This is a genomic window from Brevibacillus brevis (assembly GCF_001039275.2).
Taxonomy (GTDB): domain Bacteria; phylum Bacillota; class Bacilli; order Brevibacillales; family Brevibacillaceae; genus Brevibacillus; species Brevibacillus brevis_C.
In genome coordinates, this window is record NZ_CP030117.1 from 4,877,501 (window position 1) to 4,934,742 (window position 57,242).

A 57,242-nucleotide genomic window follows, 5' to 3' on the forward strand; every position below is an offset into this window, starting at 1 on the left:
CATCTGGATTGCGGTTCGTCTTTTTCGTGCCACATGGTTCCACTCCTGACATTATCACGTAAGCAAAATCCGCACATACACTACCATGTTTTGGTCGAAAAGAAAACCCCTATTTCATTATCCCTCTTATGTAAGATTTACGCTTCCCCCAGAAACATGCACACGCAAACCCTGAGCTGGATAAGATATAGAAAGAAAAAGTTGACTACACACAAAATAAAAAGGATAATTATAATATAGTAATTATTATAATCTAAGAACGAGGTGACCTGTAATGGACCATCATATTGTCAGCGTCACACAACAAGTAAAGCATCTAGGAAAAAGATTAACCATCCAAAGAAGAGCCGTACTCCTTTTTATGCTTACCACTCGGAAATACTATACAGCCAAAGACGTATACCATGCTTTGAAAAACGAGATGCCAAACATCACACTCTCAACCGTCTACACCAGCTTGCGCTTTTTCGTGAAAATGGGGATTCTCAAGGAGCATGTTCACCACGACTCCCCCAATCAATTTGAATGTGTGGTTGCGATGGACGACATTCAGTTGCCAGAAGTCATTTGATTCCTTTTCCTCAACGCAAAAAACTCCTGATGATTTCAGGAGTTTTTTGTATGCGGTCAGCTATTAAAAATCAAAGTTATCCGGGTCTGGACCAACTCGGTGATTTTGGTTCAACGCATGAATCGTTTCCATGTCTTCTTTCGACAGTTCGAAATCAAATACAGATGCATTCTCAACGATTCGATGCTCTTTTGTCGACTTTGGAATGGTCACGACGCCATTTTGCAAATCCCAGCGTATAATGACTTGGGCAATGGACTTCCCGTATTTTTCTGCAATTCCTTTTAGTTCTGGATTGTCCAATAGCTGTCCTTGCATAAGCGGAGACCAAGCTTCAAATTGAATCCCTTGCTCCTGGCAATAGGCACGCAGTTCATCCTGGGACAGGCGCGGATGGAATTCCACTTGGTTTACCATCGGCTTAATCTCAGCGTCTTTAAGCAGTTCCTCTAAATGATGAACATGGAAATTGCTTACCCCGATAGCTTTTACCAACCCTTTTTTGTACAGCGTCTCCAATGCTCTCCATGCTTCTTTGAACTTTCCTTCTACCGGCCAGTGAATGAGGTACAAGTCCAGGTATTCCAGCCCAAGTTTTTTCAGGCTCGTCTCATATGCATTCAATGTGGACTCGTATCCCAAATCCGCATTCCATACTTTCGAGGTAACAAAAAGATCTTCTCGCGTGATACCCGCTTCCTGCAAACCTGCACGAATTCCACGGCCAACGCCTTCCTCGTTGTTATAAATAGCGGCTGTGTCGATACTGCGGTAGCCGTGCTTGATTGCTGTTTTTACAGCTAGCTCGAGCTCCTGACCTTCCTCTACTTTAAAAACACCCAGACCCACCCACGGCATTTTTACCCCGTTGTACAGCGTAGTCGTATCTTGCAAATGTTTTGGCATAACTTGTCTCCTCCATCCTTGTTCTCTATGTTAGTATGACTGTTTTCAGCCACCTAATGTGCTTCATGTCGTTTGACAAGTGTTATTATGAGATAGACTAACGAAAAGTAAAAGTACGCACTTTTTTGTGTGATAGGCACCAAAAAGTACCTATCATTCAGGAGGAAATCAACAATGAAGAAGAAGTATAACATTTCAGTGGAAGCTACACTTGAGGTCATCGGCGGTAAGTGGAAATGCGTTATTTTGTGTCACCTGACTCACGGAAAAAAACGTACAAGTGAGTTGAAACGACTAATGCCCGGCATTACACAGAAAATGCTGACACAGCAACTCAGAGAGCTTGAAGACGATGGCATCATCAACCGGATTATTTACAATCAGGTTCCGCCAAAAGTAGAGTATGAGCTCAGCGAGTACGGCTGGAGCTTGAAAAGTATTCTCGATTCACTCTGCTTATGGGGCGAAAAGCATATCATTAAGGAATACGGTGACAAGTATGCTGTATTGGAAGAAAGTATCTTAAATCAATAATTAGAACGGGAGTAGGCAAATAAGGCAAAAGAGTTGGGCATTGCAATTATCGCCTATTCTCTACTTGAGCAAGGGATTCCAAGCAAGTTTTAGCCATAAACAAATGAAAAAGCTGCCGATCTAATCGACAGCCAGAATGGCGAAGTCATACACAGCTCTTCCCAGTAATCCTAGTGTGTTCAGAGCGGATTGAGCGGTTACCTCTTTGGATAAGGCCGTAATGGAAAAGCAGCGATTGTTCGTATACAGCAAGCCTACATCATGCTGTCTGCCGGTATCCCAGCCCGATTTACACGGCAGCTCCCATGCAGGATAATTGGATTCTTCCTCATTTGGCAATTGGGACGGCAGACCATTACGGACTTGCTGCTTTTTCATAATAGCGATCATCTCTTTGCAGGCATGCTCAGACAGATAACTGCCCGTTGCCAAATGACCCAGCATACTCGCAACATTCCCAGCGGTTATCGTATTGTTTTCTGTGACATCGAGTGGATAAATCATGAGTTTGCGTGAATAACAGCTTTGGCGCATTCCCAAATCAATCATGGTCTGATCAATCTGCGCTTTTCCTACCAAATCAATCAGCATATTGGTCGCCGTATTGTCGCTCTGAATAATCATGAGGGTCACCAAGTCGCGAATCGTTAGCTTCAAGCCTGGAGATAGCGCGTGCAAAATCCCAGATCCCCCCACCAGTTCCTCTTGGCGTAGAACAAGCTGATCATCCAATCGAAAATGCCCCTGCTCACTTGCCGCGAAAACGGCTGCCATGATCGGCACTTTGATTACACTCTCCGCAATAAACCGCTCGTTCGGTACATGTTCAAAACGGATTCCTTTAGCTACGCCTTGTTCCTCTACAACGACGCCCCAAGTCCCCTCCGCTTGTCCGATAATGGTCGACAACCTTTTTTCCAGCTCCACAGCTTTTCTTCCCTTCTCCTGTTGGCTCATCGTTTCTTGTCGCTTCCTTTTTATCATACTATTCCGAAAACGAATCAGACAAGAGACCGCACCTTCTTACTTTTCGTTTATCCATCCTGAACTTGGAAATAATACGTAAGATAAACCTACGGACAAGGTGAGGCATCATGCAGAACTCCGATAAGATTGGCAGCCGTCAATTCGTCATCCTCGTAACATTCATCACCATAGGAGATTCCATCCTGATCTTACCTACCGTACCTGCGACTGAAGCAAGTCACGATGGGTGGCTATCAGGATTGATCGGCATGGTACTGGGACTAGCCATCGTATACTTGTTTTGTGTAGTCGGTCGTATCTACCCCGAACAAACGCTGATTGAAAAGAACAAGCTCATATTTGGACGTTGGCTCGGCACGTTCTTTTCACTCTTCTTTTTGGGAGCTATATTACTCAACGGCGCTGTCTATATACGGACGATTGGGGATTTCATGACCACGCACATTATGAAGCAAACACCCATCCATGCTGTCATGTTTTTATTCGTTGCCTGTGCAATATTCGCTGTTCGATTAGGACTTGAAGCTTTTGCACGGACCAGCGAAATTTTTTTCCTCTGGTTTGTCTTTACATTCGTTATGTTTTTTCTTTTGTTAAGCCCTCAGTTCGAATTCAAAAACCTTCTCCCCTTCTTGGAAAATGGCATAAAGCCCGTCATAAGAGGAGTATTTGCAGTCACGGCTTTTCCCTTTTCTGAGCTGGTTATTTTTCTCATGATTACTCCACTCCTCGATGCAAAACATAAACTCACATCTGCTTTTTTGCGTGGAGCCATTTACGGTAGTGTCTGTCTGCTTGCCGTCATTTTCTTATCGCTTTTGGTGCTCGGCCCGGAATTGGTTTCCCGTGAGACCTTTCCGAGCTACTCCCTCGCCAAACGAATCCATGTAGGGGAGTTCTTTCAAAGGCAGGAAGCGATGATGGCTCTCATGTGGTTTGTCTCCATTTATTTCAAAGTTGTACTGTATATGTATGGTTTCTGCGTGGGGATCAAGCAGCTTTTCCATTTACAGGAGCATCAGTCACTCACCTTACCCATTTGCGTCTTATATGTCGCCATTGCGATTATCATCGTTCCAAACGGAGCTTTCTTATACGAAACGTATACGTACTGGCCATTTTTTGATTTAACAAAAGGGTTCTTGTATCCGATGATTCTCATCGTCGGTTACTGGATACGGAAGCGAATGAACAACAAGCCGGCTACCCTGACGAAGTAAGGTATCGGCTTGTTCTATGCTTATAGTAGTCGTTTGATGGCTGCCACACGCTCTGCATCGACGTATCGAAGAGCCTGTCCTTCTTCTCGTACTGCCGATCCAAAATGAACTTCTTTGACACCCGTACGTTTCACGAGGTCTCCCACGTTAGCCAGCGACAATCCGCTTCCTGCCAAAATCGTGAGCTGCGTGTTCTCTGTCAGCTTGACGAGCTGCTCGATGCAAGCAGCTCCCTCGATGGCGGTTTTTTGCCCCCCAGAAGTAAGAATGGTGCGCACTTGGGGATATTCCAGGAGAATACGCGCTGCTTCGATTTGATCCACAGCATCATCAAAAGCCCGATGGAATGTCACATTTAAAGCACCTGACTCACCAAGTAATAGCTCCAATCCCCGCTGATCGAGCGTATTTTCTGGAGTCAGCATGCCAAAAACGACACCTGCTGCCCCAAGCTCACGGATGACACGTACATCCTGCCGCATGACCGCCAGTTCTTCTGCTGTATAGGAGAATGATTGGCTATGCGGTCGCACCATGACGTTTACCGGGATGGAAACCGCCTTGACCACTGCCTCAATCAATCCCCAGCTCGGGGTAATGCCTCCCTCCAAAATTCCCGAGATGAGCTCCAGCCTGTCAGCTCCGCCCTGCTCTGCACGTTTTGCATCCTCAACTGAAGTCGCAATCACTTCCACTAGCATGATGCTTCCCCTCCGTTTTTAGCATTTGTTCAAAACAAAAACTGGTCGTTTCTCCCCTACCACCAACTGATTGTCGTTTTTAATAGCTTTTGGTGCCAGTGCATGCAGTCGGTCGATGGTTTCCTGATTATCATACTGAATCTGCTCCAAGATCGATGCGATAATAAGCGGCCATACTAATTCCGAACCATTCAGTACCTTAAGCGCGAAGCTGAGTCTCTCCTTTTTCAAAGCAAAGCCATATACGCCCATCGCCCCGCCTTTAGCAATTATATTTTCGTCCATTAAAAGTGCTGTGCAGATGAAGTTGTGGCTGGCAATGATCTCGGGACTACTCGTCATCCACCCTGTCACACTCTCTACTGCCTCACGCGTCGTGCGATCCTCGATCAGGTCCGGGCAAGCGAGCTTTAGATAGGCGATCGCCAGGTTCTTGAGTGGCAACGCAAAAACCGGGAAGCCACAGCCGTCGACACTTAGCTGAACCTGCTCTTTTGGATAGTCAGCCAGGTTGGCAAACACCTCCAATGCCTCCTGTTGCGCTGGATGCTCTGCCTTGTAGTAATCATGAGTGGAATATCCTTGATCCTTTGACAGCGCCAAGTATCCCAAATGCTTTCCCGCACAGTTATGAAAGAGTCTGCGTTTTTCTATGCCTTGGGACAGGCAAGCGAACTTCGGCTCCTCGTTGAGCGGATAAGTCGGGCAAGTAAGCAATTCGTCCTCCCGAATGCCGGTCTTTCGTAAAATCGACTCCAAGCCTTCCATATGATAGACTTCACCACGATGTGAGGCCGCAAAAAGTGCTGCTTCGCTGCTGTTCAGTCCGAATTTTTCATCAATTTTACGCTTGGCGATGGGAATGGCTTGAAAGGGCTTAGCTGCGGAGCGCAATAAGGTGATATGGTTCTCATCACCTGCCTGATAAGCCACCTCTCCTTTTTCATTCACGCCGCACACGATGCCGTTATGTACGTTCTCCAGAATGCCGCCGCGATATTCTTCCACGAAAGGGACATCTCTCATCAAAATCACCCGCTCCACTCCATGTTGATCGATTATGAAAAAAACACTAGCAGTAGCACCTCCATCCGTCAATCTTTTTCCAAGTGATAATCCCCCCACTTTGGCGCTGATTGTTGTATAATGTCTCAAGGTGCCCATTTGGGTTCCACAAATAAGAAATCCGTGCATCTGCACGGGAGAGGTTCGCGAACTCCCTCTATAAAAAACTAAGCCGGATAACAGTACCTTTCTTTGGTATTGTTATTGTTTTTTTGCAGGAAAGTTCAAGAACTCTCTTTCTTCGATACTTCAAAAGGAGATGGAGAGCAATGAAAAAGGAAAAAGCCGTTGTCGTCTTTAGCGGAGGTCAGGACAGCACTACCTGCCTGTTTTGGGCGAAAGAACAATTCGGCGAAGTAGAAACCCTCACGTTTGATTACGGGCAGCGACACAAGCTGGAGATCGAGTGCGCCCAGCAAATTGCCGCAGAACTCGGCGTAAAAAACTCCGTATTGGACATGAGCCTGTTAAACCAGCTCGCGCCCAATGCACTCACCCGCACAGATATTGATATTACCCAGGAAGAAGGCCAATTGCCATCCACGTTCGTCGACGGACGCAACTTGTTGTTCCTTTCCTTTGCGGGCGTCTTCGCCAAGCAACGAGGAGCACGTCACTTGGTTACCGGTGTATGCGAAACGGATTTTAGCGGATATCCCGACTGCCGTGACGCCTTTATCAAATCACTCAATGTGACATTGAATTTGTCGATGGACTACCCGTTTGTGATTCACACGCCGCTTATGTGGCTGAACAAAGCACAAACGTGGAAGCTGGCGGACGATCTGGGTGCCTTCACCTATATTCGCGAAAATACCCTCACCTGCTATAACGGCATCAAAGGGGACGGCTGTGGCGAATGCCCTGCCTGCCACCTGCGAAAAGCCGGACTGGACACGTATCTTTCCGAGAAAAATCAACCTGGAGAAAAAGCCTGATGAGTGCGAACTTTGATTTTCGTATCGTCGACCGCATGCAGGCACTGGGTACCCATATTCAAAAATCACAGCTTCGCTACCATAACAAACGCGTTTTGGTAAGCAAGGAATTTACTTTTGACGCTGCACATCATCTGCACGCCTATGAAGGAAAGTGCAAAAACCTGCACGGCCATACGTACACGGTCGTATTTGGCATCAGTGGCTTTCCAGACGAGATCGGACTCGTGATCGATTTCGGTGACATCAAGCAAATCTGGAAAGAGCACATCGAAATTTATTTGGATCATCGCTATCTGAATGAAATGCTCCCTCCGATGAATACCACCGCCGAAAACATGGTCGTGTGGATTTTCGAAGAGATGGAAAAACAATTGCAGTCAGATGCCTACCGTGACCGCTACGACGGCGCTCGGGTGGAGTTCGTTCGCCTGTTCGAGACACCGACCAGCTATGCAGAGGCAAGACGGGAGTGGATGATGGAATGATCCCGGTCTTGGAAATATTCGGTCCTACGATTCAAGGCGAAGGAATGGTTATCGGACAAAAAACGATGTTTGTTCGAACTGCTGGCTGTGACTATCGTTGCAGTTGGTGTGACTCCGCTTTTACATGGGATGGATCTGCCCGTGATGAAATCCGGCAAATGTCGCCCGAGGCGATCTGGGAGGAGCTCACTCGCTTAGGCGGGGACCGTTTTTCCCATGTCACAATCTCCGGGGGAAATCCTGCGCTTTTGGCTGGCATCGGTGACTTAATCGCCCTTTTAAAGGAACATGGCATTCGCACAGCAGTCGAAACACAAGGCAGCAAGTGGCAAGCGTGGCTTCCACTCATTGACGACATTACAATTTCACCAAAGCCACCTAGTTCCGGGATGGAAACAGATTTTCTAGCGCTTGATCGAATTGTGCACGAGCTGTTGGAACAAAAACATCCAGGACTTAGCCTGAAAGTGGTTGTTTTCGACGAAGCCGACTTTGCCTATGCACAGACGATTCATCAGCGCTATCCAGATATTCCTTTCTACTTGCAGCCAGGAAACAGTGATCTGACGGACGCTGATACGTCTCGGCTTCGGGAAAAGCTTTTGGAGAGCTTTGAATGGCTGATCGATCAGGCGATGGCGACACCTGACATGAATGACGCGAAGGTTCTTCCCCAACTACATGCGCTTGTTTGGGGCAATAAACGAGGCGTTTAAACGATATTTTACTCTCATGGAAGAAAAGAGGACTGTATTCATATGGCACATCAACAAGAACGCGATTTATCCTCCCTCACTCTTTTGGGGAATCAAGGCACAACGTACAACTACTCCTATGACCCTAGCGTACTGGAGTCTTTTGACAACAAGCATCCGTACCGCGATTATTTCGTAAAATTCAACTGCCCTGAATTCACCAGCCTGTGCCCGATTACCGGCCAACCAGACTTTGCGACGATCTATATCAGCTACATTCCTGACATCAAAATGGTAGAGAGCAAATCGCTCAAGCTGTACTTGTTCAGCTTCCGCAATCACGGCGATTTCCACGAGGATTGCGTGAACGTCATCATGAACGATTTAATCAAGCTGATGGACCCACGCTACATCGAGGTATGGGGCAAGTTCACTCCGCGCGGCGGCATCTCGATCGATCCGTATTGCAACTACGGGAAGCCGGGGACGAAATACGAGGAGATGGCAAGCCATCGGATGATGAATCATGATATGTATCCGGAAAAAGTGGACAATCGGTAGAGCGAGCAGGTTATGAGAAAAGGAAAACCCTTATTATTTTTTAAGGGTTTTTCTTATTTTTCTTCGGCTTCAAAGTAATTACTTCATCTCAAGAATGGTCCCTCCGTGATATGTTTTACATATAATCCCATACACTTTAGGAGGGATGCTCTTGTGGATATTTCCCTTTACCTATTTGTTTCCTTCGCTCTGGCTCAACTTGCGAATAGAATCTACACATACAGACTCACTCGGTACAACCTGGATAGCTTTGGAATATCCAGTATCGGTATGATCATGAGTTTTCTGTATGGTTATTTTCATAGCCGCAAATATACATAATCCATACAGGTAAATGTCGGTCTGCCCCACGTTGTTGCGGAATCATGATTACGTGGATTTCCTCGGAGAATCGTTCGTTCTGGGCACGAAAAACCCTTATTTACAATAAGGTTTTTTTTCCTTTTCCAATTGGAAATCAAGGTAGTGATCGTTGGTGTGATTCTACTCCTTCTGCTACGGTTTACTGCGGAAGGAGGTGATATTATGACCAAGCATCTGTATTTTTACGCAAGTTTCGAAGATGCAGCGCGACTCAATCGGGAGTTGATTCAGCTAGGCTACAGGAATTACTATTTGGAGCCGCACGAACACCTGGTTGCTTTTGTTTTCGCGCCTGTGACCGAGGTGAGCCACGCCATCTTGAAACACTTGTTTGATGCAGATGATCTGTCACAACTAGAAAACTAACTCTGCAGGGCTGGTGCTCCTCGAAAGGGGCATCAGTTCCTATTCCATGTATTCCTTTAAAATGGGCCTTTATTATGTATATTTCTCACCTGAAAATATTGCTAATTTTTGGATGCAAAGGTAATGTATTATTAAATACCAATAAATTGGAGGTGGTAATATTGAAAAAATTTATTCAAACCACACTTCTCGCATTATCTGCCATGCTTGTTATTCCGACAAGCACAATAGCTAGCAGTCCCCAACCACAGTCTACAGAAGCGGTTGCTCCTGTTTCGAAAACCACAGAAGTTTTGCGTTACACTAAATTAGGGAGTAGAAGCTCTGTTGACTCTAAATTGTTCGATATTCAGTCACCTGGAAAGATTACTGTTCATGTAACGCAGAAAAGCAGGCTTTCCTCCATTAAACCCAACTTGACCTATCGAATCTTGAGTTTTGGTCCAGATGGATCTAGTGGAACATTGGGTACTGGACGCTTTGAGGGTAGCGGATCCTTTACTTTTACAAGCTCCGAAGAATTACCCGCAGGAAAATACTATATATTGGTAAGGAACACTGGAATCGGGAGAGCAGTTGGAACCGTATCGGTGACAATTCCTTAAATGTTTGGATTATTCATGGAGGCTTTCGCATATGAAAGCCTCTTTTTTCTACGCAGCTAGTTGCTGACGAATACTTACTCTAGACACTTAACGATTGTGTTCATCTCTCGTTCATATTCAACGATTACACTTACAAGCGTAGTCAAAAGAAATGATACAGGAGATGATCTAACATGTTAACAGCAGCTGTCATTTTTATAAATCTCGCTCTACTTGCCTATACGATTGGCGTATGGAGCGAAAGACGTTCTGGAGAACTAAAGCTGACCCATCTTATCTTTTTTGGTTTCGGTTTAGTATTCGATACCATTGGAACTACCTTTATGAAATTGCTCGCTGAGAGCTCCAGCTTAAATTTGCATGGCATTACTGGGTTGATCGCTCTGATCTTGATGTTTTTCCATACAGTGTGGGCGTGTGTCGTACTGTGGAAAAAGAAAGAAAATCAGATCAAGCAATTCCATAAATTTAGCCTGATCGTATGGATTTTATGGCTTGTGCCTTATTCCATTGGTGTGGCTCTAAGCTTTATGAAATAGGAATACTCTCTATTACGCACCGCGCGCGGACAATCTACCCTTACCTCAACCCTCTCAACTGATGAGAGGGTCATTTGCTTTTCTCACGCCTGTTCAACATATTGTCAACTTTGCGTGCCATTCGACAATATCTCCTAAAGTAATCAGAACGATAATCGTATAAAATGTAATAAATTGGTATTTTTAGAAATATACAACTTTTTAACTGCGACTCGATGATCGTTTTCTAAACAACATTCACCATTTCAGAAAGGTTGATGCTCATGTTTAAAAAAGCACTTATTATCCTGTCATTAAGTTCAGTCGTCGTAGTACCCTCTCTAGCCACACAAGTCCAAGGGGCAGCGCTCCCTACACAGGAAAAAGCAACCACCTACGCTTCCAATAAAAACATCAGAAACGCCACGTATGGTGAAGAAATCTGGGTGTCGCTTACCTCACCTATTCCAGCCGGATGGGTTATCGTTAGAACTGTAGGAACGCAAAACCTGATCAGGAATGTGAACGGTGCTTCTTATAGCACGGAGGTAGAGGTGCTGCTCGCTTCGCCTATCCCAATCGGATGGGTCATGGTTCGAGCCTTTAGAGGATCGAATGTAATCAAAAATATGAACGGTGCTTCTTATGGTACGGAGATAGAGGTGATGCTCGCCTCCCCTATTCCTGAAGGATGGGTCATGGTGCGAGCCTTTGGAGGATCGAATGTAATCAGGAATGTGAACGGTGCTTCGTACGGCACGGAGGTAGAAGTGATGCTCGCTTCGCCTATCCCAAAAGGATGGATCATGGTTCGAACCTATGGAGGATCGAATGTGATCAGAAATGTCAATGGGGCTCCTTACGGAACACAGATTGAGATACTGCAAGCCTCGCCTGTTCCTGAAGGATGGATCATTATCAGTTCAGGTGGAAATTCGAAAGTGATCAGGAAAGTTGGCTAAAGCAAAGCCCACATAGCATGCATCTAGTCCGCAAGCTGACGTCGAAACGCAATCAGCATCAGCTTGCGGGCTTTTCTTTAATAGGTTTCCAACAATGGTGGAATATATAAGGGAAGCAAACGTCCTAAGGAGGCCAATAATGAGCACGTTTTACCAGAAATATGGTGGCGAAGATACGGTCGCAAAAGTAGTGGACTACTTTTATGATTTAGTTTTAGCTGATGACAACGTGAACCACTTTTTCAATAACACCGATATGGAAAAACAGCGTAAACACCAAACAAAGTTCATCAGCTATGCCCTTGGTGGTCCGAATCAATATTCTGGCCAGTCCATGGCAAAAGCTCACGAAGGAATGAATCTGCAACCCATTCATTTTGATGCTATCGTTAAGCATCTGCGTGATGCCTTGACTCACTTTGGTGTCAGCGAAGAAGATATTGCCGATGCTCTCGGCAAAGTTGGATCACTACGGGATGATATTTTGTATAAATAACCGAGCATCAAAACGCCTGATGCAATGGTTCAGGGAACCACTCGACCAAGTGAATTATGCTCCTCTCAGTGGCCCTTCGTTTTCGATTGGCCATTTTTAGTTTGTTCATACACATTTTGTAAAACTCTTAGCAACTCTATTCACTTTATTACGTATATGATAGGAGCAACATATCAACAATGGAGGCAGATTCTCAAATGGAAGATCAATATTATGTTGGTTGGGGTACATTGGCCCTCATCAACGCTGGACTAGCTCAAGGAAAAAATCGTAGCGGTCTTAATTGGTTTTTTCTCTCTTTAATCCTCGGTCCTATCGCAACGCTAATCATAGTAGTCTGGGAAAAACTGCCGGAGCAGAAAGACTTGTCACAGTGAGTATATTGATAAGGAGACACGCATGATGAAAATCCGAAATGTAGAAGAGCAAGACTACCTCAAAGTTATTACGGTTCTCAACGATTGGTGGGGTGGGCGACAAATGTCTGATATGTTACCCAAGCTGTTTTTTATCCATTTCCAGCCAACGAGCTTTATTGTTGAAGAGGATGGAGAAGTTATCGCTTTCCTCATCGGCTTCTTGTCCCAGACGTTCCCCGGAGAAGCTTACATTCACTTCGTTGGGGTACATCCAGACAAGCGAAAAGATGGATGGGGCCGCGAATTATACCATCATTTCTTTCAAACCGTAAAACAAAAAGGATGCGATACGATTCGATGCATTACCTCCCCTGTTAATAAAGGCTCAATCTCCTTCCACACGAAGCTAGGTTTTGCCGTTGAAAAAGGAGATCAAATGGTGGATGGAATCGATGTGACTTCTAATTATGATGGAAAAGGGAACGACCGGGTTACTTTTATAAAAAAGATCTAATCTTATGACCACTCGTCATTATCGTTTACACTATCCAAAAAAGTAGGTCGTTCACATGCTGAAAGCACTTGGTTTTGGCGCTATTTTGCAGATTCTCTGTATGATCATAGCGATGACGACAGGGAACATCGATCAGGCTGGCAATTATGCTGAGTATCTTGCGTTTGGTCTCCTTACACTAGCTGGATTAATGGTCTATAACGCCCTTAGCACTCCCTCAGCTTATTACCAAGAACATGAAGTGCAAGATTATAAAAGCAGATGGAAATGGACCTTAATTTCGTTTGCTTCACAAGCTTCTCTTCTCATTTCCGTAACCAAGAAGCACCATTTCACGTACTAATCAATAGCCACACCAAGTAATTTTTCACGTGGAAGGATGCGGTCTGAATTGAAAAGTGTAAAAGAAATATGGGGCTGGACCAAAACGTTGGGCATCTCCCTTTCACTTGCGTTGCTGGTTAACATATTTGTTCTCCAACCTTTTAAAGTAAATGGACAATCGATGGAGCCCACATTGCAAAACGCCGAACGCATCTATGTGTCGAAATTGTCCCACACATTCTCTTATCTCCCTGAGTACAACGATATTGTCGTGATCGACAGCCGTGTAGACCGGGATCGTACGTTAAAAGATGACATCCTTGAAAATCCTCTGCTCATGCTCGCCATGGGGAATAGCGATGCCAAAACATTCTGGGTAAAACGAGTCATTGGCAAACCTGGCGATACTTTGGAGTTTAAGAACGAGAACCTGTATCGGAATGGGCAGCCGTTAAACGAGCCGTACATAAAAGAAAAGATGGTCGACGTACCTGATTCCAAAATCGTCATACCGGAAAACCATGTGTTTGTGATGGGAGATAATCGTAACAATAGCGATGATAGTAGAGTCATTGGCGTGATTCCACTCGATCATATCATGGGGAAAAAACTGTTTTAATCAGACGAGAGCCTTCTCCAATGAGGAAGGCTCTTTTGCTTTTCGTGTTCTGCATTTGCAAGTTATGAAACGGCATAGACGAATGTCCGTTTCGAAACGCCTGACGAACGCATTTATTAGTGATAAATGATTGTAAAGGGGCGTTTCTTAATGAGCTCTCAGCACTCTCATTCATTACGCTTTATACGATTTGCTGATCGACCTGGGCATTTTCATGGGTATGATACACTAACAAGCATTTCGGATCGTCATCGTCATCGAATACGTGGCAGAACGTCGCCCCCAGAAGGAATGAGAGATCGGCACGTCCATTACTACGAAGGCACGACCACGTTTGATGATGGACATGTGCATCACTACAGGGGATGGACGAGTCCGCCTATTCCGTTGCCAGACGGAAGTCATTACCACGAGTTTTCAGGGCAAACCACTTATGATGACGGGCACACTCATTACTACCGGGGTGTAACCAGCGCGGCCTTATCTTAAGCGAAAAAGGCTGTCCCTCTTTGGAACAGCCTCTCTTCCTCTTCTTATTTTTCCAACACTGGCGCCAATGGACAGTCCAATGTATACAGGTTGCGATACCTTGGATTGTCCTGATACAACTGCTCATGTGTCCCTCGCATTGAGATGAATCCCTGCTCCATAAAAATGATCTCGTCCATTTGCTCTACTCCGCTCAAGTGGTGAGTCACCCAAATCAATGTTTTCCCTTGCAAGACACGGAAGATCGTTGCTATCAGATCGCTTTCAGTCAACGGATCTAATCCCACCGTGGGCTCGTCAAGGAGAACAATTGGCTTGTTTTGCAGCAAAATCCGGGCAAGGGCTATACGCTGCCTTTCTCCGCCAGAGAAGCGCAGACCGGTCTCCTGCATCCGTGTTTGATAACCGTCCGGTAGGGATTCAATCAGTTGATCCAGACCGACTTGAGCTGTCACAGCACGCACTTCTTCATCGGAGGCATCGGGTCGACCCAGCCTGATGTTGTTGGCTACGGTTGTGTCAAACAAATACGGCTGCTGATTCAACACGGAAAACAAACAAGCAGAAGTCTCCTCTGACTGGACAGGCTGCCCATTTACGGTCACCTGACCTGCTTGTGGCTGTATGGCACCTCGAATCAAGTTTAGTATCGTCGATTTACCCGCTCCGCTGCGACCGAGCAACGCGACTTTCCCCCCTTGAGGCACCTCAAACGACACATCCTGCACACTCCAACTGCTGGCATGTGGGTAGCGAAAATGAACATGATCGAGCTTCAAACTACCTCCGGCTTGATTAGCCAGCTTTTCCTTCTGCGCTTCCGCAATGGTTGGACGACTGCCCTCGATCTCCCGAAGCCGCTCCAGAGACTCCTTGTATTCTGGCATTCGCACAACAGCGTCAGAAATACGGGCAAACGCATCCATCAACGGAAAGGCGACCAGTCCAATCGCAGCAACCAACGTAGCAGGAATCTGATCCTCAGCGGCAAGTCCGCCCGCCCAGATGACCAATAAGACAATAGCCCCACCGATTGCACACTGCGACATCCACTGGACGCGCCATTCTCCGCGTCGAATGGCGTTTTCGATTTGGGCAGCTGTCTTTTGCCGTCTTGTAAACAACTGGAGAAACTGCTGCGTACGACCACTGAGAATCCAGTCACTCATGCCAAAAACAGCATCGGTCAGCTCCCGGTATGCTGCCTGTCTCTCCTGCTTGAACCGACGACTCTTGGCAATGGATGACCACAAGACTACCGCGGGTGCAACAAACAGCAGAAAACCACAGTACAACGCCATCAGCAGCGCGAACATCCCGTCCATTCTTCCCAGTGCTACAATACCTGCCCCATAGAGGAGGACCGCCGAGACGGCTGGCAGCACAAAGCGCAGATAAACATTCTGTAGTTGCTCAATGTCATCCGCTAGTACACCAAGCAAATCTCCCGTACGAAAACGAGTGCCAAGGAGCTGATCTTGCGGCTCGATGGCCTGATACAAACGCACACGCATACGCGATAACACACGCAAAGCTGCATCGTGCCCAACCAAACGCTCCAGATACTGAATGACTGCTTTGCTAAAACCAAATGCCCGGACAAGTACGATGGGAACATAGACCATTAAGACGTTTTCGGGCTGGAGTGCGGAGCGAGAAATCAGATACCCGGACGTATACAGCAAAGCACCCGCGCATGCCACTGCCAAGGTTCCCAGCAAAGCCGCTGCGGCAAACTGCCAGAAAAACTGGCGAAAGTATGGAAGAAACCACCCCTGATTGCCTTCTCGCGCTTCCTTCATCCTTTCTCCCCCTTGGCACCAGCTGTCAACAACCGATAAAATACACTTTTTTGTGCAACGAGCTGTTCATAGGTCCCCACTTCTACCAGCCGTCCCTGGTCGATTACCCAAATCCAATCCATGTCTCGCATCCAATGCAAGCGATGCGTGGCCAAAAATACGCGCCTGTCCCCCAACACCGACAACATGGTCTGTTTGAGCTCCCATTCCGTTTCAATATCTAAGTGAGCAGTCGGTTCGTCGAGCAAAATCACTGGTCGGTTACCAAGCAGTGCACGTCCCAATGCAACTCGCTGTGCCTGTCCGCCGCTTAACGTGCGTCCCCCTTCGCCAATGATTTCGTCACAGCCATTTGGCAAGCTGTCCACCAGCTCTCCCAGACCAACATCACGAATCACTTGCTCCACCTGTTCCTGCGTCGCTTCCGGCTCATAGAAGCGAATGTTATCCGCCAACGATTGATTGAACAAATACGGATGCTGTGGAATGTAAGCGATTTGCCGCTGCCACTCCTGCTTCGCATCCCCCGTAATGGGTTGCCCATCTACTTGTACCACGCCAGCTTCGGGATCAGAAAAGCCGCCTAACACTCCCAGGAGGGTTGATTTTCCAGCCCCGCTCGCCCCTACAATGCCCACTCTTCTCATGTTGCTGCCCAATTCCGCAGATACCTGACCCAGTACCTGTCTTCCATTCTCACCGACGACACGAATATCGGACAAGGTAATCGTTCCATCCAATACACCTGTCAGAGACGTCTGGCTATCTGTTGCTTGTGGCTCCGCCTTATGTTCATCCGTGGCGGCACTATCGATAATGGTACGAATAGTCCCCAACGCTTCCTTGCCATCCAATGAGGCGTGATAGTCCGATCCCAGCATCCGTACTGGCAAAAAGTATTCCGGTGCAACAATCAGGATGACCAATGCCGTTTCAAATCCAAAGTTTCCTTCAATCAGCCGCAACCCAAGACCAACCGCCACAAACGCAACTGACAGCATACTGAAGAAGTCAAGTGCCAATGAAGACAAAAAGGCTACGCGCAACGTGCGCATCGTAGCAGATCGATATTGATCGCTCACTCGCCCGACGGTTTCCCCATGGTCTTTGCTACGTCCCAAAAACCGGAGCGTCGCAAGCCCGCGAAGCGAATCGGTGAAGTGATGGGATAGCATTCGATACGAACGCCATTGTTTGTCTGCCTGTTTACGCGCCGCCAGACCAAGTACGATAAAAAATCCAATGAGAACAGGCATCGTTACCGTCAGGATCAGTCCAGAAATCACATCTTGCATGTAGACAAATGCCAGAAGCGGAAACGTAACAAAAACCATATCCAGCGTACGCGGAACAGACAACTCCAGGTAGGTACGTACACGCTCTACACCTTCCAGGACAAGCGTAACAAGCTTTCCGCTTCCTTCACTGGCGGCAAAACGTGGACCACGCTCGAACAATCGAGATAGAACTCGCTCTTGCAAAGACTCACTGGAAGCTTCAGCAAAACGGCCAGCGACTTTCTTTTGCAGCCAAACGATGGTATGACGAGCGGCTATCATGACCAAAAACAGTGCAAGCGGCTGATACGCCATCTGAACGGCTTGACCTTCAAACAAGATCGCGATCGACTTCGCCAAGAGTAGTGCCTGACCGATAATCGCCGCACTTTGCAGGAGGGAAAGACCGGCTAGCAGCAGCATAACCGGTCGGATTCCTTGTAAGCGGAACAATTCCTTGTCCATTAGTACTCCAAATGATCCTTTTCAGTGACTCGTTTGTGGAAAACGAAGTAGCTCCACGCCTGATAGGCAAGCACAAACGGTAAAAGCACTGCTGCAACAATGGTCATTGCTTTTAACGTGTAAGGACTCGAAGCTGCATTATAGAGGGTCAAATCAAAGGCGCTATCAATCGTGCTGACCATCACCCGTGGGAACAAGCCGATAAACATCGAGACAAACGTCAAAAGGATCATCGCACCTGTCATCCCGAAAGCCCATCCTTCCCGGCCTTGTCTCAAGAAGTGACGAGCCAGTACAAAAGCCACAGCACCTAAGAGTACGGCTGCTGTCAACAAAATACCCTGGCGCTCAAAGAGATCGGTTACCATGACTGTCCACCCTACAAGCACCGCCATGAGAACCGCTTGCATCGGCAACAGCTTTGCTGCCAGTACACGTGATTTTTCACGCAGCTCGCCCACGGTTCGTAGCGAGATGAAGTTCAGGCCGTGCAACAAGCATAGTCCTGTAACTGTCACACCTGCCCACAGCGAGTAACCATTCACAATGTCAGAGAAGCCAGCAGTCATTTCCATATTCTGATCAATCGGCACACCCTTCACGAGGCTGGCAAAGACCATTCCGAACAACATTGGCGGTACAAAGCTTCCAATCAGAATCGCTGCGTCCCACGTCTTTTTCCAAGCCTCGCCTTTCCCTTTGCCTCTAAATTCAAATGCTACGCCGCGTCCAATCAACGCAAGTAGAATCAGCGTAAGCACGAGATAATACCCGCTAAACATCGTGGAGTACCACTCCGGAAACGCTGCAAACATCGCACCAGCGGCTGTAATCAGCCAGACTTCATTGGCATCCCAGAACGGGCCAATCGTATTGATCAAAACCCGGGTTTGCAAATCATTTCGTGATAGCAGACGTGTCGCCATTCCGACACCAAAGTCGAAGCCTTCGAGAAAGAAAAATCCGGTAAACAGAACGGCAATGAGCAAGAACCACAGTTCATTAAGCTCCATAACGTTCACTCCTTACACGATCAAATGGGTCCTGAAGCTGTAAATCCTCTACATCCCCATGACTATCCATATCCGGTCCTTTTTTGGCCACACGAGCAAACAGATAAGCCAAGAGACACAGCAGGATGAGATAAATCGTCGTGAAGGCGATGAGAGAAAACCATACCTCTCCTGTGCTAATGCTTGGCGAAACTGAATCTTCAACACGCAGTAGCCCGAATACCGTCCACGGCTGACGCCCTACCTCCGTCATAATCCACCCTGCCGAGTTTGCGATGAATGGCAACGAGATACCCGCAACCATCAACTGCATGAACCGCTTGTTTGGCTGTTCCAGCTTTTTGCGTAAAGCGAGATATGCCCCGTACAAAGCCAGCAAAATCATTGCACTACCGCCCGCTACCATGATGCGGAAGCTCCAGAAGGTCGTCCGAACGGGTGGAATGTAGTTTCCTGGACCGTAGGTTTTCTCATACTCAGCTTGCAATTCCAACATGCCCGGTACAGAACCTGAAAGTGAATTGTACGTCAGGACGCTAAGCAGATAAGGAATCTTTATTTCAAAACCGTTTTCTTGTTTTTCTGGATCAATCGTTGCAAAAACTGTCCAAGGTGCTGGATCTGAGCTTGTTTCCCAGAGCCCTTCACTCGCTGCCATTTTCATCGGTTGGGTAGCAACCAAATACTGTGCCTGACCATGACCGAATTGAGCAATAGCAAGTGAGGAAATCAATGCTACCACGATCGCAATTTTGAAAGATTGCACAAAGAATGTAACGTCTTGTTTTTTCAACAGCTTCCAAGCACTGATACCTGCTACCAGGAAGGCACCTGTCGCAAATGCCGCAAATACGGTATGCGGGAATTCATATAGTAATTGTCCATTGGTAAGGAGAGCGAAGAAATCGACCATCTCTGCACGTCCGTTATTGATAGCGAAGCCGACTGGCTGCTGCATGAACGAGTTGGCTGCCAAAATCCAAAGAGCCGAAAGAATCGTTCCGATGGATACGAGCCAAATACATGCGAGATGCACACCTTTGGACAAACGATCCCAACCAAACACCCAAAGCCCAATAAAAGTCGATTCGAGGAAAAATGCTAAGAGGGCCTCAATCGCTAGCGGCGTTCCAAATACGTCGCCGACGAATCGTGAGAAATCAGACCAGTTCATCCCAAATTGGAACTCCTGCATGATCCCTGTCACGATCCCCACAGCAAAATTTATGAGCAAAAAGGTTCCCCAAAACTTGGCCATTTTTTTGTACAAGTCATTCTTTTTTACCACATACATCGTTTCCATAATGGCTACTAATAATGAAAGCCCGATGGAAATCGGCACAAAAACAAAATGGAAGATAGTCGTTATCGCAAATTGAAGTCGTCCCAAATCCACTATATCCATGTACAAGATCCCTTTCTATTCGCGTTTTGGCCTTTATGTACCGGAATTATACCAGTGGGGAAACCAGCATTTATTACGACTTTGTGAAAAAAATCACAAATTTACGTGAAAAAATTCACAAATGATTCTCTCTCTTGTAACCCCCTTTTTCGCATTCATCTTCGTGAGAGAGTTTTTTGTTTTGTTTTACCCTGTATATTTCCGGTCATGTATAATTGTAGCAGGACTTTTGACCCTAGAGGGTGTCCGATTCGTTACATGATTTTTAACACTCTGTGACGGCACATAGAAAAATGGGCCCTGTTACTAGGCCCATCTTGAAGGAAACGGTTAACAACCGCTTATTTTTTGACGGATTTCGTTGACAAGGAATCAATGATGTTGCCGATAGTAGCAGCATCAAAGCTCTTCTCTGCCATCTGGTACAGCTCGTACGTGAATCCTTCATGCTCCCAAATCACGATCCCGTTGGCGAAATATACCTTTTTCCCGCCAATGGTTTCGATCTTGACACCCTCTGTCGTGTTGATGCCGTTTTCGCCACCGTTTGAAATCAACAAGGAAATAAACTCGTTCTCTTTTTTATACTGAATTTCTACCATACCCTTGCCATGAACGACCGTGTTTTTATAGGAATAATGCTCTGACAACCATGTCGGTGCCGGAAAGTCCATTTCGCTGGCTGCGCGTGCTTCTTCCAATGTCATCTGTGGGGGGGCCTTGTGTTCTACAGGTATCTCGATTCCTTGGGTATTGGACTGTGTAGCAGGCAGCTCTTTATCATATTGGGTAATTTCCATGTTCCCGACCTGAAAGCGTGCCAAGATCGTCTGGAGCATTCCTTGGGCAAACGATGTAGTCGAGAATGCCCCTAAAAGGCAAACAACAGCAACAGCACTAACGGTAGCAGCTTTCCATTTATTCGTTTTCATATTGATCCCGTCCTTTTTGCTATCATGTAGTTGTATGTTTCCTGATTCCAATTTGAATTTCAGCCGATTATATATGTTGGCTTTTGGAGTGGCGTCATCTAGTTCCAGATCAGTAAGCAAGTCGGTGAGTTCACGAAAATCGTCTAGATCATGCTTACTCTTCATAACGGAAGCCTCCTTTTTGCAATTCCATTTGCAGCTTTTTCAAGCATCTGTAGAGCACGACGCCAATATTTGAACCACTGACACCCAGAAGTTCTGCAATTTCTGCGTTTTTAAGACCAGCCGCATATTTCATGGCGATGATATTGCGCTCCTTGTCACTCAGCTTCGCCAGTGCTCGAAATAAGGCTTGATGATTATCGTCGCGGATCACGATGTCCTCCGGTGACGACTTCGGCAAGACCAGATTCAGAATCGAATCCAATGAAAAGCTGATTCTTTTCTTCTGTGAGCGGAAGTAATCTGTCACTGCGTTTCTGGCGATCGCAAACAACCAGACCTCAAAGTTTGATTTATCCGGCGAAAAGCTGCTGTATTTTGCTATCACCATTTCAAACACATGACTGCATATTTCTTCTGCTGCATAGTGATTGTTGATCCGATAGCAGATATATTTGTAGACGCGCTTATAATAAGCACCATAAATTTGGGCAAAAGTTTCGGTCGACATGCTTTCCGCTTGCCTTTCATGTTCTTCGTTTTGGCAGATGCCTGTGTTCACTTGGGCAATCTCCAACTACTTCCCCTCCCTTCTGGATGGAATAAACAAATTGCGCAATTTGTTTGGTTGTGAGCCTCACGATAGTTAATACGGCAAAAGTAGAAATGTATTAACAACGTTTTTCAAAGATCGGAGGAATTAACATGTGGATACCCTATCAAGAAATAAGGAGGCACCCCGCTGATTTTCGGGTGAAGTATCGATTTTACTCTGAAAATGAAGGCGGAAGAAAGGTGACGCCGTTTCAAGGATATCGAAGTGATTTTTCTTACCATGGAGATGACACGAGCATAACAGGCATCTTTGCCATCCATCCTGAATTTGAGGATGATCACGGAGAAATCATTTTAGATAACACAAGCCCAGTTCCTACAGAAGGAACAGCTCGCATGTGGATTCTTTTCCCCCAAATGCGAAAAGAGGTTCACACAAAAAGAATGGAGCTGGGTGTGCTCGGATATTTTATGGAAGGTGCAAGAAAAGTAGCGGTAGTCGAAGTGATAGAAATAGTTGGGTTACATTCAAATCCAACCTCGTAAAAAATACGTCTTCTCTTGGAGGGAATCACATGTCTGGCGAAAGTAGTGTTGAATCAATAATAAAAGCAGACCATCCACATCGGACAGTCTGCTTTTTGCAAGCTTTATGCTTGGGAATGAGCCCAGTGCGGTGGGCGCGTGAATGAAGGTGGCAGCTTGGTGCTTGCATCGCCCTTCGCCGCGTTGAGCTGAACCTGCGTGAGAAACAACGTCTCCGTCAAGTTCGCTCCGCTCACATCTGTATCGCGAAAATCTGCACCAATGAGGTCAGCTCCCCGCAAATCTGCTCCTCTCAGATCAGCAGCAATCAAATAAGCGCCGCGCAATTGAGCTCCTCGTAAATCAGCACCTTTGAGCTTGGCACCGATGAGATCAGCGCCTCGGCCATAGGTTTTTCCTTGCTTGCCCCCTTTGTACTTGGCAAGCGCGTCCTTACGTACCCATTCACTTGTCTGCAACAATAGTTCGTTAACTTTTGCTCGATGAAAAGCGATGTCCAGCTTCAGGATGTCCTCAGGACTGTGATCCGTCAGGCGTTGTGTCTCCGCCAACGCTTCCTTCAATGCAGGATGGAGGGACTGGGCAGCTTGCTTGGTCAACGCCTCCGTTAAATACCAAAGAAGCTCGTGAAGCTGCCACATGATCGGAAATACTTCGTACATTTGCTTCGCTGATCCGGATTCTTTACGCCAATCTTGGCCGCCATAAGTGACTTGAGACACCTTTTGACCAGCTCCAAAGCAATCGTAGACCGTACATCCGCGAAAGCCGATGTCCCTCAGCTTTGTGTGTACACCACATCGGAAGTCTGCCTGTAAGTTACTACAGGGCTTGCCTGCGTCTTTATTGATGGCAAAGTCAGAGGAAGCAGCAAAAGGCAATGCCACACAGCACAAGCCAAAGCAGCTTTCACAGTCCCCCTGAAGATGACGACGACTTTTATCGTCAGTTGATTGTATGTGTTCTTGATGCGTAGCCATAAATGATCCTCCTGGAAAAAAACACGATTCTCTCGCATGTGGCGAAAAGAATCGTGCTACTTTTATTGACCGTTTATTGGAATGCAATTTGAGATTCGATCAGGTAATTCCCAAAGACTTCGGCAAAGGCTTCTGCAGTATTATAGCCTTCTTCCAAGGTGTTGTTCGTACCACCGAATTCCAAAAGCAGGGCTCCCTCGGAAATGGACTGATTGTACACGCCGTTCCCTTGGTTTGAGCCTTTCAGGATAATCCCCCGCGACAAACCTGGATAAGAGGCTTCCAGACGGGCGTGCAGCTCTTCCGCCAGCTTTTTGTTCGCCAGATGGTTCGGATTCGCTGTTCCGATTACAAACAGCATCCGGGAATAGGTTTTGCCATTGATCGTGATCGCTACCTTGCTGCGTGGCTCATCACTGTCCCGATGAATATCGAAAATGTACTGCAAGTGTGGACTGGTTGCTGCCGCTGCCGCTACCGCCTTGTACGACTCGGAATAAGACATCGAGTAGCTTTTATTTTGTTCCCTCAATCTTTGAGCGAAATCGTCCTGGCTCGCCATTGCCGAAATGCCTCTTCCTTGCAACAGCTCGCCCAGCCTTTTCCCAACAAGCGTGATGTTGATCTCAGTATCATCTACCGAGCTTCCTTGTTGGTTCCGTGCTACATTTCGCCAAGACTCACGGTTATGGGTATGATAGATATACACTTTCTCGTTTCCAATCATCCCATTGTTGTACTCGTACGTTGCTCCTGTCGGTGGCAGAGTACCAGCTGGTTGAATCTTCTCTACGATCCACCCTGCGATATAGGCAGTCGAATTGTCTGCCAGCCTGATGATGTACCAGTCTCCTGCTGTTTGTACAACCGGGAATACTTGTCCGGGTTGAACGGTTCCAATTATAGCATGATCGGTTGAGGGACCGTTGCGGATGTTGGAATCAGGATTTTTGACACGAATCTGTAGTTCTTGTACAGAGGGAGGCGTTGTTGTTGGCAAAGTCGCTGGTACCCCCGGTGTTGAACTCGGCAATGATGGAGCTGTCCCAGTCTGTTCCATTGGTTTGAAAATATAGGCATAGGTACCGTTGAAGTTGATGGTATACCAACCATTTGCATATCCGTAATGGTTGATCGTCATCCCACCATGGATTTGACCAATGACGGTACCAAGAATATCTGGCTGCGCATAAACTTCATAGCCTTCCGTTAATACGATTGTCCCTTGTTCGAATCCACTCCCTGTATTGGATGGGAGTACAGGAGGGGGCGGTGCTGGAATTGTTGTCGGATCCGGGATTTGTGCCGGTACCTGGGGTGGTTTTGGTGCTGGTGCCGTTGTCTCCGTCAAATAACTGGCTTTCACCCAGCCGTTCTTTTGATCAGACAGCTTAATTTGTGCCCATTCCCCTTGCTTTCTCATTTGCAAAAACACACCGTTTTTGTCGATGATCTGCAAAATTTGTGCAGTGGCATTTGGTTCTGCCCGAACATTCAGCATGTCCACATTGCTTTTGACATATTTGATCTGTGGAACTTCTATCATCTTCACATACTTATTATTGACCCATCCGGTATTGCCGTTCGGCAGCTTTACCTGCGTCCAATCTTTTTGCTGTTTGGTGATTGGCAACCGCGTGGCTTTTTTGAGTGTTGCGACAATCTGGGTAGTCGTACCTGGCTCGCTTCGAATATTTAACTGATCGACCGCCACTTCTACATGGGTGGCCGCTCGCGCAATGGACAGAGGCATCAGCAAAATCAAGAAGAAAACAGCTAGCAAGCTGACATTTACTCGTAAAAGCAAGTTCCTCGTTCCCCTCTGTTTTTCTCTTATTTTTGGAAAATCCAGCTAATAGAAAGAACTTCTCGATTCGTCCGCATATTCCTTCATGTTTTGACATCTTTTGCTCTCAAAACAGCAATATCGTCACGATCATTCTATCTCCTGAAAATAGTGACGTTTTTGCTAGAAAAAAGTTACAGAAAAAAGGATGAAGCAAAAAGCTTCACCCTTTTTCTTTCGACGCTATCTCCTTCCTACCATTTCGCTGCCCAAGCTTCTATCTCCACTTTGAGCGAAGGGACTGCCAATGCCGGGACGTAAGACATGGTCATCGCTGGCGGTGTCCCCCCGTGGAACTTCTCCCACACCTGATTAAAATGCCTCCAATCCATTTCTTCGGTTGCCCATATATTGATTTTGATGATATGGTCCGCAGTTACTGACTCACTTTCGAAATTGCGCAGTATGTTTTGTAGCGTGTTTTCTACTTGTTCTTTCATTTCTGTCGGCAACTCTCCGTGCTGGTCCATCCCTACTTGCCCAGAAAGTACGAGCAAATCAGCTCCTTTTGGAACGACGGTCAGATGTGTATAGGATCCCATAGGCGGAGCAACTGTACTAGGATTTTTGCGCTGAACCTTGGGCTTCACCTGATCGGTTTGCTCTTCTTTCACGATCGCCAGTGTTTGATGATCTTCCCACCGACCATTGATTTTCACGTTTTTCTTGGCAAGCCCTTCCTTGTGAAAACCAGCCTTTAGCAGTACCTTGATCGAGCCTATATTATGCGGCATCACGCCTGCTTCCAAACGGTGAAGACCTAATGTCTCGAAGGCATATGCCACGACGAGCTTTACCGCTTCGGTCATGTAGCCTTTTCCATTATGCTCTTTGTCCAGGAAGTAGCCGATCCAGCAGCTTTGCAGATTCTCTCTTACGACCTCTGAGAGGATGACTTCCCCAATGATTTCATCCTTTCCTTTTTCCGCAATGACAAAGACGTACCCTCTGTCTTCTTCTTTTAAAGCCACCACGCTCTTAATTCTGTCGATTTGTCCTTCCAGCGTATAAAATGCCTCTTCTCTCTTCCCAGTGAAGTTTTGAAAGAAGTCTTTGTTTCTCACTTCAAGCGCCAAGAGGCTCTGTGCATCTGATTCCTGTACCAGTCTTACGTAAATGTTCTCTCCGTTTCCTTGCATACAATCCATCTCCCTTTTTTCGAAATAAAAAAACACCACAGGAAATCCTGCGGTGCCCTAAAAAGAAAACCACAGGAAGCGACCTGTGGCGTTTTTCCACTGTATCCTGATGAATCCCACTCCATCAAAGGATGGTCGCTATATCCGTTTTTGGACATACTTCTCCCGTGATTTAGTCAGATCAAAGAAAACAGCGGTGGAGTATCCAATTCCTTTTGGCAAAGACATTAATGATCTTTTTTTCATGTGGATACCCTCCTTTCCGCTGTTTTTGTGCATACAATTTCGATATAGGGACGGTCGTAGCAACAACCGTTACATATTTATCCATAAACTACTCCACCAGTATAGCGGCAAATGACATTCGTGGCAACAGCATTAGTGTCTCTTTTTGCCGTTTTGCCAAAGCATAAACACATTCGCAATGGAGGTCAGTACAAGTAGACCCAACAGGATGTTTGTGACAATCAATGTGTTCGTCAAATGCTGAATGGGTGCATGAATAACAGATAAAACGCTCATCAGCTTGTTCGGAATATCATTGATCGAGGCGATAAGATTATTGAAATACTGCACATAATCCCCCAAACGGAACCCCCCCTCTCGCATACCTTATCCCGTCCATAGCCTTTGATAAAATTCGCCGTCTTACTCCAACGAAGAGGAATATATCCATTTTTTTGTGGAACAATGAAAAGGAGAGAAGATTGTCATCATTCATAATCCGATTGCAAGAAAGAAGGGAGCTACCTTTATGACGATTCAACGTTTTGTTCGGGAGTCGCGCACGTTCAAAGCAAGCCATGTGCTGCCCCCGGATACGAACAATCACAATACGCTGTTCGGCGGCAGGCTGATGGCGCATATCGACGATGTTGCTGCGATCTCTGCCATGAAGCATGCCCGTGGACCAGTCGTTACTGCTTCTACTGATTCAGTCGACTTTTTGCAGCCCATCCGGGTGGACAATGAGGTTGCACTCGAAGCCTTCGTCACATGGACGCATAACACGTCGATGGAGGTATTTGTCAAAATTGTTGCGGAAGATTTGCTAACGGGCATTCGATGCGTCTGTGCAACGTCTTTTCTGACGTTTGTCGCGATTGGCGAGGATGGGCGACCTACCCCCGTGCCCCAGATCGTGCCGGAGACGGAAGAGGAAGTATTCCTGCACAATGGTGCGGACGAGCGAGCTGCGGCACGTAAAATCAGACGCAAGGATAACAAGCATCTCGCGGATATGCTTGGGACCAGACGTCCTTGGGAGCCGTGATTTGACACCCATAAACGAAAAAAAGTCCCTTTCCTTTTAGCAGGAAGGGGACTCTCTTGTGTTTTTTACGCCTTATTCTTTGGAAGCCCACTTGTAATCGACCACGCCTTGATGATCCATGACAACATCTTTTAGCTTCTCATCTTGAACCCAATGTCTGGTATAAAAGTATACCGGAGCAACGGGCATTTCCTCCATCAGGATCGCTTCTGCCTGGGCCAGCAGCTGCTTTCGTTTCTCAGAATCTTTCTCCGTCACGGATTGATTCAAAAGCTCTTGATACTTTTTGTTTTCCCATCCGGTATCGTTGCTGCTACCATCCTTCTCCTTGAATAGCTCCAAATAGTTGCTCGGATCATTGTAATCTGCATGCCAGCCCGTCCGTGCAATCTGATACTTGCCATTCTTTATATCTTCCAAAAACACTTTCCATTCTTCATCATTCAGTGTGACATCCACACCCAGTGTTTGCTTCCACTGCTTTTGAATCGTTTCTGCGATCAAGCGATGATGCTCGGACTTGTTATAGGACAAGGTTATTGGCGGGAGCTTTGTCATTCCCAGCTCCTTTATACCCTCGGCCAGCAGCTTTTTCGCTGTCTCCTGATCGTTATCCTTGAAGTAGCCATCCTTTTTCAGGTTCATCGTAGGTGGCAGAGCACCTGTAGCAGGTATTTGCACACCATCGAGCAGCACATCATCAATCGCCTGACGATTCATTGCATAGGCAAACGCCTTGCGAATCTTTGCGTTGGTAAACGGTGCCTGCTCGGTGTTGAACTTGTACCAGTAAACACCTGCAATCGGCTTTGTTTGCAATATTTCTTTGTAATTCAGTGCTGGCAACGCCTCGACGGGTAGAGATCCGAACGGAGCGCCTGCCCAGTCAGACTTGTAATTATCGAACATATAGAGCTGTGTATTCTCATCCTGAATCACGTCAAATTCCAGCTTGTCCAGCTTCACAGCCGCTTTATCCCAATACAGGTCGTTTTTGACCACCGTAATTTTTTCTTTATCTGCGGAAACTAATTTGAAAGGTCCGTTCCCGACATGTGTCGCAGCTTCTCGGAACCAACCCGGGTTTTTCTCATCGACCTTTTTGTTCACCGGATAAAAAATCGGTTTGGCCGTTACCTCTGTAAAATATGGTGTAGGCTGCTCCAACTCCACGCGCAATGTCTTGGCATCGATTGCTTTTACTCCTACCTCGTCTAGCTTCAACTTGCCTGTGTTGGCTTGCTCCGCATTTTTGATGGAATAGAGCAAGTAAGAATACGTACTATCTGTTTCCGGGTCTAGCACACGCTTCCAAGCATATTCGAAATCATTGGCAGTGACTGGATCACCATTGCTCCACTTCGCCTCACGTAAATGAAACGTATATGTTTTCCTATCATCTGATACGTCTATTTTCTGGGCGATTGATGGCTGAACTTTTCCATCTGGACCTAAGCGGACCAACCCATCAAACATCGTATGCATCACAGAAAACATCGCTTCATCCTCAGCCATTGCGGGGGCCAATTGGCCTGGCTGATCAATCAGGTTCAAACGCAAAACCTTATGTAAAGAGGTAGAACTTGTTTCCTGAGATTTTACTTCGTTCGCTGAAGCATATCCGACGGAGGAAACCAGCACTCCTGTCGACACCAGAAGCTTCGCAATGATCTTACCTTGACGTTTCATCTCAATCCCCCACTTCACTCTATTAACAAACTTTCCATACAATACCAAATTATCACTTATTAGACAACAAACAAGCGATAGTGAAGAAAATCATCCGCGCTATCTGGCTCCATGTCATGGGGCTCGAATCCATTTTTCAACAACACTTTTTGCGAGGAGATGTTATCCGTTGTTGTTTTTGCACAGATCATTCTGACATTCAAGTGGGGAACATGCCCCTCTAAAAAGACCTTCAGTGCCTGTGAAGCCACTCCTTTTCCAGCGGTATCTTCCCCGACTCGATAGCCGAGATGTCCGATTCGGTCGTCTTTCTCAATGTCTACCAAATTCATTCTGCCCAAGATGTCACCTTGGCTGTTTTTGATGAGGCCAAAAAACGAGATTCCTTGCGCCTGCTCGTCGAGTAAGGCTTGCAGACCTCGTAAAAAATGTTCATATTGGTAATAAGCGTCTCCCCGACTGGGAACCGATTTTTCAAAAAAGACGCGATTGCGCACTTCAAATTGAAACAAGCTGGCTGCATCTTGTATGCTTAATTTTTCGATCGTAATTATCATGGGGAAGTATCCTTTCTTGAATTGAGGTGGAATGAATATGACAGTTGCTTATTTGGAAGAAGGCACGTTTATCGCCTTTATTGCCTTTACGATATTTTTCTTTGTCGCTTACAAGCTCGATCAGATTTCGTTTGTCTCGTTCATTGTGTCCGTAGCCGTCTCGGCTTGCGTTCACGCTGCCTTCTATGTACTAATTGTAAAATATTGGCCGTTTTTTTAATAGCACGAAAAAGGCGCAGGATGAACACCTGCGCCTGTACATTTCTCTGCTCACAGCTTCGCTTCATAGGCCGCAAGCAATTGAGCCGCTTGCTTGTTGTACTGATTGACCAAGCCTTGAATGGCTTTCTGCCACTCAGCTTGTGGGAGCGGCACTGGCAGTTGATCGGCCGGCTTGCCGTTCACGATCAGGGCTGTTGTGAGCATTTGCTGTTGTGCGTCACTGAGAGAAGCCGTCGTCAACACCTTTGGCTTGAGCACTTTCTTTCCTTTCAGGGAACGCATGAGCTCTGTCATCAAGATGTGCTGATACTCCGCGTACAAATTCATCGTCATGTGGTAGCTCATTCCCTCACGCACCGGTACAATTCCCCGCTTCTGTGCCCACTCCATCACCTGTGGCGTCGTCATCGCTTGACTTGTTTTGCCCGTCGCCATGAAATAGGCCACTCGGAACATATCTTCGTCGCTCATGACAGAACGATTCTCATCGGCTTTGATGATCCCCTTGGACACCAGTTCTGAAAGTACCGCTTGCTTGCCTGCATCCTTCGACAGATTCAAATAAAGCGCCAGATTGGCAAAAAAATGGCTCTCGCTGTTGCCACCAGCTGGCCAGCTATACGGTTTGCCGAAATCGATCAGCTCAAGCGGGCGTTGTCGCATCGTATCCGAGTAGGCCGAAAACGATTGGAATGTGATCGGACTATACGAAATCACTGGTTTTTTCGTCAGGAATCTTGTCATAAACAGCTCTTGCCCACTTTGACTGAGATAACCGAACTGATCTTTGGTTGTGAATACATAAGGCGTCTGATGATCTGCCTTGCTCCACACCTGTGGGAATACTTTGCTTGTTGGCAAAATCGCCTCATATTTGGCCGCTGTCAGCACCTTTCCTTCCAGCGACATAAGGCCGTACAATCCCGTCTTCTTGTCCTGGTAGGCAATGGCACCCGTCTTGAGATCATATAAGTGCATATACTTCATGGACTGATAATCGCCCGTGCTTAAGCGGATCAACTGCGGTGAATAGACATCCCATCCTGTAGTGGACTGGATCAATACCCGATCAAAATAAGATTCCGTGTGAAAACCTTTCACGCTAGTGAGCTTGTTAGCGAGCTGGTTCCCTTCTTGCGCCCATACATCCAGCGTGCCGTCCAACCGTGCTGTCATCGCGATCTTTTGATTTTGTACCATCATTTCGTTTGCATCTCGATACACAAAATCGCTCAAGACCTGGAGCTGCCCGCCATCGGCCTTGATCATCGCCATTCCGACATTCCCCGCTTTCACACCCATGGTGTATACGGAATCAGCAACTTTGATCAAGGTGAGAGGCGGTCTGTCGTTGCCTGACTTCCACACCGCGACTTTGATCTCCGTAGTCAACAGCTTGCCCTCAGGGGTATAAAGATCCGCCCAATCGTGATCCATTGCAACGATGAGATTGGTATCGGAATCCATATAGACAGATTGATAGGGCTTGCTGATTGGTTGGTTCGTCTTGCGGTCCACAATCATCTCGCCTTTTCCCGGCTCATACTTTTTCGTTAAATCATCGGACAACGGATTGGGATTGACAGCTTCTCTTTGTTTCCCACTGATGCTGTATCGCAGCAACTTTCCATCCGGCTCTGTCACCAGCACCTCCCCCGTTACTCCCTCGTGGCGAATGATTCGATTCTCAACAGGAGACAGGACCAAGCCTTCATCTTCAGAATAAAGTCCGACTTTGTTTCCGTCCTTAATGCTAAGCATGCTGTAGCTGCCCAACGTCACATACGAGTCGAACCAAAAATCTGGCTCCTTGACTTCTTTTCCCCAGCCTGGGAGGATCGCTTTTTTTCCATCGCTGCGGACGAGCAAGCGTGCAGCTGGCGGACCTTCTACCGAAGAATAAGTGAATGGTATGACCGTTCCTCCTCCAACCTGGGCGACTCCGTACAGATTCGTCTTAGGGTCCTGTCCCAACACGTAGCTGCCATGCAAGTACTGAGCTCCTTTTTTCAATGGGTGCGACGTACCTTTGGACTTGGAATGATACGTGATGACATCTCCAGAAACCGTGTAGTACATATCCGGATTGTTATGCTCGAACCCGACTTCTTTGTAAATGGGCTCTGCCAGCATCCGTCCGTCCTTCCACAGCCCTTGTCCCTTGGGTCCGATCACCTGAAAGTAGCCATTGTTCCAAGCATAAATCGCAGTGTATTTCGGCTCTAGTACGTACTTGCCAATGCGATCGATCAAGCCTTCTTTTCCACCGGATCGTACCTTGAGATACGCGGTGTCTGGACCGCCTTCGTTTGGAATCAGTTCTGCTTTTGGCAGCGCAAACAGCTTTTTGCCGGAAGCAGGATCGTACATGATGAGCTCTTTGGGAGTAGTCGCGACGAAATACCGCTTTTTCTCCGCCTCTTTATTTTCCGTCTGATCAGGAGCAACGAGTTGTACCATCGACAGCTTACCTGCAACTGGCGAAATCAGCACCTTTCCATCTACATGGAGCACCATAGATGATTTTCCCAAGAACATAATCGCTGTTCCCTGCTCATTGGATAAACGATACGGATGCGCCCCAGCAAATTTCATGGTTGACAGCTTATGCGTCTTCAAATCGATATATTGGAACCAGCCGCCTTTTTGAACAATCGCGATATTTTTGGAATCCGGAATGTCGATATAATCCCAAATCGCAGGAGTTATTTCCTTCCCTGTCCGCACGTCGAGAATTCCTTTTTTACCGTTCTTTGTTACGATCATGTTTTGGGAAAATAGCTCAAAATCATCATAAATAGCCTGTGTGACCAGCTTGTTACCGTCCGTAAAACCGATCTTGTAGTCAGTTATATACGGCTGAATCTGGGAAAACGTAGCCGCATGGACAGAAGAAGTCCACGCACTTGCCCCGAGTATGACCGCGGTAACCAGACTCACGGTTTTTGTTTTTATGTTCATTGGTGATTAGCCTCCCTTGGCAAACATTCCCTTCCTTTGACGCTTCGTAGGGTGAAATAGTTTCGCTGCACTTTTTCAAACAACTGGAACCTTTTCTTTCCGTCCACTCGCTTTTAAGCGTGCTATAATTGTTCACACCGACGCAGTATAATCATCGTATACGGATGGGAGTGCTGAAAAGAGCACTTGGAAAGGATGTTCCCATGAATTTCTTTGCTGCCGCCTTGCAAAAGCCGGATGTAAGACGATTTGGGATTTTGGCGTTGTTTTGTTTGTTGCTTTACTCCTTGGGAAGTATGCTGAACATGGTTTTGCTGACCTTTTTAGTTACCTATTTAATGAATCGGCTGCATCAATACCTCACGCGTCTCGCACACAAAGTCGTGCCGATCCATCCCAAGCTGATTCTCATTTTTCTCTATATGTTGCTGACGTTCTTTCTCATTGTGGGTGGGATGAAAGCCATTCCAGCGCTGATTCACCAAACCGGACAATTGTTCCATGTCATCGAGCAAGTGTACCACCAAAATCAGCACAATGAGTTTGCCCCCTATCTGATGTCTGTTGTTGGGAAGCTAGATATGAAGGGTATCGTACAAGGCAGCCTTGATTTTCTCGCGGTGGTCAGAAACGTTGGGTTCAATGTCTTTCTGGCGATTATTCTGAGTCTGTTTTTCCTGCTCGGCAAAGACAATGTCGTGACATTTACCGCTCAATTTCGCACGAGTAAATTATCCTGGCTGTACAACGAAATTGCCTATTTCAGCCAAAAATTCATCCTGACCTTTGGCAAAGTAATTGAAACACAGCTGTTGATCGCCTTATTCAATACGACCTTCACCGTCATCGGACTATGGATCATGGGCTTTCCGAATCTATTGGGACTCGCGATCATGGTCTTCATACTGGGGCTCATTCCGGTTGCAGGTGTCGCCATTTCATTGATTCCGCTCAGTGCTATCGCCTATAGTGTCGGTGGTATCGCAACCGTCGTCTATTTGCTCATTTTCATCATGGTGATTCACGCACTTGAGGCCTATGTGTTGAATCCTCGCTTGATGGCAACCAAGACTCACTTGCCGATTTTCTACACATTTGTCGTTCTGATCTTTTCCGAGCATTTCTTTGGGGTATGGGGACTAATTGTCGGGATTCCGTCCTTTGTTTTCTTGCTGGACATCTTAGAAGTGAAGAAAATGGAACAACCCCCTTCCAAAAATAGATCCGTTCCAAAAGATGTACGCGATATACAAGTCAATACGTGACAGATAGACATAAAGAAGGAGCCCCTCGTGAAAAGGGCTCCTTTTTTGTCTTTACTTTCCTTCAAACCATTTGATCAAAGCTTGCGTGCCGCTATCTGCCTCGCCGTTTGCTGCCAGTTCTTCATAGAGCGATTTGGAGAGCGCGAGTCCTGGTGTCATCAGCCCCATTTCCTCCGCTGCTTCCAATGCGATTCCCATGTCCTTGATAAAATGTTTGACGTAAAAGCCAGGTGCGAAGTTGCCCGCGATCATGCGCGGCGCCAGATTCGACAGCGACCAGCTACCAGCCGCACCTGCTCCAATGCTCGTCAGCACTTTCTCTGGGTCCAGACCTGCTTTTTTCGCATACGCAATCGCTTCACACACACCGATCATGTTCGTGGCAATACAAATCTGGTTGCACATTTTGGTATGCTGCCCTGCACCTGGTCCCCCCTGCAACACGACGTTTGTCCCCATGATCGTAAACACTGGCTCCATCGCATCAAATACTTCCTGATCGCCACCAACCATGATAGTCAAACGCGCTTCGCGAGCTCCCACATCTCCACCGGAGACAGGCGCATCCAGGGAATGCAGCTCGTGCTTTTTGGCTTCCTCATAAATATGTTTCGCCAACGACGGCTTCGATGTCGTCATATCGATCAAATAAGTGCCTGGCTTCGCATTTGCTACAATTCCGTCCGCGCCGAGATACACTTCCTCGACATCAGATGGGTAACCGACCATTGTGATGATGACGTTTGCCTCTTTTGCCAGCTCACTGACATGCTCCTTCCAGATCGCACCGGCTGCCAGCAAATCTGCCGCTTTTTCCTTTGTACGCGTATACACCAGCACTGTATATCCTGCTTGCAGAAAATGGTTTGCCATGCTTTTCCCCATGACGCCCGTTCCTACAAATCCAATGATTCTTTCACTTACAGGCAAAACCATGTGAACCACTCCTTCGTTTCTCTCTTTCCTGTTATCTCGACAATGTTACTTCTCGAATCTATCCGAATATTCCTGCTATGCGTCTTTTGTGTTTAACTGGAAAAAAGGACATATGTCCTTTTTTTTCGTGCGCAAATGCCTTTTACTAAAGAGGGTATAACCTGCAAGCAAACGAGCAGGAGGCTTGATACATGAAAGAACTTCACGACCGCACCCTTCTGCATACGCTGGTGCAAAACAGTCCCTTGCCCGATATTTTTGATGCCGCTACTCTCCATGAAATGCGCCTGTATCTGGCTGAGAAGGGTGACATCCTCTGTTCGAAGGGCGATCAGCTTCACTACATGCACTTCATTTTGGAGGGAAAAATCAAAATTTTCACGACGCTTCCTAACGGAAAATCTTTGTTGCTGCGCTTTAACAATCCACTGGCGATTATCGGAGACGTCGAGTACGTCACACAATGCGAGGTCCGCAATACGGTTGAGTTTGTCCATCGCAGTCTCGTGGTCAGTCTCCCCTTCAAAGTTTTGCAGGAAAACTACCAGAACCACCCGCCTTTTTTGCAATTCATTCTTCATAAAATCAGTCACAAGCTGTATACATCATCGAACTCCACCAGCCTGAACCTGCTGTATCCTGTTGAAAATCGCTTTGCCAGCTATTTGCTCTCCACGCTGTCCAGTGATACGGGGTCGACCGCTTCCGAGGAGCTAAAGACGGCGAAGCTGACAGAGGTTGCCGAGCTGTTGGGTACAAGCTACCGACATTTGAACCGGGTGATCCGCAATCTTTGCGCAGCATCCGTGATCGAACGCAAAAAAAGCGCACTGATTATCAAGGATCGAGAAAAAATCAGTGCACTTGCAAGCGGAAACATCTATGAGTAATCAACCATATAGGAGGTCATCTTGTGCAAGGCATTCTCTTTTCGTTACTCGCTGGCGTTTTTATTTGTCTGCAAAGCGTGTTCAATGCGCAAGCCAGTACAAAGCTCGGACTGTGGCAAACCAATGCGATTGTTCATGCGGTAGGTTTCCTTGTATCATTCGCGATCTTTCTCTACGTTCGCGATGGCGATTGGAAAAGCATCGGGGAAGTGAACAAGGTGTATTTGCTAGGAGGCGTTTTCGGGGCACTGATCGTTTTTAGTGTGATGAAAGGCATTACGACTATCGGCCCTGCCTACGCCGTATCGATTCTGCTCATCTCACAATTGCTCGTCGCTCTCCTCATTGATTCTCTCGGCCTGTTCGGTGTGCAAAAGGTTCCGATCACCTTGAACAAAATCATCGGAATCGGCATCATGATCGCAGGCGTAGTGGTTTTCAAACTCAAATAAAGGAGGAGGGCATTATCGCCCTCCCCTACAGAATCAATTGCTCCGGATTCAGCCCCAGCAGAGCTTCATACACAAACCTTCCGTCTTTTCGAATCAGTACATCGTCAAACCAGATTTCGCCGCCACCGTATTCCGGGCGCTGAATGCAGATCAGGTCCCAGTGAATCGCGCTGCGGTTGCCGTTATCCGCTTGATCATAGGCACGACCGGGTGTGAGATGGAAGCTGCCGGCTATTTTTTCATCAAACAAAGTATCGCCCATCGGGTGCAAAATGTACGGGTTAAACGCAATGGCAAATTCACCGATGTAGCGTGCACCTTCATCCGTGTCCAATATTTCCGTTAGCTTGTCCGTTTGGTTCGCGTACGCCTCGACAATCTTTCCTTCCCGAAAAGTAAACCGGATGTTTTCAAACGTCGTGCCTTTGAAATTGCTGGGGGTATTGTAGCTGATCGTCCCGTGAATCGAGTCGCGCACGGGAGAGGTATACACTTCACCATCGGGAATGTTGCGTTTGCCTACCGCTGTCCGCGTCCCAATCCCCTTGATCGAAAACGTCAGGTCTGTCCCTGGTCCGACGATGCGCACCTTGTCCGTTTTGTCCATGAGGTCGTACAACGGTTGGCACGCTTCGGCCATTTTCTGATAATCGAGCGAACATACGTTGAAATAAAAGTCTTCAAACGCTTCTGTCGTCATGTTGGCCTTTTGGGCAATAGCCGAGGTCGGGTAGTTAATGCGCAGTCCCGTAATTTGATTGTCGACATAATGGAAAATGGAATCATACGCTTCTGCGTACAGACGGTACTTCTCCTGTGGAACATCCTTCATCTCACTGTCATTTGTCTCGCCATGAATTCCGATATAGCCTTGCATGCCAAACCACATGTCCTTTTCCAACTGAACGGTCTGGGCAAGCTGCTCTTCCGTTAACCCTTTCAACCATTCCCGCTGGACCTTCGGCCGTACAAAGCGCAGATGGGGATACGCTCCCTTCGCATACAGCCGCTTCACCAATTCCATTGCCAGCGGCTCTCCTTCATCTACGACCATGATCATAATATGCTGTTTGGCTTGCACATCCAGGCTGTACGAAATTAAGTTATCTGCTATTTTTCCTAATCTTTCATCTCTCATCGCGCTCGCGTCCTTTCCAGATTTTCATTACTCTTCCAGCATACCGCGCGTTTGTCAGAGGAATATCATCTGAAAACAAGTGATCACCACACTGTTGTGGCAGGGCTTTCGTACAGCAGTAAATTCCTTCGTGTTATTCAAACATTTTGCAAGTTAACGCAAGGAAGCTTGTGAAAGTCAATTTAGTTGAAAGAGAACATCTTAGAACCACTTTCAACGAATGAATGAATAGCTACGTAGGAAGAAGCGAATTTCCAGTCCAAGCGCCTCTGGAGCCCAACCTAGCGTAGGTATAAATGGCGGGGAATTTAAGCTTCACTTATGAAATACTTCCTCGAAACTTCTACTTTTGAAGCGCTCCCGCCATTTATTCCGAAGCGGACAGTCTTACCTCCCCTTGCAGGGCGGAGGCCGAAGCGCAGACTGGAAATTCGCTTCTTCCTCCCACTACGGCTCCTGCAAAAAGTAAAAAGCGATGCTAATGCACCGCTTCTCCGTGATTCACTTTCCTAACCGCCTGTGCTGGACATCCTCCACACGCTGACTGATCCTGGCGAGTACAAAGGCGATGATGACCGAGAATATCACAATGCCGTAAAATCCGGCTCCGATCCCGATACCAATCCCGCCAGCGAAAAAGATCATGGCTGCGGAGGTCAGTCCTTTTACTTTCAAGCCGTCCTTCAAGATGACGCCTGCTCCCAAAAAGCCAAGACCTGTGACAATCTGTGCAGCCAAGCGCATCGGGTCCATCATCGTTCCGTTTCCAGGCGCACTGTATAGCTTTGTGCTGTAAATAGAAACGAGTGTGATGAGCGTACAGGCTACGGACACATACATGTACGTTTTCAGCCCGGCAGGCTTGTTTCTGTGCGAGCGATCCCACCCGATGAACAAACCAAGAATCGCACTCACCACAACCCGCATATACATTTCCAATTCATACTGCACATACAACCATTGTAGAGTCTCCATCCTCGTCACCTTCTTATAGCGATAGAGACATGATATGTGCAGATTCGAAAAATAGAACGGCTTTTTCTATGTCTTACTCCCTTTCAATCTTCACTTCTGGCCCGACAAAGACTTCAAACAACCGCTCCCACGGAAGCTTGATCTCCAGATCCGATAGTTCGACGATTTCGCCTTCAAACGTATTCTTGCCTCGCTTTCCGATAACCAGCGATTGATTGGCAAAATAGTTTTCGTACCAATCTTCCGCATGTGGTGTCAGTGCATCTCTTACAAAGTCATTAACTTCGTCGTAGTCATCTCCGAGATTCCACTCATTTCCCTTTAACTCTTTTACGAGGTCACGTGCTTCGGCCATCACTTCATTTCGGTAATGATGGTCATTTACAAACGATGACAAGAGCAGATTAATATGGGTTTCTGCCGCATCCACCGTTAAGGGCACACCGAACTGATTTCCTTTTTCCAAAAAGGCTGATCGTTGCAACGCCTGTCCCAACGCGCTTCCCATGTTATTTCCCGCCGTTCCCCATGCCGTGTAGGCGAAAAGCTCCGGCAGCTTTACTTCTTCTTGTAGTCGCTCGATCAACTCAGAGTCAGCTTTGTTTGTAATCGTAACGTCTGTAAGCGCGACCTGCTTTCCTTCCTCCAGAAGATCATTGATTTCTTCGACGAACTCATCCAGGTCTTCGCGTCTCTCTGCATTGCTTTGTCCTTTTTTCTTCGGTGAATGGATCATTAACACGATATCTGCATCGTCTTCATCCCGAACGGGCTTGCCGCCTGCTGCGATAATATGCTTCTCGACGTTTACATCAAAGGTCGTGTCTTCAAACGGCGCCGTCCACTCGCTGCCGTCTATACCCGAATACTCGACTGCTACTTTTGGATGGATGCGCATTTCGTTCAAGGCGAATCTGCTCAACAAGACGGTTCCTACTTCGTCCGCTCCAGGGAAAATCGCTACACGATCCTCTACATCCAGCTTCTTTGCTTTTTGGACCAAAGTCTCCCGCTCTGCCCGGTGAAGACCATGAGGAGCAGCGTCATCCTGAGCTAGCACTAAATAATCAATGGTCCCATCCTCTACCCAGTCGATCAACAGTGAGTTAATCTTGTGGTTGCGCTCGCGGGCATTCAAGTAATCTTCCAGCACAGACTCGGGAATCTCCCTTTCCAACTGATCGAGCCGATCCTTTTTTTCTGTCATGCCGAGGTTGTGCACCTCATCGTATAAAATAGCCCATTCTCTGATTTGCTCATAGTACTTCAAAGTTTCAGGATCAGTCGCCGTCACCGCCAAGCGTTGAATCGTATCGAAGACGTAAATCGGCTTTTTAGAATGCTTATCTCTCAGTCTCTTAATGGCTTCGATATTCGACAGGGCCTCTTCATAGGACTGTTGATCGGTACGGGACGCTACCAGTCCGCCATATGCCAGCATGCTGACAGAGATGACCGAGCCGTCCACTTTGCTTGCTTGTTTGATCAGCCAATCGCCAATTTCTTCCCCATCGCCCGGCGTCATAAAGTGACCGAGCATGTCTTCATCGGGCATAATCGCCTCCACCCCGCCTGCCCTTGCTGACATTTGTGGAAAATACGTGTTGACCGGACGATCATCGAGGGGGACAAGGGCGACTTTGGCAATTGGCTTTGGTGACGCTTTTTTCGCCGCAACTGTACTCGTCTGCGTAAATGGAACCATGCCTGTTACTAGTGCTGCCATAGCCAGTGTTGAAATGACAACGCGCAACTTTTTCATAGACCCAATCTCCTTTCAAAATGAAAAGGTTTAATCGAGGACGGCATTCGCTAGACGCAATTGTTCCTGTAATTTTGCCACGTGAAGCAAACGCGGAATGGTTTTGTCGTGAAACGCAATGGCCGCTGCTGTACCTGCTGCTTGCCCTGTAGCCATACAGCTCGGGGTAAGCCTGGTCGTAGCCAGCGCCTCATGTGTCGTAGAGATACAACGCCCCGCCGCAAGCAGGTTGTCGATGGATTGAGGGATCAGGCATCGATACGGAATGTCATAAGCGCCCTCCCCTTCAATATCTGCTGCCACTACGCCTTTGCCAGAAGGATCGTGAATGTCAACCGGATAGCCGCTTCGTGCGATGACATCCGGAAAACGTCTGCCCGCGACCACGTCTCCGATCGTCAAGCTGTACTCCCCGACGATTCTGCGTGTCTCACGGATGCCAATTTGCGTTCCGACTGCGGAGACGGATGCTTTCGCGAACCCGGGAACTTTATTTTTCAAAAATTCAGACATCAATATCACTTGACGTCTCCCTTCTTCCTCCGCTTCCGTCAAATCCTCGACATCTGTTCCATCCAATCCCTGCACCCGCGTGCAATTGATCAGAACTTCATCACTCTCGGGCCCTGTGAAAAACAGAATTTGATCCCGATTAATCGGAACGCCTGACATTTTCCAATGCGTATAAAAGCCTTGAACACCTGTCAGCGGAATGGACGGCAACTGTGCAAACGGCGTCTTGTGATAAAACTCATCCGGATGATCAAGCATGTACTGCTTCACCTGCTCCAGATCGACGCCGCGCATGCGAAACTTCATGGTCATCGGCTGTGTCAGCCCATCTGCATCTCGCCCTTTACTCGTCGGCGCTCCCGATAAATAAGCGATATCTGCATCTCCTGTCGCATCGACGAACACCTTGGCCTTGATCTCATACTTGCCCGATTTACTGGTGAGGGTAACAGAAGTAATCTCTGTCCCCTCTACCTTCACCTGATCGACAAAGCTGTGGACAAACAGCTTGACGCCCGCTTCCTTGAGCATTTCCACAGCGACCAGCTTGTAAATTTCCGGATGATACGGCGTGACTGTACTGACGAATCCCACCGTATCCTGCAAATGTCCAGGCGATCCCCCCTTTTCTTGCAAGCGGTCGACGATTTCCTGTGCAATTCCTTTAATGACTTGCTCGCCACTCTCCGTATGAAACGTCATCCACGGATAAACAAGCGCAATCGTCGACATCCCTCCGAGAAAGCCGTAACGCTCGATCAGGATCGTTTTGGCTCCCAATCGTCCGCTGGCGAGAGCGGCACTGATTCCTGCCGGTCCCCCGCCTATCACGACTACATCTGCTTCCACTACTCGATTCATCTGCACTCACTCCTTGTTGAGCTTCCTTTCCATCCATGCTTCCTCTAGTCTTTGAGACCCGTCATCGATACACCCTCGATAAACTGCTTTTGGGCGAAAAAGAACACGATCAAAAGCGGCAAGGTCGCCATGACGGACGCACTCATCAGATGATGCCACGCTGTCCCTACTTCATCGGTAAACAAGGACAAAGCAAGTGGCAGTGTCATCATCTCTCTGTCGTTGATGAAAATGAGCGGATCGTAAAACTCGTTCCAGCTCGTCAAAAACGTAAAAATCGTCAGCGTCGCGATGGCTGGCTTCGCCAATGGCAGCATGATGCTCCAGTAAATCCGCCAACGCGAGCAGCCATCGATCATCGCCGCCTCCTCCAATTCTTTTGGAATCCCGAGGAAAAACTGGCGCATGACGAACACTCCAAAAATTCCGCCTGCCCCGAATATCGGAAGCACAATCAGCGGCACATGCGTGTTAATAAGCCCAAGCATGCGCATGAACAAAAACATCGGAATCGACGTCACTTCATGCGGGATCATCATCGTCGACAGCAGCACCAGAAAGACGATATTCCGTCCGCGAAACGGGATTCGGGCAAACGCATAGCCCGCAATCGAGGCAAATAATACCGTTCCAACCGTGACCAAAATCGCAATGTACAGGCTGTTCCAATAGAACAAATGAAATGGCGTATTCGCCAAAACCTCCGTGTAGTTCTCCAAGCGGATCGACGAAGGGATAAACTCTGGCGGAAAGACGAATATTTTGGCTGGCTCTTTTAATGAAGTAGAAAGCATCCACAAAAAAGGCACCAGCATCAGTAGGGAGATCGCTCCTAACGCGACATAGTGACCGCCAATCCCCAATAACTTGCCCGCTTGTAATCCGTGGCGATTACTCTTCATGGAACACCCACCTTTTTCTAAACTGCCACTGTAAGAGCGTAAACACTAAAATGATAAAGAAGAGCACAAAGGCAAGTGCAGACGCATAGCCGAATTCAAAGTTTTTGAAGGCGCGCTCCCATATGTAATAGACGAGCACCTTTGTACTGTTATCCGGCCCACCCTGGGTCATGACGTAAATCTGCCCAAACACCTTGAGCGAGCCGATGATCGTCAACAACGTGGTTAAGAAAACCGTCGGACTGATCATCGGGATCGTAATCTGAAACAATTGACGCGTCCGACTGGCTCCATCAATACGCGCCGCCTCATACAGGTGAACGGGCACCTGCTGTAAGGCAGCAATGAACAGAACCATGTTCAAGCCCACATTTTTCAGGACACTTGTCACGATCACCACCGGCATCGCCAGCTTGGGATTGTACAGCCAAGAGGGGCCTGTAATCCCGAACATCTGCAAAATTTGATTGATAAACCCTGTGTCTGTCGCAAACAAATACTTCCACACAATCGCCCAGACGATTAGCGATGTCATGACTGGCACGAATATGGCTGTGCGGAAAATCCCGATCCCCGGCAGCTTGCGCACGAGCAGTAAAGCCAACCCCAACGCCAACACGATGTTCAGGGGGACGAGACCGGCCGAGAACGTAAATGTATTGCCCACGACCCTCCAAAATTCGGCATCCTGAAAGATCGCTCTGTAATTTTCCAAACCAATAAATTCGGCTTCCCCCAGTAACGGCCAATCCGTAAAGCTCATGTACAGCGCGAGCAAAAGTGGTCCTAGCAACAGCACCACAAACCCGATGGCCATCGGGCTGACAAACAGCCATCCCGTCAAATTCGCTTCCCGGTTGAAGGATTTTTTCCTTGTGCCACTTGTTCTCTTGTCAGGAGAGAGCGGGACATTCAACTTGCTCTCCATACGATCCCTCCTTAGTTGTCGATCGCATTCCGCAATGCATGAATAGAACGGCGCATTTCATCCTCGGTCCTCCCAATCGCCATCGCTCCAGCTAACAGGACACGAACCCCCGTTTCTCGTAGAGCTCCTATATCCTCCGCCATAATTTTCCGCTGTGTCGGAACGATGATGGGGATGCCCGCCTTCTCAACGATGTACCGATAGGTGAGCAGGTCGGCAAATGTAAGCCTCGTGCCATACTCACTTCCCGGAATAATCGACGCCTCCAATGCGGTCATAGGAAAATGCTTCACGGCTTGCAATCGGGACAAATCAAACTGATCATCGATGGCAAACGTACTCGCCACCCCTTCGATTTTCATAAGGGACGCTGGCAAATGATGACCATAGATGGAGAGGAAGTCGATTCCCAGCGAATCGAACTGCTTGATTTCCTCGGGATTGAGTTCCTCCATTGATCCGCCCGGAACAATGCCAATCGGCCCCGCGAACTGGCTGCGTATCGTTTGGAGAAAGTCCGTATATTCAGCCAGAGGACCGAACCGGTTGCCACTGGCACGATGGTACACATTGATGTGCATCTTCAAGCCATCTGCGCCTTCCTCCATCGCTGCTCTGGCCAAGGTCTCATCGTTTTGCGGGAGACTGACCATTAGCAGAAAAGGCTTCTCTTCCAGTGCCTGTCGAAAACGATTCATCATAACCTCCCACTCAAGTCACAACGGCCTGTATCCCAGACCGTTGTGACGAGCTTACTTTTTCATGATCGGATTGACTTTCTCTTCTAGCAACTTCACGATATCCGCAGGCTGTGCCGTTTGACCGAATAATTGATCAAAACCAGCCAGTATCGTTGTGTCGATTTTTTGCCAATCAACATGCCCTGGCTGCAGGTGTGCCTTAGGCATCTCGTCGATAACCGCCTGCTTGATGTGTGCAGGGTCGGGGTTGCCTGGAACATTCAAAAACGGATCGGAATTCAGCACGGACAAGCGCGGCGGTACAAAGTAAGTCGAGGTCTCCTGGACACCCTGCTCGCTCGCGAGGAATTTGAGGAATAACTTAGTCTCCTCCAAATGCTTTGTTCCTTTGAAAATCGAATATCCTGCCTGACCGAGCATCGGTGCCGAGCCTTTTGAACCCGCTGGCATCGGAGCAATGTCCCACTTGAAGTCCTTGATTGTCCGCGCCTTCGAAACGTAGCTGTACACATCAAAGAACATGCCAATTTTGCCTGATTCAAAGCTGACTTGCTCACCCGCCTTCGGATGCGATCCATCTGTAAACATCATCCGTTGGAGCATGCTGAGTGTCTCCACCCCGTATTGGTCATTCCACGTAAACTGATTCATTTCTTTGTTGAACGGGCCGCTGCCATTTGACCATGAATAGGAAGACAGGATGATCCACGTTTTCCAATCGCGGAAGAAGTTGGCCCCGTAGATTTTGCTTGCTCCTGTTCCGCTCGAGATCGCTTGCGCCGACTTTTCGAATTCCTCCCACGTCCATTTTCCTTCTTTCGCTAGATCGTTCGGGGATTTCAAGCCTGCCTTGTCAAACAAGTCCTTGTTGTAAAACATCACGGTAGGCGGGGTAGAAAACGGCAGTCCGTACAGTTTGTCGTCTTTTCGGAACAGCTCAAGCGTCGACGGAATAAAGTCGTCCAGCTTAAAAGCAGTGTCGTTCTTTACATCCGAGACATCTTCCAAAATCCCATTTTCCATAAACTGTGGTACCATTCGTTCAGACACCCAACCGATGTCAGGCAGCTCCTGACCAGCAGCGAGCACCGTCACCTTTTGCTGATAATCGGGGAATGGAACAGATTCCAGCTTCACCTTGATGGTCGGATTTTGTTGCGTAAATTTTTCAGATAGCTTCGTATACAGGTCTAGGTGGGCTTGGTTGCCCCATGTTAAAAACGTAAGCTCGACTGCTTCTTTCTGACCCGTTGCGGAGTCACCGGGAGTCGTCGCGGTGTTGCTGCACCCAAATGTAAACGCTGTCAAAGCAGTAGACAATGCCAACAGGATTGCCTTTTTCATGGCGTACCTCCTTATCTGTTTTCCCTGTCACCAGTATAAAATTGAGTGAATAGTAAGATAAATCACGTGAAATTTAGATTTGGTATGAGATTTAAAGATCTTCACTGCCTTCGAGGTCTCGGTAGCTCCCGGGTGTCATCCCGACTTCCTTTTTAAATACCAGCATGAAATGCTTCGCGCTCTGATACCCTACTAAGCGGGCGATATCATACACCTTCAGACTCGTCTCGTGTAATAGCTGCTTGGCGCGGTTCATCCTCACCTGCGTGATGTAGTCGGAGACATTTTCCCCCGTCTCGGTCTTGAACAATTGACTCAAATAGATCGGATTCAAATGAACAGACTCCGCCAGCGTCTGGAGTCTCAGATCGCCGTCCAAATGATCGTGAATGAATGCTTTTACCTTGCGAATGATTTGTCTTTCTTCTCTAGGACTACCGTCGACGCTGCTTTCTTCTTCCCGGACTTTCTTTTTGCGATCCAGCACTTGCCTGATTTTTGTGAGCGTGCTCACCAGCTCTAATCGATCAATAGGCTTCAAAAGATAGTCAGAGACTTTGTACTTCAACGCTTTCTGTGCGTAGTGAAAATCACCATAGCCACTAATAATCACGATGGGCAGATCCTCGTACATCTCCCGGATTTTCCCGATCAGCGCCAAGCCGTCGACTTCCCGCATGCGGATATCTGTCACAATCAAATCAGGCATTTCCGTGCGTAGATAATGCAGGGCATCCTTTCCATTTTCCGCTTCTGCCATGACGGCAAAACCAAACGTTCCTTTTTCAATTAACGCTCTCAAGCCTTCCCGAATCATTCGTTCATCTTCCACCAGCAATACTTTGTACATCGCGTGTTTCTCCCTTCTGGAAATCGAGCGGAATCTTCATCGTAATTTCCGTGCCTTGATTCGGTCTGCTCACAATGGTTAGCCCGTACTTTTCCCCGAACAATAAGATCAGCCGCTGTGAAATGTTTCGCAATGCTGTCCCATTGTGTGGGTTTCCTGTCATCTCATGCTGCTGCATAGGCGTACGCAGACTTGCGAGCAGACGAGTTAATGATTGCTCAGACATTCCCTTGCCATTGTCCCTCACGCTGATATGCATGACACCCTCCTGACAAAGCGCCGTGAGCCATATCGTCCCTCCCTGTTCCTGATGTTCAATCCCGTGTGCCATTGCATTTTCAAGCAATGGCTGTAGCAGCAGCTTCGGGATACGCTGATCCGACAGGCTCTCTTCCACGTCCATATACACCTGAAGGCGCTCTCCCAGACGAATCTTTTGGATACGAATGTAGGATTCTAACGATATCATCTCTTGTTTCAGCGTAACGTGCCCATCCTCTCGAGCGACCGTATAGCGCATGAGTTTTCCGAGCGAAGAAACCATGTCGGACACATCGTAGTTACCCGAGCGGATCGCCATCATATTGATCGATTCAAGTGTGTTGTAAATAAAATGTGGATTGATCTGGCTCTGTAAGGCCGCCAGCTCCGCCTCCCGTTCACGCAAGCTGCTGAGATACACCTCATTGACAAGGCGGTTGATTTCCTCGACCATCTGATTGAATTGCTCGCTCAGCTTCCCGATCTCGTCTTGGGAATCGACAGGAACTCGTTCATGCAAGTTCCCTCGTTTTACTTGCAGCATTTTTTCTTTCAATTGAACGAGCGGCTTGCTAAGCGAATAGGAAAAATAAATCGCGAGCCCGCCAGCAACGAGTAAAAACATCGCCGCAATCAGCATCGTAAAACTACGCAAGCTATTGGATTCTGCAAGCAGGATATCGAGCGGTATCAAACTGATCACCACAAGCCCCGTCTCTCTCGATTGATGATCCACGAAGAGATATCGCTGTCCCTGAATCATCCTCTGGTTCGCATCCCCACGATTGATCCCGTCGGTTTCTTGCAGCAAAGTACGATAGCCCGGCGAGCCTTCGCTCTCCCGCTTTTCATAAAACAGCTCGTTTCCCTCATTTACGATGAGCAAGCTCCCGTCCTTGGTAAAAGGCATATCGGACAAAATCTGGTCAAACATGTCCATTTTCATATCGATTTTCATGATTCCGAGTGGTACTTTCGTATACGGCTCTCGCAATAATCGAGCCACTGACACATAGCGCTCACCAGAGGTATCCAAGTAATAGGCGGGCCGATGCTGTGGAATTATGACCGCTGCCCCCTGTCCCGTGATCACGCGCGAATACCATCCCTCTTCAGCCAAATCTCCCTTGCTCTTCATGACAGAAGGGTCCAGATTGGAAAAAATCATGCCATTCCCCGCAATGATTTGAATGCCTTTTACTTCCGGTCGGCTATAGGAAAGACTGGATATATACAGCGTCATCTTCTCCCTTTTTTCCATGGAGAGAAAAGAAGTAGCCGACGTATTTGTCTGAATTTCTTTTAAAATGGACAGGACTTCTGGGTCGTAGAGCGGCATGAGTGATAAACGCTTCATCTCCCGAATATTGCGCTCCAGGTTGCGATTGATCTGACCCACAATCTGTCCTGTGTATTCAGCCGTTCTCGATTCCGTTGAAGCCGAAAACTTGTTGTACGTGATGATTCCCTGCAAGCTTAACGGGATTGCGATCAAACAAAGAAAAAGCGTGAGAATCTTCGTCCGCAGTGTTCCTTGCAAAAAAAACGTAGAGACTTTCCTTTTCATGATGGCCCCTTTCTGTATGTTTGAATAATCAGTATTTTGTTCATCAAAAAATCCGTCAGGTCAAAATCCTGACGGTCTGTTCCTCAGTCTATTTCGATGCCCATGCAAAGACAATCGTAGAATGTATCCTCAATTAAAAATTCTCTCGTCAACGTCCCCATTTCCTTGAAGCCTAGCTTTTTGTACAAATAAATAGCAGAATCGTTGTCTGAACGGACTTTCAGATTGATTTTTCGTATCACCTTTGATTGCTTGGCCCATTCCAGCAGGGATTCCAGTAGAAGTCTTCCAACCCCTGATCCCCAGAACTCTTTCAAGACGCTAATCCCAAATTCACCTACATGCTGCGTCCGCGATCGGATACCCCCTCGAAAAGTCAGGTTCCCCACAATTCTCCCGTCCACCTCTGCAATCAAACACAGTTGATTAGGAGCTTCTTGAAATCTTTTGATGTTTTCTTTTTGCTCCTCAGGGGCTACTGTCCATTCTTGTGGGCCAAATGACAAATTGTCCGTCTCTCCTGATACCTGATGTATGAACGCAACTAAGGCTTCAGCATCTGTCAGCTCCGATAATCGGATGATGACATTTTGACCAGACTTCAGTTTGGATACCTTCATAAGAACCTCCTCGCATCGGAAACTTTTCATACTATTTAAACAGAAAAACGGACGCCTGTTAACCGTCCGCTTGTAGCTTGTTCGACTATTCCATTGTTTTAAAGTAAAGGACGGTATCATGCAGGCTGCCATCAGCCGATCGGGCAAACCCCGGAATGCGCCCTGCTTCTTGATAGCCCATCGACTGATACAACTGGTTGGACGGATCGCCCGCTCGTGTATCCAAAACGAGGAGGCTTCGGTTATCAGCAAGAGCCCTTGCCTCCGCCAGCAGCATCAGTCCACGACCAATTCCTTGACGTTGCGCTCTGGGATGAACCATCAGCTTGGCGATCTCTGCCCGATGCAATCCATTTGGACGACTCACCAGATGGAGCTGGATGGTTCCGACGATGATATCTTCCTGTACTGCTACCCAAATTTTCACATGTTCATGGGGCACCGAGGTCCAATAGGTGCGTGCTTCTTCCAGCTTCATCGGCGGTAAAAAGCCAAGGGAAGCCCCATCCTCCACAACATCGATCAGCAATTGGGACAGTTGACGCAGTTCTTCCTCTGAAAACTCGATTCCTTCCCGATAACAAAGCGCTGACTTCATAACAGCCCCTCCGTATTTGAAGAAGATTTTTTCTCCCTTCTTACATTATAACGGAGAAATCAAAATCATGTAAGATAATCTAACATCACCTTATCAAGGTCGATATCCGTACATACTGAAAACAAACAGCAAGCATAAATAAATAATTGCTGCGGGTACAATGGTAAGAGCAATGAAAAAACGTTTCTTCACACTGTTGGCATTTCGAAATAGCCAAAAGTAGATGAACAGCAGGATGAGAAGGAACGGGACAAAATAAAAGCCCAGCATGAACCCCACCCAGTCCGAGTTGGTTTCCCAGAACTGTTCCGGCACGGGCACCCGATGATATTCACTATATATCTGTTCTTTACGTGAGATAAATAGGTAGGATAGCACAAGGTAGTAACCGAATATAACGAATTTCAGCCAAGGCTTGATCTGTTTCGCCGCGAGTGTTATAGAAAAGATGATCCCTACGATAAACCATAATGACAAGTATTCCATCTGGATCCCTCCTACGAAGGATTATAGGGATCCGTTCTGTTGGAGATAAGTACCAACTTTTTTTGGTACCTCACCCTCGCGTGATTACAAGAGTCGACAAAATTTGGAATCCTTCCTATAATAGACTTGTCAAACAACACGGTATGCGAGTATCTTTGCATATAGAAAGCTCACTACCTGTAGGAGATGGTCACGATAACGTACGCTCTTTCGTTTTTACTGTCGTTTTGTATCGTTATGGTGCTGATTCCGCCTCTGGCTAAATTGGCATTTCGCCTTGATTTTGTGGACAAGCCACGTAAAGACGTGGAAAGAAAGATTCACCGGGAGCCTATCCCATTGACCGCCAGCTACGCTATTTTTGTCGGCTTTGCTGCATCGTTTCTGCTCTTCTCGAAAGAATCTACCGGGCAAACGATCGCTGTTCTGTCAGGCTCACTTCTGCTGCTTATTATTGGTACCATTGATGACTGGTACAAGACGCAAGGCAAGGATTTTTCCGCCCTGCCCAAGCTGATCGTCCAAGTATCGGCCGCCGTGATTGTCTACTTGTCGGGAATTACTTTTTCCGGCTTTTACAATCCTTTGAGTGGCGAATACATATTGCTCCCGGAATGGTTGCAGTTCATCCTGACCATCCTGTGGATTTTCGGAGTAACGACGGTCATCAATTTTTCGGATGGCATGGACGGTTTGGCTGGAGGGCTTTCTGCAATCTCCGCAGGCACGCTCTTCGTAGTCGCTTTGGTTAAAGGACAAAGCACATCTGCGATTATGGCGATTAGTCTGATCGGTGTTGCCTTGGCTTATCTGCGGTACAACAAGCCACCGGCCAAAATTTTCATGGGAGATGCAGGCGCGACCTTCCTCGGCTTTATCTTGGCGGTCATCGCGTTGGATGGTGCCTTTAAGCAAGCAACCGTTCTCTCCTTGTTCATTCCGATTTTAGCACTCGGTGTGCCGATTTTTGATAATCTGTTTGTGGTGACCAAACGCTTCCTGCAAGGAAAGCCGATCTACCAAGCAGATGCCAGCCAGGTTCATTATCGCCTGCTGCGTTCTGGACTCAATCCAAAACAGGTCGTCACCTTCCTGTGCTTGATCAGTGTTTGCTTTAGTCTGACGTCCATTATCCTGCTCCTGCTCGGGGTATAGATTATCGGTCACAATGAAAAATGCCGCTTGGGTCTAATCCCTGCGGCATTTTTTTGAGCGGATTACGCAAAGCCTCTCTTCGCTGTCGTGGTCGTCTGAAACGTCTGGAAGCCTGTCCGTTCGTACAAGGCAATCGCAGGGTCATTGTGAGTACCTGTGACGAGATACGGCTGCAAGCCCTTTTCCAGCGTCTGGTTCACAAAAAAGCGGACAAGCTCTTTGCCGTAGCCTTTGCCTTGATGCACGGGATCTACGAACACATCGTAAACCTCGCCATGTCCTGTGATGATCAGGGACCCTACGAATACTCCCTCATGCTCGAACAAATAAATATCCTCTCTCATATCGTTCAGGAGCCATTTCTTCCATGCGTTCATCGTTTTCTCAGGATAATCCGCCAAACGGTATGGCTGAAGGTCGATGCCTTTGCGCACCTCATAGTAAGCGTCACTCTGCGATTGGATATACATATCCATTTCGGGCTCGGTGAATTTGCGTACGTCTAGTGTCGGCGCAGGCCCGATCTCTCCTGTGTATTTCATCAGATGATGGCCCCAGATAGAAGCAAAGCCTCTCTTGGAAAAGAAATCAGCACCCTGCCCGTGGTCAACCCGATAGGTAGCCATGACTGCCGTCGGCTTCTCCTCATGCTGTTGCAGTTCCAGCCAAAGCTTATCGAACAGCCGGGAGCCGATTCCCCGCTTTCGATGGTCTGGCCGTATATAGACGTATATTTCTGCTGTCCCTTCTTCTCCAGAGGAGTTCAAATCATAAGTGCCACAGCCGATGATTTGATCATCCTCCTCCCAGATGTAAACCGTAGCTTTTTCCACGATATCAACAATCTCTTCGGTCCTCCAAAGCATGCCTTCGCCAATCATCGTCACGACGGTCTCTTTGTCAGTTGATTGTGCTTGTCGTATCATCTCTGTACTCTCCCGTTAGCTCTGTTGGACGGTTGCTGCTTCTGCGGCTTTTTCCAACTTCTTGCGATGCTGCAAGCAAGCCTCGCATCTTCTGCTTTTTCGCCCGAAAGCCGTGTAGTATTTGCTTTTTTTGCAGGATCGGCACGTAATATACAACGAGCTCGACAAATTGTAGTTCTCTTCTGGCGTGTTTTCTTTCAGGTGTACCGTCTTGTTGTATTTGATGAGCAAATGAGCTGTGTGGATGGCATCGACCAAGGCGGAGTGCAACCTGCCCTCCTGGATGATTCCTGCCGTGTCGATCGCTTCTTTCAGACTCATCTGTTTGCGATCAGCCAAAAGCATGCTAATTGGCGGCTGGATGTCGTTGTAATTGCGCATCCAGTTGAAGTCCAAACCAAACCGCGCACAATGCTCGATCATCAGCCGCTTGTCGTCTTGCCCCCATGTGCACAAGTAATATTCAGAATCGGTGCCAATCCACTTCATAAATTCTGCGAATGCCCGGCGAAACGGAATAAAGGTTGGCATGTTCTCTTTATCGAGACCAATGAATTTGCGCGTTCTCTCCGTGATCCTACGTTCAATCGCTGGAAAGGTGTAGCGCTGAAATGTGTCGACCTCCACGCCATTTTTTCCGGGTACGACTTTTGCCGCTCCGATCTCAATAATTTCCGGGATCTTGTCTCTCTGATAAGTCAGTGTCGTTTCAAGGTCAAAAACAATGATCTGCAAGCGTAATCACATCCTGTATGTATTGTCTCTATTATCGCTTGGATTGGGCATAGAAAGCAAAACAAAGACAAAAGCGGCTGCCTGATTGAAACGAAAAAGGATAAGAACCCAATAGGATTCCTATCCTTGTGTTTATTTGTTTAGCTTGGCGATTTTGTGGATTCCCTCGTCAACTGACGCAATCCGTAGCTCATCCTCGCTATTTGCCCGTCTTCATCCCGGAAAAACTCAATCCAAGGGATGGAATCTCTTTTTTGGAAAATGAAGCTGTCTTTTTGTACTGGTATCAGTGGATACGAGAGACCATCCACCTCCAGGAATAGCTTGCCTTCGTTTTTGGCTATCGATGCGCTTACCCATTCCTGCGAAGAGTAGCGACCCTCGTACAGTGACAACTGCTCATCTGTGACCTCGTATGGATCATAAGCATAGACCGGAGCTCCAGCCGGTCTTGCAAAATAACTGTTCAAAAAGCCGATGACCAACTCTCGGACGCTCACTCCATCGAGATTGACCAGAATCACACCCGTAATCCCTTGATCCGGAACCGAAAAAATGTGCGAGCTGATTCCCTTCAGCGATCCGCCATGCTCTACCAGAGAGCCCTCCGGAAAGGCAGGCGAGACCATCAGACCATAGCCGTAGGAGCGGTGTCCGTCCACACGAGCAAAGGGAGTGAGCATCTGCCGGACGCTATCGGCAGACAGAATCGATGTCGGGTTTCCCGTTGCCCCCAAACGAAAGACTTCCAAATAAGCAAGTAAATCATTCACGGTCGATTTGAGGAAACCGGCTGCTCGCATCGCCGGAGCATCGTGCCAGATGGGTGCTGCAATGATTTGGTTTTCGTCATCGATTTTTTTGTTAGTATACAAAATCGTGACGTCATCCTTGTCAGTCAGTTCATCCACAGAAAAAACAGTTCTGTCCATACCCAGTGGCTGCAAAATATGCGTCGCAACGTAGTTTTCATACGTCTGGTTGCTGACCCGTTCAATGATCGCTCCCAAAAGCCCGTACGCATCGTTATTGTAGCTAAAGGCACCCCCTGGCTCTGAGAGCGGCTCCCCTTCGAATCCAGCAATGGCTTCCATGACTTCTTCGTACGTATGCAGGTAAGGCACTGTCTTCAGTTCTTCCTCCGCCTTGGTTCCAATGACAGCAGGATCATTTTCCATACTCCGCCTCATTGCGCCGTCTAAGTAAGGCATAGGCGCTATTCCAGGCGTATGTGTCATGAAGTGATGAATCGTCATGCGCACTGTCAACTCGTGATCGCCCGCCCGAAACTCTGGCAAATATTTTACGACCGGGTCGTGGACAGACAGCTTGCCTGCCTCTTGCAACTGCATAATCGCAACGCAGGTAAACGATTTGGTGATGGATGCGATGCCAAAAACGGTGTCGAGGGAAAGTGGCAGTTGCTGTTCTCTGTCACGAAAACCGAACGTTCCCTCGTACAAAAGCTCACCGTCACGTGCAATAGCAATAGCGGCGCCCGGAGCCTTTGCCTCGTCCAGCAGTTGCTGTGCATACCTTTGGAACTGTTCCTTCCATGCCGTCATTTTCATCAACTCCCCAACGTTTGCTCATAAATCGCTTTTGCAACACGGGCGATGGTAAGCTCTGCGGCTTCTTTGTCAGTCACACCACGTGATAGTGCCGTGATCGCAATCATCCCTTTTCCTTCGGGCAAATAAATGATGCCAGCATCATTGACGACAGCATTGACGGTCCCTGTCTTATGCGCGACCTTTGTACCTTCTGGCAACAAGTACGGCAGACGGCTGTTGTAATGCTGACGACGCATGATGTCCAGCATCAGCTCGCAGGAGTCTTCCGTGAGAATTTCTTTTCGCGCAATCATGATAAGCAGGCGGTTTAGCTCGGCTGGTGTCGCTACGTTATTATCACGGGTAGGCATCGATACATCGTGGATCAATTCGTAATTGCCTGACTCTTCCCGTCGCATGAACTCATCGAACCCTGCCTGCGAAGGGGTAGGCTCATTCATACCTACACAGTGGTTGAGGAGCTCCCAGCAATTATGCCGTAAATGAATCTGCGAAAGCCCCAGCTCATGCATGTGCTCATTCACCTTGTCGATGCCACCGATCAGCTCGATGATTTGGTCCGTCGCATAGTTATCGCTCACAATCGTCATCAGTGTCGCCAAGTCTTTGACCGTTAAGGCCGCTCCGGCATCCAGCTCTTGCAAAATGCCTGATCCCGGCACGCGATCCTCCCATCTCAGTGTCACGCGCTGGTCGAGGCGGATTCGTCCTGCTTCCACCTCGCGCATCAAGGTGACCATGATCGGAATTTTGAAGGCACTCGCCAGTTGAAACAACTCTTCATCCAGATGCCCTGCTGTCTCTCCTGTTTCCAGATGCACAGCTGCGATTCCAAAAATACCGGGTGCTTCCCTCAGCACGTTTTCTACTGCTTGCTGCCATGTCATGAATATTCCTCCCCATCGCTCGCGAAACGGCCCACACACGGATTTTTGTGTCGGCCATTTCTTTTCAGCGCTATTGTTCTTTGTATCCCCACTTGAAGTCGATGTAGCCCAACGGATCGACTGTGATGCCTTTTACCTTTTCATTTTGTACCCATGAATTGACGCTGGAGTACACACCTGTGACAGGCATTTCTTCCATCAGGATGCTCTCCGCTTCGACCAGATATTGATTACGTTTGGCCTCATCTGGCTCGGCGTACGCCTTCTTTACCAGCTCTACGTACTTCTCGCTAAACCAGAAGGTAGAGTTGTTGGAGCTGTACTTCTCCATCATGAGCTCCAGGAAGTTGACGGAGTCGTTGTAATCTCCCGTCCAGCCTGTTCGGGAAATCATGTACTTCCCTTGCTCCTGATCGTCAAACATGACCTTCAATTCTTTGTTGATCAGCTTGACATCCACACCGAGAGATTGCTTCCATTGAGCCTGCAACGCTTCGGCAATCTTCTTGTTCAGGTCGGAGGTATTGTAAAGATAGGTGATTTCGGGCAGCTTGGTAATGCCCGCTTCCTTCATTCCTTCTGCCAATAACTGTTTCGCCGTCTCCACATCGTTATCCTTGAAATATCCTTCTGGCTTCAGGGAGGCGGAAAGTGGGACGAAGCCCATCAAGGGCGTCTGTCCGGCCTGACCGATGTTTTCTGCGATGTCGCTGCGGTTGATCGCGTAGGCAAACGCTTTGCGGATTTTGCTATTCGTAAATGGTGGCTTCTCCGTCTGGAACAAGAGATAGTAGTTGGTGGCACGTTGCATGGTTTGCAGCTTGCCTTCGTCGCGCAACGGTCCAATGGCATCCGCAGGCAGTCCGCTAATCGGACCGCCAGCCCAATCCAGCTCGCCGCTATTGAACAGCTCCAGCTCTGTATTGGTATCTTCAATCATGGAAAACTCGATTTCGTTAAACTTCACGACCTCTTTGTCCCAATAGTGCTCGTTTTTGGCCAGCTCAATCTTGTTTTTATGCTCCCAATTCACCAGCTTGAACGGTCCATTGGTCACGATGGACTCGGGCTTTTTCGCCCAATCGGGATTGGACTCCACCACCTTTTGGTTGACCGGATAGTAGAAGGTCGCAAGTGTCAGGAAGTAAGGGGTGGGGTTTTCCAAGGTGACTTGCAGCGTCTTGTCATTGACGACCTTGATGCCGACATCCTCCGCTTTCGCCTTCCCTTCGAAAAAGGCACGGGCATTTTTGATCGGATAGTACTTGTAGGCGGAGCCGCTGGCTGTCTTCGGATTGAGCACGCGCATCCAGCCGAAGGCGAAGTCTTGAGCCGTAACCGGGTCGCCATTGCTCCATTTGCTGTCGCGCAATGTAAAGGTGTACACCTTTTTGTCCTCCGATATTTGAATGTCGGATGCAACGGAATTGACTGGCTTGCCATCCTTGTCCAATCGAACAAGCCCGTCGTACAGCGAACGGATAAAGGCACCGGAAATCACATCGTTGGACATGCCTGAATCAAGTGTTTCAGGCTCCGCGGCATTCATGTGCAACGTCTGCTCTGTCGCAGGCTGCACAGTTGCCTGCTGTGCTGGCTCTGGTTGCTGCTGGTTGTCTGGTGCGGTTTGAGTCGGCGTATTGCCGCTGCTACAGCCTGCAAATAGTCCCGTAAGCAAAACGAAGAGACTTGTCATGACAACTGGTCTTTTCATGCTGTACCCCCCTGTTTGAGTCGGATAACCGATTATTGAATAAATATTCTGCAAATTTTATGCCATTCGTGTTTTCGGTTGTTCTTTTGTTGATTTT

General features: G+C 47.6%; 61 protein-coding genes and 1 riboswitch (1 of these 62 cut by a window edge). Of the genes, 24 read left to right on the plus strand and 37 right to left on the minus strand.

The genetic code is table 11. From position 1 onward, the window contains the following. Positions 1–33, minus strand: the beginning of a protein-coding gene (locus tag AB432_RS23535; protein ID WP_048034339.1) for a YitT family protein. Its footprint begins 837 nt before the window's first position; only the first 33 of its 870 coding nucleotides appear in the window; it begins with the start codon at positions 31–33; its stop codon lies off the left edge, out of view. Positions 34–274: 241 nt separating this feature from the next. Here AB432_RS23535 and AB432_RS23540 point away from each other — a divergent pair, with 241 nt between their 5' ends. Next, on the plus strand, positions 275–571 hold the full coding sequence (locus tag AB432_RS23540; RefSeq protein WP_048034340.1) for a Fur family transcriptional regulator: 297 nt from the start codon (positions 275–277) through the stop codon (positions 569–571). A 63-nt stretch (positions 572–634) separates the two neighbouring features. Here AB432_RS23540 and AB432_RS23545 read toward each other — a convergent pair whose 3' ends face one another. Then, positions 635–1,477 carry an aldo/keto reductase gene (locus AB432_RS23545; protein ID WP_048034341.1) on the minus strand — a complete coding sequence of 281 codons (843 nt, stop codon included), beginning with the start codon at positions 1,475–1,477 and terminating at the stop codon, positions 635–637. A 174-nt stretch (positions 1,478–1,651) separates the two neighbouring features. Here AB432_RS23545 and AB432_RS23550 point away from each other — a divergent pair, with 174 nt between their 5' ends. Continuing rightward, positions 1,652–2,011: a winged helix-turn-helix transcriptional regulator gene (locus AB432_RS23550; protein ID WP_048034342.1), complete on the plus strand. Its 360-nt coding sequence runs from the start codon at positions 1,652–1,654 to the stop codon at positions 2,009–2,011. A 120-nt stretch (positions 2,012–2,131) separates the two neighbouring features. On the opposite strand, the gene AB432_RS23555 is transcribed toward AB432_RS23550, so the two are convergent. Continuing rightward, positions 2,132–2,995 carry a serine hydrolase gene (locus AB432_RS23555; RefSeq protein ID WP_235617537.1) on the minus strand — a complete coding sequence of 288 codons (864 nt, stop codon included), beginning with the start codon at positions 2,993–2,995 and terminating at the stop codon, positions 2,132–2,134. 110 nt (positions 2,996–3,105) lie between these two features. Between AB432_RS23555 and AB432_RS23560 the strand changes: the two genes are divergently transcribed. Then, positions 3,106–4,218: a GerAB/ArcD/ProY family transporter gene (locus AB432_RS23560; protein WP_048034344.1), complete on the plus strand. Its 1,113-nt coding sequence runs from the start codon at positions 3,106–3,108 to the stop codon at positions 4,216–4,218. A 20-nt stretch (positions 4,219–4,238) separates the two neighbouring features. On the opposite strand, the gene AB432_RS23565 is transcribed toward AB432_RS23560, so the two are convergent. Next, positions 4,239–4,919: a copper homeostasis protein CutC gene (locus AB432_RS23565; RefSeq protein ID WP_048034345.1), complete on the minus strand. Its 681-nt coding sequence runs from the start codon at positions 4,917–4,919 to the stop codon at positions 4,239–4,241. A gap of 18 nt (positions 4,920–4,937) precedes the next feature. After that, positions 4,938–5,945 carry an asparaginase gene (locus AB432_RS23570; protein ID WP_048035941.1) on the minus strand — a complete coding sequence of 336 codons (1,008 nt, stop codon included), beginning with the start codon at positions 5,943–5,945 and terminating at the stop codon, positions 4,938–4,940. A gap of 172 nt (positions 5,946–6,117) precedes the next feature. Then, positions 6,118–6,161, plus strand: a riboswitch (PreQ1 riboswitch). A 92-nt stretch (positions 6,162–6,253) separates the two neighbouring features. On the opposite strand from AB432_RS23570, the gene queC reads away from it, so the two are divergent. The 14 genes from queC to AB432_RS23640 all read left to right on the plus strand — a co-directional run bounded on the left by queC (position 6,254) and on the right by AB432_RS23640 (position 14,281). Next, positions 6,254–6,922 carry a 7-cyano-7-deazaguanine synthase QueC gene (gene queC, locus AB432_RS23575; RefSeq protein WP_048034346.1) on the plus strand — a complete coding sequence of 223 codons (669 nt, stop codon included), beginning with the start codon at positions 6,254–6,256 and terminating at the stop codon, positions 6,920–6,922. After that, the gene (gene queD, locus AB432_RS23580; protein ID WP_015892823.1) at positions 6,922–7,410 is read left to right on the plus strand and encodes a 6-carboxytetrahydropterin synthase QueD; all 489 of its coding nucleotides are present in this window, start codon (positions 6,922–6,924) and stop codon (positions 7,408–7,410) included. The genes queC and queD overlap by 1 nt, the downstream gene beginning before the upstream one ends. Continuing rightward, positions 7,407–8,126, plus strand: coding sequence for a 7-carboxy-7-deazaguanine synthase QueE (queE, locus tag AB432_RS23585; protein ID WP_048034347.1), 720 nt, complete (start codon positions 7,407–7,409; stop codon positions 8,124–8,126). Before queD ends, queE begins: the two co-directional genes overlap by 4 nt. Before the next feature lie 42 nt (positions 8,127–8,168). Beyond that, positions 8,169–8,666: a preQ(1) synthase gene (queF, locus tag AB432_RS23590; protein WP_007729714.1), complete on the plus strand. Its 498-nt coding sequence runs from the start codon at positions 8,169–8,171 to the stop codon at positions 8,664–8,666. A 525-nt stretch (positions 8,667–9,191) separates the two neighbouring features. Then, positions 9,192–9,395 (plus strand): hypothetical protein, encoded by a 204-nt coding sequence (locus tag AB432_RS23595; RefSeq protein ID WP_048034348.1) that lies wholly within the window; start codon positions 9,192–9,194, stop codon positions 9,393–9,395. 161 nt (positions 9,396–9,556) lie between these two features. After that, positions 9,557–10,000: a hypothetical protein gene (locus AB432_RS23600; protein WP_048034349.1), complete on the plus strand. Its 444-nt coding sequence runs from the start codon at positions 9,557–9,559 to the stop codon at positions 9,998–10,000. Positions 10,001–10,173: 173 nt separating this feature from the next. Further along, positions 10,174–10,539, plus strand: a complete 366-nt coding sequence (locus AB432_RS23605) for an HsmA family protein (protein WP_048034350.1) — start codon at positions 10,174–10,176, stop codon at positions 10,537–10,539. 257 nt (positions 10,540–10,796) lie between these two features. Beyond that, positions 10,797–11,480 carry a hypothetical protein gene (locus tag AB432_RS23610; RefSeq protein ID WP_235617538.1) on the plus strand — a complete coding sequence of 228 codons (684 nt, stop codon included), beginning with the start codon at positions 10,797–10,799 and terminating at the stop codon, positions 11,478–11,480. 139 nt (positions 11,481–11,619) lie between these two features. Beyond that, positions 11,620–11,976 carry a group I truncated hemoglobin gene (locus AB432_RS23615; RefSeq protein ID WP_048034352.1) on the plus strand — a complete coding sequence of 119 codons (357 nt, stop codon included), beginning with the start codon at positions 11,620–11,622 and terminating at the stop codon, positions 11,974–11,976. Positions 11,977–12,173: 197 nt separating this feature from the next. Then, a complete protein-coding gene (locus AB432_RS23620) occupies positions 12,174–12,353 on the plus strand; it encodes a hypothetical protein (protein ID WP_048034353.1) in 180 nt (59 codons plus the stop codon). A gap of 25 nt (positions 12,354–12,378) precedes the next feature. Continuing rightward, the gene (locus tag AB432_RS23625) at positions 12,379–12,849 is read left to right on the plus strand and encodes a GNAT family N-acetyltransferase (RefSeq protein WP_048034354.1); all 471 of its coding nucleotides are present in this window, start codon (positions 12,379–12,381) and stop codon (positions 12,847–12,849) included. Between the two features lie 55 nt (positions 12,850–12,904). Next, positions 12,905–13,192, plus strand: coding sequence for a hypothetical protein (locus AB432_RS23630; RefSeq protein ID WP_048034355.1), 288 nt, complete (start codon positions 12,905–12,907; stop codon positions 13,190–13,192). Between the two features lie 36 nt (positions 13,193–13,228). Then, complete coding sequence (lepB, locus tag AB432_RS23635) at positions 13,229–13,792, plus strand: signal peptidase I (protein ID WP_048034356.1); 564 nt, start codon at positions 13,229–13,231, stop codon at positions 13,790–13,792. Positions 13,793–13,942: 150 nt separating this feature from the next. Beyond that, positions 13,943–14,281, plus strand: a complete 339-nt coding sequence (locus tag AB432_RS23640; protein WP_082195988.1) for a YmaF family protein — start codon at positions 13,943–13,945, stop codon at positions 14,279–14,281. A gap of 44 nt (positions 14,282–14,325) precedes the next feature. On the opposite strand, the gene cydC is transcribed toward AB432_RS23640, so the two are convergent. The 6 genes from cydC to AB432_RS23670 all read right to left on the minus strand — a co-directional run bounded on the left by cydC (position 14,326) and on the right by AB432_RS23670 (position 21,914). Further along, the gene (gene cydC / locus AB432_RS23645; RefSeq protein ID WP_048034357.1) at positions 14,326–16,083 is read right to left on the minus strand and encodes a thiol reductant ABC exporter subunit CydC; all 1,758 of its coding nucleotides are present in this window, start codon (positions 16,081–16,083) and stop codon (positions 14,326–14,328) included. Then, positions 16,080–17,825, minus strand: coding sequence for a thiol reductant ABC exporter subunit CydD (gene cydD / locus AB432_RS23650; protein ID WP_048034358.1), 1,746 nt, complete (start codon positions 17,823–17,825; stop codon positions 16,080–16,082). The genes cydC and cydD overlap by 4 nt, the downstream gene beginning before the upstream one ends. Beyond that, positions 17,825–18,838, minus strand: coding sequence for a cytochrome d ubiquinol oxidase subunit II (gene cydB / locus AB432_RS23655; protein ID WP_048034359.1), 1,014 nt, complete (start codon positions 18,836–18,838; stop codon positions 17,825–17,827). Before cydB ends, cydD begins: the two co-directional genes overlap by 1 nt. Beyond that, complete coding sequence (locus tag AB432_RS23660) at positions 18,828–20,243, minus strand: cytochrome ubiquinol oxidase subunit I (RefSeq protein WP_048034360.1); 1,416 nt, start codon at positions 20,241–20,243, stop codon at positions 18,828–18,830. The genes cydB and AB432_RS23660 overlap by 11 nt, the downstream gene beginning before the upstream one ends. Positions 20,244–20,584: 341 nt before the next feature. Further along, positions 20,585–21,340: a hypothetical protein gene (locus AB432_RS23665; RefSeq protein ID WP_048034361.1), complete on the minus strand. Its 756-nt coding sequence runs from the start codon at positions 21,338–21,340 to the stop codon at positions 20,585–20,587. Continuing rightward, positions 21,330–21,914, minus strand: a complete 585-nt coding sequence (locus AB432_RS23670) for a sigma-70 family RNA polymerase sigma factor (protein WP_053079622.1) — start codon at positions 21,912–21,914, stop codon at positions 21,330–21,332. The genes AB432_RS23665 and AB432_RS23670 overlap by 11 nt, the downstream gene beginning before the upstream one ends. A 128-nt stretch (positions 21,915–22,042) precedes the next feature. Here AB432_RS23670 and AB432_RS23675 point away from each other — a divergent pair, with 128 nt between their 5' ends. Beyond that, entirely contained in the window at positions 22,043–22,438 is a 396-nt protein-coding gene (locus tag AB432_RS23675) for a hypothetical protein (RefSeq protein WP_048034362.1), read from the plus strand. A 104-nt stretch (positions 22,439–22,542) separates the two neighbouring features. Here AB432_RS23675 and AB432_RS23680 read toward each other — a convergent pair whose 3' ends face one another. The 4 genes from AB432_RS23680 to AB432_RS23695 form a co-directional block, all read right to left on the minus strand. Further along, positions 22,543–23,418, minus strand: a complete 876-nt coding sequence (locus tag AB432_RS23680; protein WP_048034363.1) for a pentapeptide repeat-containing protein — start codon at positions 23,416–23,418, stop codon at positions 22,543–22,545. 73 nt (positions 23,419–23,491) lie between these two features. Beyond that, entirely contained in the window at positions 23,492–25,225 is a 1,734-nt protein-coding gene (gene spoIIP / locus AB432_RS23685) for a stage II sporulation protein P (protein ID WP_048034364.1), read from the minus strand. Between the two features lie 233 nt (positions 25,226–25,458). Then, positions 25,459–26,403 (minus strand): GNAT family N-acetyltransferase, encoded by a 945-nt coding sequence (locus AB432_RS23690; protein ID WP_048034365.1) that lies wholly within the window; start codon positions 26,401–26,403, stop codon positions 25,459–25,461. 378 nt (positions 26,404–26,781) lie between these two features. After that, positions 26,782–26,991 (minus strand): hypothetical protein, encoded by a 210-nt coding sequence (locus tag AB432_RS23695; RefSeq protein WP_048034366.1) that lies wholly within the window; start codon positions 26,989–26,991, stop codon positions 26,782–26,784. Between the two features lie 166 nt (positions 26,992–27,157). Here AB432_RS23695 and AB432_RS23700 point away from each other — a divergent pair, with 166 nt between their 5' ends. After that, complete coding sequence (locus AB432_RS23700) at positions 27,158–27,676, plus strand: acyl-CoA thioesterase (RefSeq protein ID WP_048034367.1); 519 nt, start codon at positions 27,158–27,160, stop codon at positions 27,674–27,676. Between the two features lie 72 nt (positions 27,677–27,748). Here the strand turns inward: AB432_RS23700 and AB432_RS23705 are convergent, their stop codons facing one another. Continuing rightward, positions 27,749–29,365 (minus strand): peptide ABC transporter substrate-binding protein, encoded by a 1,617-nt coding sequence (locus AB432_RS23705; RefSeq protein ID WP_048034368.1) that lies wholly within the window; start codon positions 29,363–29,365, stop codon positions 27,749–27,751. A 59-nt stretch (positions 29,366–29,424) separates the two neighbouring features. Continuing rightward, positions 29,425–29,922 (minus strand): GNAT family N-acetyltransferase, encoded by a 498-nt coding sequence (locus AB432_RS23710; RefSeq protein WP_048034369.1) that lies wholly within the window; start codon positions 29,920–29,922, stop codon positions 29,425–29,427. A gap of 37 nt (positions 29,923–29,959) precedes the next feature. On the opposite strand from AB432_RS23710, the gene AB432_RS23715 reads away from it, so the two are divergent. Next, entirely contained in the window at positions 29,960–30,142 is a 183-nt protein-coding gene (locus AB432_RS23715) for a hypothetical protein (RefSeq protein WP_048034370.1), read from the plus strand. 50 nt (positions 30,143–30,192) lie between these two features. Here AB432_RS23715 and AB432_RS23720 read toward each other — a convergent pair whose 3' ends face one another. Then, complete coding sequence (locus AB432_RS23720; RefSeq protein ID WP_048034371.1) at positions 30,193–33,105, minus strand: WG repeat-containing protein; 2,913 nt, start codon at positions 33,103–33,105, stop codon at positions 30,193–30,195. Positions 33,106–33,308: 203 nt separating this feature from the next. On the opposite strand from AB432_RS23720, the gene AB432_RS23725 reads away from it, so the two are divergent. Further along, positions 33,309–34,370: an AI-2E family transporter gene (locus AB432_RS23725; RefSeq protein WP_048034372.1), complete on the plus strand. Its 1,062-nt coding sequence runs from the start codon at positions 33,309–33,311 to the stop codon at positions 34,368–34,370. A gap of 51 nt (positions 34,371–34,421) precedes the next feature. Here the strand turns inward: AB432_RS23725 and AB432_RS23730 are convergent, their stop codons facing one another. Further along, a complete protein-coding gene (locus AB432_RS23730; RefSeq protein ID WP_048034373.1) occupies positions 34,422–35,306 on the minus strand; it encodes an NAD(P)-dependent oxidoreductase in 885 nt (294 codons plus the stop codon). 191 nt (positions 35,307–35,497) lie between these two features. Between AB432_RS23730 and AB432_RS23735 the strand changes: the two genes are divergently transcribed. Both AB432_RS23735 and AB432_RS23740 read left to right on the plus strand, forming a co-directional pair. Beyond that, positions 35,498–36,196 (plus strand): cyclic nucleotide-binding domain-containing protein, encoded by a 699-nt coding sequence (locus tag AB432_RS23735; RefSeq protein WP_048034374.1) that lies wholly within the window; start codon positions 35,498–35,500, stop codon positions 36,194–36,196. Between the two features lie 23 nt (positions 36,197–36,219). Then, on the plus strand, positions 36,220–36,648 hold the full coding sequence (locus tag AB432_RS23740) for a DMT family transporter (RefSeq protein ID WP_048034375.1): 429 nt from the start codon (positions 36,220–36,222) through the stop codon (positions 36,646–36,648). Between the two features lie 25 nt (positions 36,649–36,673). Here the strand turns inward: AB432_RS23740 and AB432_RS23745 are convergent, their stop codons facing one another. The 13 genes from AB432_RS23745 to AB432_RS23805 form a co-directional block, all read right to left on the minus strand. After that, positions 36,674–37,786: an aminopeptidase gene (locus tag AB432_RS23745; RefSeq protein ID WP_048034376.1), complete on the minus strand. Its 1,113-nt coding sequence runs from the start codon at positions 37,784–37,786 to the stop codon at positions 36,674–36,676. Positions 37,787–38,287: 501 nt separating this feature from the next. Beyond that, a complete protein-coding gene (locus AB432_RS23750) occupies positions 38,288–38,761 on the minus strand; it encodes an MgtC/SapB family protein (protein ID WP_048034377.1) in 474 nt (157 codons plus the stop codon). A 73-nt stretch (positions 38,762–38,834) separates the two neighbouring features. After that, positions 38,835–40,523, minus strand: a complete 1,689-nt coding sequence (locus tag AB432_RS23755) for a DUF4127 family protein (RefSeq protein ID WP_048034378.1) — start codon at positions 40,521–40,523, stop codon at positions 38,835–38,837. A gap of 30 nt (positions 40,524–40,553) precedes the next feature. Beyond that, positions 40,554–41,897: an FAD-dependent oxidoreductase gene (locus AB432_RS23760; RefSeq protein WP_048034379.1), complete on the minus strand. Its 1,344-nt coding sequence runs from the start codon at positions 41,895–41,897 to the stop codon at positions 40,554–40,556. A 44-nt stretch (positions 41,898–41,941) separates the two neighbouring features. Further along, a complete protein-coding gene (locus tag AB432_RS23765; protein ID WP_048034380.1) occupies positions 41,942–42,799 on the minus strand; it encodes a carbohydrate ABC transporter permease in 858 nt (285 codons plus the stop codon). Then, positions 42,789–43,727: a carbohydrate ABC transporter permease gene (locus AB432_RS23770; protein ID WP_048034381.1), complete on the minus strand. Its 939-nt coding sequence runs from the start codon at positions 43,725–43,727 to the stop codon at positions 42,789–42,791. Before AB432_RS23770 ends, AB432_RS23765 begins: the two co-directional genes overlap by 11 nt. 11 nt (positions 43,728–43,738) lie before the next feature. Then, positions 43,739–44,428, minus strand: a complete 690-nt coding sequence (locus AB432_RS23775) for a hypothetical protein (RefSeq protein WP_235617539.1) — start codon at positions 44,426–44,428, stop codon at positions 43,739–43,741. 51 nt (positions 44,429–44,479) lie between these two features. Next, positions 44,480–45,772 (minus strand): ABC transporter substrate-binding protein, encoded by a 1,293-nt coding sequence (locus AB432_RS23780; RefSeq protein ID WP_048034383.1) that lies wholly within the window; start codon positions 45,770–45,772, stop codon positions 44,480–44,482. Between the two features lie 91 nt (positions 45,773–45,863). Continuing rightward, complete coding sequence (locus AB432_RS23785) at positions 45,864–46,622, minus strand: response regulator transcription factor (protein ID WP_048034384.1); 759 nt, start codon at positions 46,620–46,622, stop codon at positions 45,864–45,866. Further along, a complete protein-coding gene (locus tag AB432_RS23790) occupies positions 46,594–48,450 on the minus strand; it encodes a cache domain-containing sensor histidine kinase (RefSeq protein ID WP_048034385.1) in 1,857 nt (618 codons plus the stop codon). The genes AB432_RS23785 and AB432_RS23790 overlap by 29 nt, the downstream gene beginning before the upstream one ends. 83 nt (positions 48,451–48,533) lie before the next feature. Further along, positions 48,534–49,070, minus strand: a complete 537-nt coding sequence (locus AB432_RS23795; RefSeq protein WP_048034386.1) for a GNAT family N-acetyltransferase — start codon at positions 49,068–49,070, stop codon at positions 48,534–48,536. A gap of 85 nt (positions 49,071–49,155) precedes the next feature. Continuing rightward, on the minus strand, positions 49,156–49,668 hold the full coding sequence (locus tag AB432_RS23800; RefSeq protein WP_048034387.1) for a GNAT family N-acetyltransferase: 513 nt from the start codon (positions 49,666–49,668) through the stop codon (positions 49,156–49,158). A 93-nt stretch (positions 49,669–49,761) separates the two neighbouring features. Continuing rightward, positions 49,762–50,154 (minus strand): hypothetical protein, encoded by a 393-nt coding sequence (locus AB432_RS23805; protein ID WP_048034388.1) that lies wholly within the window; start codon positions 50,152–50,154, stop codon positions 49,762–49,764. A gap of 186 nt (positions 50,155–50,340) precedes the next feature. Between AB432_RS23805 and AB432_RS23810 the strand changes: the two genes are divergently transcribed. Beyond that, positions 50,341–51,309, plus strand: coding sequence for an MraY family glycosyltransferase (locus tag AB432_RS23810; RefSeq protein WP_048034389.1), 969 nt, complete (start codon positions 50,341–50,343; stop codon positions 51,307–51,309). A gap of 62 nt (positions 51,310–51,371) precedes the next feature. Here the strand turns inward: AB432_RS23810 and AB432_RS23815 are convergent, their stop codons facing one another. The 5 genes from AB432_RS23815 to AB432_RS23835 all read right to left on the minus strand — a co-directional run bounded on the left by AB432_RS23815 (position 51,372) and on the right by AB432_RS23835 (position 57,145). Further along, positions 51,372–52,235, minus strand: coding sequence for a GNAT family N-acetyltransferase (locus tag AB432_RS23815; RefSeq protein WP_048034390.1), 864 nt, complete (start codon positions 52,233–52,235; stop codon positions 51,372–51,374). 15 nt (positions 52,236–52,250) lie between these two features. After that, entirely contained in the window at positions 52,251–52,970 is a 720-nt protein-coding gene (locus tag AB432_RS23820; protein ID WP_048034391.1) for a 3'-5' exonuclease, read from the minus strand. Between the two features lie 140 nt (positions 52,971–53,110). After that, complete coding sequence (locus AB432_RS23825; RefSeq protein WP_053079623.1) at positions 53,111–54,535, minus strand: serine hydrolase; 1,425 nt, start codon at positions 54,533–54,535, stop codon at positions 53,111–53,113. Between the two features lie 5 nt (positions 54,536–54,540). Then, on the minus strand, positions 54,541–55,431 hold the full coding sequence (locus tag AB432_RS23830) for a serine hydrolase (protein ID WP_048034393.1): 891 nt from the start codon (positions 55,429–55,431) through the stop codon (positions 54,541–54,543). A gap of 70 nt (positions 55,432–55,501) precedes the next feature. Then, a complete protein-coding gene (locus AB432_RS23835) occupies positions 55,502–57,145 on the minus strand; it encodes a peptide ABC transporter substrate-binding protein (protein ID WP_048034394.1) in 1,644 nt (547 codons plus the stop codon). Between the last annotated feature and the right edge of the window lie 97 nt (positions 57,146–57,242).

Coding starts and splice junctions, on each gene's coding strand:
- AB432_RS23540 (WP_048034340.1), top strand. CDS start 275: ATGGACCATCATATTGTCAGCGTCACACAACAAGTAAAGCATCTAGGA.
- AB432_RS23545 (WP_048034341.1), bottom strand. CDS start 1,477: ATGCCAAAACATTTGCAAGATACGACTACGCTGTACAACGGGGTAAAA.
- AB432_RS23550 (WP_048034342.1), top strand. CDS start 1,652: ATGAAGAAGAAGTATAACATTTCAGTGGAAGCTACACTTGAGGTCATC.
- AB432_RS23555 (WP_235617537.1), bottom strand. CDS start 2,995: ATGATAAAAAGGAAGCGACAAGAAACGATGAGCCAACAGGAGAAGGGA.
- AB432_RS23560 (WP_048034344.1), top strand. CDS start 3,106: ATGCAGAACTCCGATAAGATTGGCAGCCGTCAATTCGTCATCCTCGTA.
- AB432_RS23565 (WP_048034345.1), bottom strand. CDS start 4,919: ATGCTAGTGGAAGTGATTGCGACTTCAGTTGAGGATGCAAAACGTGCA.
- AB432_RS23570 (WP_048035941.1), bottom strand. CDS start 5,945: ATGAGAGATGTCCCTTTCGTGGAAGAATATCGCGGCGGCATTCTGGAG.
- queC (WP_048034346.1), top strand. CDS start 6,254: ATGAAAAAGGAAAAAGCCGTTGTCGTCTTTAGCGGAGGTCAGGACAGC.
- queD (WP_015892823.1), top strand. CDS start 6,922: ATGAGTGCGAACTTTGATTTTCGTATCGTCGACCGCATGCAGGCACTG.
- queE (WP_048034347.1), top strand. CDS start 7,407: ATGATCCCGGTCTTGGAAATATTCGGTCCTACGATTCAAGGCGAAGGA.
- queF (WP_007729714.1), top strand. CDS start 8,169: ATGGCACATCAACAAGAACGCGATTTATCCTCCCTCACTCTTTTGGGG.
- AB432_RS23595 (WP_048034348.1), top strand. CDS start 9,192: ATGACCAAGCATCTGTATTTTTACGCAAGTTTCGAAGATGCAGCGCGA.
- AB432_RS23605 (WP_048034350.1), top strand. CDS start 10,174: ATGTTAACAGCAGCTGTCATTTTTATAAATCTCGCTCTACTTGCCTAT.
- AB432_RS23610 (WP_235617538.1), top strand. CDS start 10,797: ATGCTCATGTTTAAAAAAGCACTTATTATCCTGTCATTAAGTTCAGTC.
- AB432_RS23615 (WP_048034352.1), top strand. CDS start 11,620: ATGAGCACGTTTTACCAGAAATATGGTGGCGAAGATACGGTCGCAAAA.
- AB432_RS23620 (WP_048034353.1), top strand. CDS start 12,174: ATGGAAGATCAATATTATGTTGGTTGGGGTACATTGGCCCTCATCAAC.
- AB432_RS23625 (WP_048034354.1), top strand. CDS start 12,379: ATGAAAATCCGAAATGTAGAAGAGCAAGACTACCTCAAAGTTATTACG.
- AB432_RS23630 (WP_048034355.1), top strand. CDS start 12,905: ATGCTGAAAGCACTTGGTTTTGGCGCTATTTTGCAGATTCTCTGTATG.
- lepB (WP_048034356.1), top strand. CDS start 13,229: ATGCGGTCTGAATTGAAAAGTGTAAAAGAAATATGGGGCTGGACCAAA.
- AB432_RS23640 (WP_082195988.1), top strand. CDS start 13,943: ATGAGCTCTCAGCACTCTCATTCATTACGCTTTATACGATTTGCTGAT.
- cydC (WP_048034357.1), bottom strand. CDS start 16,083: ATGAAGGAAGCGCGAGAAGGCAATCAGGGGTGGTTTCTTCCATACTTT.
- cydD (WP_048034358.1), bottom strand. CDS start 17,825: ATGGACAAGGAATTGTTCCGCTTACAAGGAATCCGACCGGTTATGCTG.
- cydB (WP_048034359.1), bottom strand. CDS start 18,838: ATGGAGCTTAATGAACTGTGGTTCTTGCTCATTGCCGTTCTGTTTACC.
- AB432_RS23660 (WP_048034360.1), bottom strand. CDS start 20,243: ATGGATATAGTGGATTTGGGACGACTTCAATTTGCGATAACGACTATC.
- AB432_RS23665 (WP_048034361.1), bottom strand. CDS start 21,340: ATGAAGAGTAAGCATGATCTAGACGATTTTCGTGAACTCACCGACTTG.
- AB432_RS23675 (WP_048034362.1), top strand. CDS start 22,043: ATGTGGATACCCTATCAAGAAATAAGGAGGCACCCCGCTGATTTTCGG.
- AB432_RS23680 (WP_048034363.1), bottom strand. CDS start 23,418: ATGGCTACGCATCAAGAACACATACAATCAACTGACGATAAAAGTCGT.
- AB432_RS23690 (WP_048034365.1), bottom strand. CDS start 26,403: ATGCAAGGAAACGGAGAGAACATTTACGTAAGACTGGTACAGGAATCA.
- AB432_RS23700 (WP_048034367.1), top strand. CDS start 27,158: ATGACGATTCAACGTTTTGTTCGGGAGTCGCGCACGTTCAAAGCAAGC.
- AB432_RS23705 (WP_048034368.1), bottom strand. CDS start 29,365: ATGAAACGTCAAGGTAAGATCATTGCGAAGCTTCTGGTGTCGACAGGA.
- AB432_RS23710 (WP_048034369.1), bottom strand. CDS start 29,922: ATGATAATTACGATCGAAAAATTAAGCATACAAGATGCAGCCAGCTTG.
- AB432_RS23715 (WP_048034370.1), top strand. CDS start 29,960: ATGACAGTTGCTTATTTGGAAGAAGGCACGTTTATCGCCTTTATTGCC.
- AB432_RS23720 (WP_048034371.1), bottom strand. CDS start 33,105: ATGAACATAAAAACAAAAACCGTGAGTCTGGTTACCGCGGTCATACTC.
- AB432_RS23725 (WP_048034372.1), top strand. CDS start 33,309: ATGAATTTCTTTGCTGCCGCCTTGCAAAAGCCGGATGTAAGACGATTT.
- AB432_RS23730 (WP_048034373.1), bottom strand. CDS start 35,306: ATGGTTTTGCCTGTAAGTGAAAGAATCATTGGATTTGTAGGAACGGGC.
- AB432_RS23735 (WP_048034374.1), top strand. CDS start 35,498: ATGAAAGAACTTCACGACCGCACCCTTCTGCATACGCTGGTGCAAAAC.
- AB432_RS23745 (WP_048034376.1), bottom strand. CDS start 37,786: ATGAGAGATGAAAGATTAGGAAAAATAGCAGATAACTTAATTTCGTAC.
- AB432_RS23750 (WP_048034377.1), bottom strand. CDS start 38,761: ATGGAGACTCTACAATGGTTGTATGTGCAGTATGAATTGGAAATGTAT.
- AB432_RS23755 (WP_048034378.1), bottom strand. CDS start 40,523: ATGAAAAAGTTGCGCGTTGTCATTTCAACACTGGCTATGGCAGCACTA.
- AB432_RS23760 (WP_048034379.1), bottom strand. CDS start 41,897: ATGAATCGAGTAGTGGAAGCAGATGTAGTCGTGATAGGCGGGGGACCG.
- AB432_RS23765 (WP_048034380.1), bottom strand. CDS start 42,799: ATGAAGAGTAATCGCCACGGATTACAAGCGGGCAAGTTATTGGGGATT.
- AB432_RS23770 (WP_048034381.1), bottom strand. CDS start 43,727: ATGGAGAGCAAGTTGAATGTCCCGCTCTCTCCTGACAAGAGAACAAGT.
- AB432_RS23775 (WP_235617539.1), bottom strand. CDS start 44,428: ATGATGAATCGTTTTCGACAGGCACTGGAAGAGAAGCCTTTTCTGCTA.
- AB432_RS23780 (WP_048034383.1), bottom strand. CDS start 45,772: ATGAAAAAGGCAATCCTGTTGGCATTGTCTACTGCTTTGACAGCGTTT.
- AB432_RS23785 (WP_048034384.1), bottom strand. CDS start 46,622: ATGTACAAAGTATTGCTGGTGGAAGATGAACGAATGATTCGGGAAGGC.
- AB432_RS23790 (WP_048034385.1), bottom strand. CDS start 48,450: ATGAAAAGGAAAGTCTCTACGTTTTTTTTGCAAGGAACACTGCGGACG.
- AB432_RS23795 (WP_048034386.1), bottom strand. CDS start 49,070: ATGAAGGTATCCAAACTGAAGTCTGGTCAAAATGTCATCATCCGATTA.
- AB432_RS23800 (WP_048034387.1), bottom strand. CDS start 49,668: ATGAAGTCAGCGCTTTGTTATCGGGAAGGAATCGAGTTTTCAGAGGAA.
- AB432_RS23805 (WP_048034388.1), bottom strand. CDS start 50,154: ATGGAATACTTGTCATTATGGTTTATCGTAGGGATCATCTTTTCTATA.
- AB432_RS23810 (WP_048034389.1), top strand. CDS start 50,341: ATGGTCACGATAACGTACGCTCTTTCGTTTTTACTGTCGTTTTGTATC.
- AB432_RS23815 (WP_048034390.1), bottom strand. CDS start 52,235: ATGATACGACAAGCACAATCAACTGACAAAGAGACCGTCGTGACGATG.
- AB432_RS23825 (WP_053079623.1), bottom strand. CDS start 54,535: ATGACGGCATGGAAGGAACAGTTCCAAAGGTATGCACAGCAACTGCTG.
- AB432_RS23830 (WP_048034393.1), bottom strand. CDS start 55,431: ATGACATGGCAGCAAGCAGTAGAAAACGTGCTGAGGGAAGCACCCGGT.
- AB432_RS23835 (WP_048034394.1), bottom strand. CDS start 57,145: ATGAAAAGACCAGTTGTCATGACAAGTCTCTTCGTTTTGCTTACGGGA.